59 protein-coding genes, 1 pseudogene and 2 riboswitches (1 of these 62 cut by a window edge) are annotated in these 54867 nt (G+C 43.3%); of the genes and pseudogenes, 50 read left to right on the plus strand and 10 right to left on the minus strand.

Going from position 1 to position 54867, the window contains the following annotated elements; translation table 11 throughout:
- Together AS888_RS01330 and AS888_RS01335 are read left to right on the plus strand one after the other, a co-directional pair.
- On the plus strand, positions 1-100 hold the 3' end of the coding sequence (locus AS888_RS01330) for a BrxA/BrxB family bacilliredoxin (protein ID WP_061140411.1). The gene continues 341 nt to the left of window position 1, outside the view; the window shows 100 of its 441 coding nt (coding positions 342-441); its start codon lies beyond the left edge, outside the window; it ends in the stop codon at positions 98-100.
- A 66-nt stretch (positions 101-166) separates the two neighbouring features.
- On the plus strand, positions 167-955 hold the full coding sequence (locus AS888_RS01335; protein WP_061140412.1) for a class I SAM-dependent methyltransferase: 789 nt from the start codon (positions 167-169) through the stop codon (positions 953-955).
- On the opposite strand, the gene ggt is transcribed toward AS888_RS01335, so the two are convergent.
- Entirely contained in the window at positions 946-2634 is a 1689-nt protein-coding gene (gene ggt / locus AS888_RS01340; RefSeq protein ID WP_260320077.1) for a gamma-glutamyltransferase, read from the minus strand. The two genes, AS888_RS01335 and ggt, sit on opposite strands and share 10 nt — an antisense overlap.
- A 435-nt stretch (positions 2635-3069) precedes the next feature.
- Here ggt and AS888_RS01345 point away from each other — a divergent pair, with 435 nt between their 5' ends.
- The 14 genes from AS888_RS01345 to AS888_RS01415 all read left to right on the plus strand — a co-directional run bounded on the left by AS888_RS01345 (position 3070) and on the right by AS888_RS01415 (position 14183).
- Positions 3070-3690, plus strand: a complete 621-nt coding sequence (locus tag AS888_RS01345; protein ID WP_061140413.1) for a YpjP family protein — start codon at positions 3070-3072, stop codon at positions 3688-3690.
- A 196-nt stretch (positions 3691-3886) separates the two neighbouring features.
- Positions 3887-4657 carry a TerC family protein gene (locus tag AS888_RS01350; protein WP_061140414.1) on the plus strand — a complete coding sequence of 257 codons (771 nt, stop codon included), beginning with the start codon at positions 3887-3889 and terminating at the stop codon, positions 4655-4657.
- Positions 4658-4716: 59 nt separating this feature from the next.
- Positions 4717-5052 carry a hypothetical protein gene (locus AS888_RS25420; RefSeq protein ID WP_155645344.1) on the plus strand — a complete coding sequence of 112 codons (336 nt, stop codon included), beginning with the start codon at positions 4717-4719 and terminating at the stop codon, positions 5050-5052.
- 396 nt (positions 5053-5448) lie between these two features.
- Complete coding sequence (locus AS888_RS01365; RefSeq protein WP_061140417.1) at positions 5449-6159, plus strand: anthrax toxin lethal factor-related metalloendopeptidase; 711 nt, start codon at positions 5449-5451, stop codon at positions 6157-6159.
- A 53-nt stretch (positions 6160-6212) separates the two neighbouring features.
- Positions 6213-7007 (plus strand): thymidylate synthase, encoded by a 795-nt coding sequence (locus AS888_RS01370; RefSeq protein ID WP_061140418.1) that lies wholly within the window; start codon positions 6213-6215, stop codon positions 7005-7007.
- Entirely contained in the window at positions 7004-7489 is a 486-nt protein-coding gene (locus AS888_RS01375) for a dihydrofolate reductase (RefSeq protein WP_061140419.1), read from the plus strand. Before AS888_RS01370 ends, AS888_RS01375 begins: the two co-directional genes overlap by 4 nt.
- Positions 7490-7654: 165 nt before the next feature.
- Positions 7655-8905: a threonine ammonia-lyase IlvA gene (gene ilvA / locus AS888_RS01380; RefSeq protein WP_260320078.1), complete on the plus strand. Its 1251-nt coding sequence runs from the start codon at positions 7655-7657 to the stop codon at positions 8903-8905.
- A gap of 191 nt (positions 8906-9096) precedes the next feature.
- The gene (locus tag AS888_RS01385; protein ID WP_061140421.1) at positions 9097-9288 is read left to right on the plus strand and encodes a twin-arginine translocase TatA/TatE family subunit; all 192 of its coding nucleotides are present in this window, start codon (positions 9097-9099) and stop codon (positions 9286-9288) included.
- Positions 9289-9368: 80 nt separating this feature from the next.
- Entirely contained in the window at positions 9369-10115 is a 747-nt protein-coding gene (gene tatC, locus AS888_RS01390; protein ID WP_061140422.1) for a twin-arginine translocase subunit TatC, read from the plus strand.
- A gap of 167 nt (positions 10116-10282) precedes the next feature.
- Complete coding sequence (locus AS888_RS01395) at positions 10283-10516, plus strand: DUF2535 family protein (RefSeq protein WP_397250474.1); 234 nt, start codon at positions 10283-10285, stop codon at positions 10514-10516.
- 225 nt (positions 10517-10741) lie between these two features.
- Positions 10742-11584: a DegV family protein gene (locus AS888_RS01400; RefSeq protein ID WP_061140424.1), complete on the plus strand. Its 843-nt coding sequence runs from the start codon at positions 10742-10744 to the stop codon at positions 11582-11584.
- A 136-nt stretch (positions 11585-11720) separates the two neighbouring features.
- Complete coding sequence (locus tag AS888_RS01405) at positions 11721-12311, plus strand: SCO family protein (protein ID WP_061140425.1); 591 nt, start codon at positions 11721-11723, stop codon at positions 12309-12311.
- Between the two features lie 448 nt (positions 12312-12759).
- Positions 12760-13602, plus strand: a complete 843-nt coding sequence (locus tag AS888_RS01410) for an SGNH/GDSL hydrolase family protein (protein ID WP_061140426.1) — start codon at positions 12760-12762, stop codon at positions 13600-13602.
- Positions 13599-14183: a YpmS family protein gene (locus tag AS888_RS01415; protein WP_061140427.1), complete on the plus strand. Its 585-nt coding sequence runs from the start codon at positions 13599-13601 to the stop codon at positions 14181-14183. The genes AS888_RS01410 and AS888_RS01415 overlap by 4 nt, the downstream gene beginning before the upstream one ends.
- 52 nt (positions 14184-14235) lie before the next feature.
- Here AS888_RS01415 and AS888_RS01420 read toward each other — a convergent pair whose 3' ends face one another.
- Positions 14236-14979 carry a DUF4397 domain-containing protein gene (locus tag AS888_RS01420; RefSeq protein ID WP_061140428.1) on the minus strand — a complete coding sequence of 248 codons (744 nt, stop codon included), beginning with the start codon at positions 14977-14979 and terminating at the stop codon, positions 14236-14238.
- Between the two features lie 222 nt (positions 14980-15201).
- Between AS888_RS01420 and msrA the strand changes: the two genes are divergently transcribed.
- Together msrA and msrB are read left to right on the plus strand one after the other, a co-directional pair.
- A complete protein-coding gene (msrA, locus tag AS888_RS01425) occupies positions 15202-15687 on the plus strand; it encodes a peptide-methionine (S)-S-oxide reductase MsrA (RefSeq protein WP_061140505.1) in 486 nt (161 codons plus the stop codon).
- Positions 15684-16112 carry a peptide-methionine (R)-S-oxide reductase MsrB gene (gene msrB / locus AS888_RS01430; protein WP_061140429.1) on the plus strand — a complete coding sequence of 143 codons (429 nt, stop codon included), beginning with the start codon at positions 15684-15686 and terminating at the stop codon, positions 16110-16112. The genes msrA and msrB overlap by 4 nt, the downstream gene beginning before the upstream one ends.
- 39 nt (positions 16113-16151) lie before the next feature.
- Here the strand turns inward: msrB and AS888_RS01435 are convergent, their stop codons facing one another.
- Positions 16152-17240 carry an SGNH/GDSL hydrolase family protein gene (locus AS888_RS01435; protein WP_061140430.1) on the minus strand — a complete coding sequence of 363 codons (1089 nt, stop codon included), beginning with the start codon at positions 17238-17240 and terminating at the stop codon, positions 16152-16154.
- Positions 17241-17537: 297 nt separating this feature from the next.
- Here AS888_RS01435 and AS888_RS01440 point away from each other — a divergent pair, with 297 nt between their 5' ends.
- The 18 genes from AS888_RS01440 (at position 17538) to AS888_RS01525 (ending at position 35954) form a co-directional block, all read left to right on the plus strand.
- Positions 17538-17702, plus strand: a complete 165-nt coding sequence (locus tag AS888_RS01440) for a YjcZ family sporulation protein (RefSeq protein ID WP_061140431.1) — start codon at positions 17538-17540, stop codon at positions 17700-17702.
- 202 nt (positions 17703-17904) lie between these two features.
- Positions 17905-18879 carry a S66 family peptidase gene (locus tag AS888_RS01445; RefSeq protein WP_061140432.1) on the plus strand — a complete coding sequence of 325 codons (975 nt, stop codon included), beginning with the start codon at positions 17905-17907 and terminating at the stop codon, positions 18877-18879.
- A 220-nt stretch (positions 18880-19099) separates the two neighbouring features.
- Complete coding sequence (locus AS888_RS01450) at positions 19100-19429, plus strand: hypothetical protein (RefSeq protein ID WP_061140433.1); 330 nt, start codon at positions 19100-19102, stop codon at positions 19427-19429.
- 178 nt (positions 19430-19607) lie between these two features.
- Positions 19608-20954: an aspartate aminotransferase family protein gene (locus AS888_RS01455; protein ID WP_061140434.1), complete on the plus strand. Its 1347-nt coding sequence runs from the start codon at positions 19608-19610 to the stop codon at positions 20952-20954.
- An 11-nt stretch (positions 20955-20965) separates the two neighbouring features.
- Positions 20966-21685, plus strand: a complete 720-nt coding sequence (locus AS888_RS01460; RefSeq protein WP_061140435.1) for a CoA transferase subunit A — start codon at positions 20966-20968, stop codon at positions 21683-21685.
- Positions 21652-22317: a 3-oxoacid CoA-transferase subunit B gene (locus tag AS888_RS01465; RefSeq protein ID WP_061140436.1), complete on the plus strand. Its 666-nt coding sequence runs from the start codon at positions 21652-21654 to the stop codon at positions 22315-22317. The genes AS888_RS01460 and AS888_RS01465 overlap by 34 nt, the downstream gene beginning before the upstream one ends.
- A 17-nt stretch (positions 22318-22334) precedes the next feature.
- Positions 22335-23600 (plus strand): peptidase, encoded by a 1266-nt coding sequence (locus AS888_RS01470; RefSeq protein WP_061140437.1) that lies wholly within the window; start codon positions 22335-22337, stop codon positions 23598-23600.
- An 80-nt stretch (positions 23601-23680) separates the two neighbouring features.
- Entirely contained in the window at positions 23681-24529 is an 849-nt protein-coding gene (gene ablB, locus AS888_RS01475) for a putative beta-lysine N-acetyltransferase (protein WP_061140438.1), read from the plus strand.
- 83 nt (positions 24530-24612) lie between these two features.
- Positions 24613-25992, plus strand: coding sequence for a sigma-54 interaction domain-containing protein (locus tag AS888_RS01480; protein WP_185113006.1), 1380 nt, complete (start codon positions 24613-24615; stop codon positions 25990-25992).
- 122 nt (positions 25993-26114) lie between these two features.
- Entirely contained in the window at positions 26115-27518 is a 1404-nt protein-coding gene (gene kamA, locus AS888_RS01485) for a lysine 2,3-aminomutase (RefSeq protein WP_061140440.1), read from the plus strand.
- A 1-nt stretch (position 27519) separates the two neighbouring features.
- Positions 27520-27798, plus strand: a complete 279-nt coding sequence (locus tag AS888_RS01490) for a YokU family protein (RefSeq protein ID WP_061140441.1) — start codon at positions 27520-27522, stop codon at positions 27796-27798.
- A 358-nt stretch (positions 27799-28156) separates the two neighbouring features.
- On the plus strand, positions 28157-28399 hold the full coding sequence (locus tag AS888_RS01495; RefSeq protein WP_061140442.1) for a YozE family protein: 243 nt from the start codon (positions 28157-28159) through the stop codon (positions 28397-28399).
- Positions 28400-28413: 14 nt separating this feature from the next.
- On the plus strand, positions 28414-30180 hold the full coding sequence (locus AS888_RS01500; RefSeq protein WP_061140443.1) for an ATP-binding protein: 1767 nt from the start codon (positions 28414-28416) through the stop codon (positions 30178-30180).
- A gap of 556 nt (positions 30181-30736) precedes the next feature.
- Positions 30737-31444, plus strand: a complete 708-nt coding sequence (locus AS888_RS01510) for a hypothetical protein (protein WP_061140445.1) — start codon at positions 30737-30739, stop codon at positions 31442-31444.
- 159 nt (positions 31445-31603) lie between these two features.
- Positions 31604-31774 carry a YozD family protein gene (locus tag AS888_RS24805; RefSeq protein ID WP_064505166.1) on the plus strand — a complete coding sequence of 57 codons (171 nt, stop codon included), beginning with the start codon at positions 31604-31606 and terminating at the stop codon, positions 31772-31774.
- 242 nt (positions 31775-32016) lie between these two features.
- On the plus strand, positions 32017-32721 hold the full coding sequence (gene deoD, locus AS888_RS01515) for a purine-nucleoside phosphorylase (protein WP_061140446.1): 705 nt from the start codon (positions 32017-32019) through the stop codon (positions 32719-32721).
- A gap of 255 nt (positions 32722-32976) precedes the next feature.
- Entirely contained in the window at positions 32977-34464 is a 1488-nt protein-coding gene (locus AS888_RS01520) for a lmo1851 family serine protease (protein ID WP_061140506.1), read from the plus strand.
- Positions 34465-35066: 602 nt separating this feature from the next.
- Positions 35067-35954 carry an LCP family protein gene (locus tag AS888_RS01525; RefSeq protein WP_061140447.1) on the plus strand — a complete coding sequence of 296 codons (888 nt, stop codon included), beginning with the start codon at positions 35067-35069 and terminating at the stop codon, positions 35952-35954.
- Between the two features lie 153 nt (positions 35955-36107).
- On the opposite strand, the gene mtnA is transcribed toward AS888_RS01525, so the two are convergent.
- The 3 genes from mtnA to AS888_RS01540 all read right to left on the minus strand — a co-directional run bounded on the left by mtnA (position 36108) and on the right by AS888_RS01540 (position 39458).
- On the minus strand, positions 36108-37154 hold the full coding sequence (gene mtnA, locus AS888_RS01530) for an S-methyl-5-thioribose-1-phosphate isomerase (protein WP_061140448.1): 1047 nt from the start codon (positions 37152-37154) through the stop codon (positions 36108-36110).
- A 14-nt stretch (positions 37155-37168) separates the two neighbouring features.
- Positions 37169-38371, minus strand: a complete 1203-nt coding sequence (mtnK, locus tag AS888_RS01535; RefSeq protein WP_061140507.1) for an S-methyl-5-thioribose kinase — start codon at positions 38369-38371, stop codon at positions 37169-37171.
- Positions 38372-38448: 77 nt separating this feature from the next.
- Positions 38449-38603: riboswitch (SAM riboswitch) on the minus strand.
- A gap of 72 nt (positions 38604-38675) precedes the next feature.
- Positions 38676-39458 carry a carbon-nitrogen family hydrolase gene (locus AS888_RS01540; RefSeq protein ID WP_061140449.1) on the minus strand — a complete coding sequence of 261 codons (783 nt, stop codon included), beginning with the start codon at positions 39456-39458 and terminating at the stop codon, positions 38676-38678.
- Between the two features lie 96 nt (positions 39459-39554).
- Here AS888_RS01540 and AS888_RS01545 point away from each other — a divergent pair, with 96 nt between their 5' ends.
- The 7 genes and pseudogenes from AS888_RS01545 to AS888_RS25425 form a co-directional block, all read left to right on the plus strand.
- Positions 39555-40727, plus strand: a complete 1173-nt coding sequence (locus tag AS888_RS01545) for a pyridoxal phosphate-dependent aminotransferase (RefSeq protein ID WP_061140450.1) — start codon at positions 39555-39557, stop codon at positions 40725-40727.
- 103 nt (positions 40728-40830) lie between these two features.
- Positions 40831-40983: riboswitch (SAM riboswitch) on the plus strand.
- Between the two features lie 105 nt (positions 40984-41088).
- Positions 41089-42321, plus strand: coding sequence for a 2,3-diketo-5-methylthiopentyl-1-phosphate enolase (gene mtnW, locus AS888_RS01550; RefSeq protein ID WP_061140451.1), 1233 nt, complete (start codon positions 41089-41091; stop codon positions 42319-42321).
- Between the two features lie 6 nt (positions 42322-42327).
- Positions 42328-42987, plus strand: a complete 660-nt coding sequence (locus AS888_RS01555; protein WP_061140452.1) for a 2-hydroxy-3-keto-5-methylthiopentenyl-1-phosphate phosphatase — start codon at positions 42328-42330, stop codon at positions 42985-42987.
- Positions 42984-43613, plus strand: coding sequence for a methylthioribulose 1-phosphate dehydratase (locus AS888_RS01560; protein ID WP_061140453.1), 630 nt, complete (start codon positions 42984-42986; stop codon positions 43611-43613). Before AS888_RS01555 ends, AS888_RS01560 begins: the two co-directional genes overlap by 4 nt.
- A gap of 24 nt (positions 43614-43637) precedes the next feature.
- Positions 43638-44171 carry a cupin domain-containing protein gene (locus tag AS888_RS01565; RefSeq protein WP_061140454.1) on the plus strand — a complete coding sequence of 178 codons (534 nt, stop codon included), beginning with the start codon at positions 43638-43640 and terminating at the stop codon, positions 44169-44171.
- Between the two features lie 123 nt (positions 44172-44294).
- Positions 44295-45221 carry a CobW family GTP-binding protein gene (locus AS888_RS01570; protein WP_061140455.1) on the plus strand — a complete coding sequence of 309 codons (927 nt, stop codon included), beginning with the start codon at positions 44295-44297 and terminating at the stop codon, positions 45219-45221.
- A 65-nt stretch (positions 45222-45286) separates the two neighbouring features.
- Positions 45287-45448, plus strand: a pseudogene (locus AS888_RS25425) (DUF2188 domain-containing protein); the annotation flags it as partial.
- Positions 45449-45492: 44 nt separating this feature from the next.
- Here the strand turns inward: AS888_RS25425 and AS888_RS26255 are convergent.
- On the minus strand, positions 45493-45735 hold the full coding sequence (locus AS888_RS26255) for a DNA alkylation repair protein (RefSeq protein ID WP_081092267.1): 243 nt from the start codon (positions 45733-45735) through the stop codon (positions 45493-45495).
- Positions 45736-45845: 110 nt separating this feature from the next.
- On the opposite strand from AS888_RS26255, the gene AS888_RS01580 reads away from it, so the two are divergent.
- The 6 genes from AS888_RS01580 to AS888_RS01605 all read left to right on the plus strand — a co-directional run bounded on the left by AS888_RS01580 (position 45846) and on the right by AS888_RS01605 (position 51145).
- On the plus strand, positions 45846-46112 hold the full coding sequence (locus AS888_RS01580; RefSeq protein WP_061140457.1) for a hypothetical protein: 267 nt from the start codon (positions 45846-45848) through the stop codon (positions 46110-46112).
- 111 nt (positions 46113-46223) lie between these two features.
- Entirely contained in the window at positions 46224-47186 is a 963-nt protein-coding gene (locus tag AS888_RS01585; protein WP_061140458.1) for a YncE family protein, read from the plus strand.
- Positions 47187-47191: 5 nt separating this feature from the next.
- The gene (locus AS888_RS01590; protein ID WP_061140459.1) at positions 47192-47878 is read left to right on the plus strand and encodes a response regulator transcription factor; all 687 of its coding nucleotides are present in this window, start codon (positions 47192-47194) and stop codon (positions 47876-47878) included.
- Positions 47875-49290: a sensor histidine kinase gene (locus tag AS888_RS01595; protein ID WP_061140460.1), complete on the plus strand. Its 1416-nt coding sequence runs from the start codon at positions 47875-47877 to the stop codon at positions 49288-49290. Before AS888_RS01590 ends, AS888_RS01595 begins: the two co-directional genes overlap by 4 nt.
- Before the next feature lie 19 nt (positions 49291-49309).
- Positions 49310-49747, plus strand: coding sequence for a FixH family protein (locus AS888_RS01600; protein ID WP_061140461.1), 438 nt, complete (start codon positions 49310-49312; stop codon positions 49745-49747).
- A gap of 672 nt (positions 49748-50419) precedes the next feature.
- Positions 50420-51145 carry a CAP domain-containing protein gene (locus AS888_RS01605; protein ID WP_061140462.1) on the plus strand — a complete coding sequence of 242 codons (726 nt, stop codon included), beginning with the start codon at positions 50420-50422 and terminating at the stop codon, positions 51143-51145.
- A 136-nt stretch (positions 51146-51281) separates the two neighbouring features.
- Here the strand turns inward: AS888_RS01605 and AS888_RS01610 are convergent, their stop codons facing one another.
- Positions 51282-51692, minus strand: coding sequence for an Hsp20/alpha crystallin family protein (locus tag AS888_RS01610; protein WP_232732451.1), 411 nt, complete (start codon positions 51690-51692; stop codon positions 51282-51284).
- Between the two features lie 216 nt (positions 51693-51908).
- Between AS888_RS01610 and AS888_RS01615 the strand changes: the two genes are divergently transcribed.
- Positions 51909-52679, plus strand: a complete 771-nt coding sequence (locus AS888_RS01615; RefSeq protein WP_061140464.1) for an SDR family oxidoreductase — start codon at positions 51909-51911, stop codon at positions 52677-52679.
- Positions 52680-52715: 36 nt separating this feature from the next.
- Here the strand turns inward: AS888_RS01615 and AS888_RS01620 are convergent, their stop codons facing one another.
- Positions 52716-54071, minus strand: coding sequence for an MATE family efflux transporter (locus tag AS888_RS01620; RefSeq protein WP_061140465.1), 1356 nt, complete (start codon positions 54069-54071; stop codon positions 52716-52718).
- A 532-nt stretch (positions 54072-54603) separates the two neighbouring features.
- Positions 54604-54729, minus strand: a complete 126-nt coding sequence (locus AS888_RS26590; protein WP_260320079.1) for a hypothetical protein — start codon at positions 54727-54729, stop codon at positions 54604-54606.
- Positions 54730-54867: the final 138 nt, after the last annotated feature.

Below are 54867 nucleotides of genomic sequence, written 5' to 3' on the forward strand. Positions count from 1 at the left end.
AGAAGTCCTGCACTTCATACCCCGTCATGATATAGAAGGGCAGCCAATGGAAGCCATAATGGAAAATTTATTAAGAGCATTCAGCCAAGTAAATAAGTGATGAATCGGAATGTCCCGGCAACGGGGCATTCCTTTCAAGTTTAGGCGTGTAAAAAGGGGGAGGCACATGTTTGTCACAACAGTTGGAAGAGCCGATAAAGAAACGGCAATGTTAGCAAAAAGGGTAGCTGAAGAATTAAAAATCCCCTATATAGCCCGGAAAAAACGCTCGGTGCGCGATATACAATGTGATAATGGAGAAGAAGACTGCCTTGTATATGGGAAAAATAGAATGGAGCTATATCGTTGCAACGAGAAGGAACCCTTCTTTTTTCATCCGAACCTCGCCATGATCCGGATTAAAAGGATCATTCGCGGCGAAAATGACCCGTTTCTCTTTGCCGGAGAGATAACAGCAGGCAGCTCCGTGCTGGATTGTACCTTGGGCTTGGGCTCCGATGCGATTGTCGCGAGCTATGCAGTAGGGGCACTGGGAAGAATCGTTGCAACGGAAGGCAATCGATATTTGGCCCTCCTAGTGGAACATGGTTTGAAGACGTGGAGTGATGCAGAAGAAAAGATGATGGAAGCGATGAGAAGGATTGAGGTCATTCATGGCGATCATTATGACATGTTGAAAACCATGCCGGATAATCATTTTGATGTAGTTTATTTCGATCCCATGTTTGAGGAAACGATATCAGAATCAAATGGAATTAAAGGGCTGACCCACTTTGCAGAAGGTAAGGGGCTATCGTTTGAATTAATGGAACAAGCCAAGCGGGTGGCGCGGAAGAGAGTCGTGTTGAAAGACCACTTCCGCAGCTCCCGATTTGAGGAATTCGGATTTGAGGTGCAGAAGAGAAAAACATCCAAATTCCATTTTGGCTACATTTCCGTTTCAGATCAAGAATGATAATCTGTTTCTTCAAGTCCCATGGCACAGCCTTCACGGCTTGAATCGGCAGCTCCATAGTTTGAGCCATCCGGGTTGATTTGTATGGCCTGGACGTTCCCGATAGAATGGGGGACATCATTGAAGACGAAGCCCATTGCTTCCAATTGCCCTTTGCTTGTCATGTCCATGCCTGCTTCCCATTCGATGTGCGGGCCCATCGGCGTGAAAATCCTTGGCTCTTCAATGGCAGCTTTCAAGTCCATTTTCAAATCAATTACATTGATGATCGTTTGAACCACTGAGCTGATGATGGTTGGCCCGCCAGGCGATCCAAGCGTTAAAATCGGCTCGCCGTCTTTAAAAATGATGGTCGGGCTTTTGCAGCTGACAGGCCGCTTGTTCGGCTGCACTTCATTCATGCCGCCCGGAACGGAATCGAAATCCGTCAATTCGTTATTCAACATGAAGCCATAGTCGGAAACCATGATCCCCGATCCGAAGGGATGCTCCACCGTTGATGTGCAAGCAGCGATGTTGCCCCATCTGTCACGAACCGTGAAGTGTGTCGTTTCACTGATATCTTCGTCATTGGGCTGCGGAATCACTTCCCTTTTGTTGACCGAATCATAAATCCAAGGGTTTCCGTAGTCGATGGCATTATTCCTCGTCTTGAAATTAATGAAAGAGCGGCGTTTCGCTATATAGTCATCATGCATGAGACCTTTCAATGGCAATTCGGCAAACTCCGGATCAGCAAGAAATGCCTTTTTGTCGGTGAAGGCTAAACGCATCGCTTCGGCAATTAAATAATATTTTTCCCAGGAATGAACATCATATTGCTCTATATGGAAGCTCTCCAGGATTTTCAAGATTTGAATGACGGTGAAGCCGCCCGCACTTGGTGCCATCGATGAAGCGATGGAATAATCCTTGTACGTCCCATACATCGGTTCATCAATGGTCGCTTTATAGTTCTGTAAATCGGAAAGCTCCATGAAACCGCCAAGTTCCTTTATACAGGAAATGATGCCTTTTCCGATCTCGCCGTCATAAAAAGCCGAAATTCCCTCACGTTGCAATATGCGATACGTATTCGCCAATTTTTCTTTTACAAGCAAGTCGCCGGCTTTATATCGTTTCCCTTCAGGCATAAAGAAATTACGGGCTTCTTCACCCAATCGGTATTCAAAGTTTTCAAGAGCATCACAGAGTACCCAATTGACCGGAACTCCTTTTTCTGCGTATTCAATCGAGGGCTCAATCAAATCCCCGAGTGGTTTGCTGCCGTACTCAGATAATGCTTCATCCATCGCCTTCAGGATTCCGGGGATGCCAACTGCCGTAGCTTTGATCGAACGTTCTCTAAATGGAATGACTTCACCATCTTCATCGAGGAACATGTTCGGATGGGCCGCTTTAGGTGCCCTTACATGACCGTCGAATATTTTCGTCGCCTTTTCTTTTGCATTATATACCATCAGGAAACCACTGCCGCCGATTCCTGTCATCATCGGCTCTACAATATTGAGGGCGAATTGGATGGCGACGGCTGCATCAACGGCATTTCCACCTTCACGTAATATTTTTTCCCCAATCGATGTAGCTACGGGGTGTGCCGTTACGACCATTCCCGCATTACCTGTTGCCGTTTCCCGTTTATAGTTTTCTTCTTTAGTGTTTCCATTATTGTTTTCCAAGGTCATTCCTCCAGTATCAAGTCCATTTAAAACCACAACGGGCAGCTTATGTGAAAAGAAAACCTTGCCATCGTAGGTGAATGACAAGGAGCTTCTTCGCAACTATTCATTTATTCTTAATCGGCAAATGATAAATATACGAAAAATGCTAATGTTACAAGACATAAAGCGACCATGGCAGTCGTGGTCAAAGCCATATAAGACCCCTCCTTAAAAAGACTTGAATCTAATTAAGTTCTCCAACTATCGCCAAAATCCTTCATATAAATTAGGGTTTCGAATTATTTAGTGAAAAGGTTGGGGTTCATATCGTGTATATAGGTATTTATCCTTTTTTTCATTATTTAAAACATAGGACACTATATATTCGTAAATGGCAAAAAATAAAAGTATACTAAATATAAAGAAAATACAATCAAGAAGGGGGAGTGTGAGTTGAAAGCAACGGCGTGGTTCAGGAAAAGTCTCGTCATTTTGGTATCCGTTTTGACGTTCGGTCTTGTCACCCCTTCAGATTTGGCGTGGCTTGCCGAGGCCGATTCGTTAAAGGATACGAAAAAGGGGCTCGTCGAAGAAGAAGGTTTAGCCTATCTTGCTTCACAGAATTCGACTGAACGGAAAGCGGAATTCAATCGGGAAGAGTTTTTATCAGGCATGCTCGACAAAGCAGAGGAAAGCGCTTATATGAAATTTGGCGAAAAGATCAATCCTAAAATCGGTGATGAATTCAAGCTGGCCATCTTACCAAAAATGCAAGAAGCCCTAACAGAAATGGCCGCCCAATTTCCGGATGAAAAATTACAGCAATTAACGATCACAGAGCAGCCAAGTGCTGGCAGGGCAGAGAAAATTTTTCATATTTATGATTCATTAAGCGGCAAGGATATTATCCGCTTTCACGTCAGGCAGGAAAACCCCCCGCTTGAGGGGTATTGGTTCGATTTTCATTATCATACCTATCTTGATGCGTTTACGGCCCACCATCATCTCGGGAAAATATACTGGGATAAAAACACACCGCCTGAATGGACAAGCAAACAACAAAAGCTCTCCTAGGTTGGTTTCATTGATTTAATTTCATGGTAAGAGTAAGATGAAGATGAAATTTCCTATAAGCAGTAAATGATACGTTGTCATGCAACGTATTTATTTTGTTTTCCGTTCGAAATGGAGATATTATCCCCCGCGTTAGTGGGAATAATGGTAAATGACCATTGATTCATGCAGTAATAGGAGCAGAGGAGTCTTTTTCATGTCAGAGTTGTTGAATAACATTATTCAAACATATGCCCAATTTTTCGATTGGCATATGTGGGTGGAGGTTTTATCCGATCCAGTGAGCTGGGGGCTGATTGGAACGCTCGTTTTGATGGAAGGATTGCTATCAGCGGACAATGCTTTGGTATTGGCTGTAATGGTCAGGCATCTTCCGGTTAAACAGCGTAAAAAAGCCCTTTTTTATGGTTTATTGGGCGCATATGCTTTTAGGTTCGTGGCGATTGGAATCGGTGTTTTCCTCATTAAACTATGGTGGGTGAAAGTGATTGGAGCAGCCTACCTTGCTTGGCTCTCATTTAAATACTTCCGGAACAAAAGAAAACGGAAGGCCGGGGACGATGAAGCGATGCAAGGAATGAGTAAAAACAGCCTGTTGATCCGGATGTTCGGCATGTTTTGGGGAACGGTTGCATCAGTGGAACTGATGGATATCGCATTCTCCGTCGATAGCGTCCTGGCTGCCTTTGGAGTGAGTGAAAAAGTCTGGGTCCTCCTGACCGGCGGGATGATTGGAGTCCTGATGATGAGGGGCGTTGCAGGGGTATTCTTAAAATTGATCGATAAGGTTCCGCAATTGGAAACGGCGGCCTATGTGCTTATCGGTTTCATTTCCATTAAAATGTTGATTGCCGTTGCGGGAATCGAAATACCGCCCGCCATCTTTTTTGCCTTCATTTTACTGATTTTCGGCACCACGCTCGCATGGCACTTCAAAAAAGGAAAAAAGCTGAAAGAACATGGATGACAAAAAGCTGATATCAATAGTGATTCAGCTTAGATTGTAGACAAGAGGGGGGGCGGAAAGTGAAAAATCCAAACCTCTCGACAAATTCCTTTTCAATCTTCTTTAAGTTAAGAGATTCGTTACGGGCCCTCAATGGTTGGAGAGCAGGATCTTTGTCCTTCTTCTTAACCCTCAAACGCCGCGAAGGAAGGTTCGACTGCATGGACAATGCAGGTGCTTCCTTCCCGCGGGCGGCTTGGGAGCCTCCGGACGTTACAATCAACGGCTACATTGTACAACTCATAAAAATAGACAAACTCGATTTTTGTCGGGTTTGTCTACAGTCTGTGCTGACACCAAAAACTGGTGTCAGCTTTTTTTATGGAGCATATCAAGAATTTGAAGAAGGACTGTAAAAGTAGTGAAGAAAAGCAAAGGCAATAAAAAATTTAGCCAGAGAGAAGGCAGAAGCGGATGCAGCAGGATGCCAAAGAAAATGGAGAACAGCAAAAGGTCGAGAATGATGAATACTTTTAAACTGTAGATATCAAGAACTTCTTCAGCTAGCTCCCTTTGCTCATTCAAAAGGGCATTTTTATTATTGGTTTCCATGAAATCACCTTAAACCTTTTACATTATATAAGGTTGATATATGAAAGGGTTGCAGAAATGGTGCTCCCAAAATAAGCGTTGCCATAATTACCAATAAAACATGGAGTTTTCGCTTCCAATCCGTATGTTATACTAGAATAATAGTTTAAGGGAACGAACATACATACATTTTCAGTGAAATGGTGAAGGGGGAGAAGTTCATGCAACGGAAAAAGTGGCTAATCATATCGGCGTTATTTGTCTTTTTTTTAACCATGCTCTCCTATTCAATAGCAAAGGAAGATGGTATGAGATGGCGTGAATTGCCAAAAGATAGTCTTTTGAGGCAAGCTGACTTGTTTAATGACAATAAAGTTTTGCGGAAAATATTTTTATTTCCTGAAGAGGATTTCGATGAAAAGGAAGCGTTGAAAATTGGGGAAACGATCGATGAACTGCCCCAATCGTTATTGGAGAAAACGGCTGAGAGCGGTGTCAGGATTAAATTATTCCAAGGTAATCTAACAGAAAACCAATCGGCAGCTAATTTAAAGGGACATACGCCCCGGGGTTATTTGAATAAAAAAACGACCTGGGATGACGTGCCTGGCATGGGCGGATCTCATACCGTATTGGTCAAGATCGGCGCAAGCGATAAGGGCAACGGGCATGGGTCGGTCAATTTGGAGCTCCATGAACTGGCGCATTCGATTGATAATATCGTATTCGATGGGATTCGGGATGACATGGATTATTTAAAAATCTGGGGTAAGGAAGTGGATGGCTTGTTTCCCGGACAGTCGTATTTTTCCAATTATCCTGAAGAATATTTTGCCGAAACGTTTGCCATGTTTTATGTAAACCCAGAACAAAACCGATTACTTAAACAAAAAGCACCCAAGACATATCATTTTATTAAACAATTAGATTAAACATTGGACTTACGTTAAAATAAGATGAATGAATGTAGAAAAGGTGGTATAGCATGAAGCAGTATTTGGATTTATGTAAGCATGTCCTGGAAAATGGAACTCAAAAAGGCGATCGTACGGGAACGGGAACGATCAGTACCTTTGGCTATCAAATGAGGTTCAATTTGCAAGAAGGATTTCCTGTCCTTACGACGAAAAAGGTTAGTTTGAAAGCGATAATCCATGAATTGTTATGGTTTTTGAAGGGAGATACAAACGTTAGCTACCTTCAGGAAAATGGCGTGCGCATCTGGAATGAATGGGCTGATGAAAATGGTGAACTAGGTCCGATATATGGTCATCAATGGCGATCATGGGGGACGGCTGATGGTAGGCAAATCGACCAGATCAGTGAATTGATCGAGCAAATCAAAACGAATCCCAATTCAAGAAGATTGATAGTGAGTGCTTGGAATGTTGGGGAATTGGATGAGATGGCCTTGCCGCCATGTCATGCCTTCTTTCAATTCTATGTGGCTGACGGCAAGCTTTCGTGCCAGTTATATCAACGTTCGGCGGATGTTTTTTTAGGCGTTCCCTTTAATATAGCTTCGTATGCCCTGTTAACGATGATGATTGCCCAGGTGTGCGATTTGGAAGTGGGGGAATTTGTACATACCTTTGGGGACGTCCATATTTATTCTAACCATTTGGAACAGGTTGAGCTGCAATTGACTCGTGACCCTAAACCATTGCCGATCATGAAAATAAATCCGGAAGTGAAGAATATCTTCGATTTTAGCTTCGATGACTTCGTACTGGAAAATTATGAAGCGCATCCCCATATTAAGGGTGAGGTAAGCATATGATTTCGTTGATCGTCGCCATGGATCAAAACCGTGTGATTGGTAATGATAATCAACTGCCGTGGCATTTGCCGGCAGATTTGCAGTATTTTAAAAAAGTGACGTTGGGGCATCCCATCGTTATGGGAAGAAAAACATTTGAATCGATTGGCAGGGTGCTGCCTGGAAGGGAAAATGTCATCGTTACCCGCAATCAAGGTTTCAAGGCGGTGGGCTGTGTGGTCTTACATGATATTTCCCAAATCAAAACGTATGCAGACAATCGAGATGACGAGGTATTCGTGATCGGTGGGGCCGAAATCTTTAAAGAAATCCTGCCATTTGCCGATCGATTATATATAACGGAAATTCATGAAACATTTGCAGGTGATACCTTTTTTCCTGCCATTGAAGAAAATGAATGGGAAAAGGTTTCCTCAATCCGAGGTACCGTGGATGAAAAAAATTGCTTTGCACATGATTTCATTATCTTGCAAAAAAAATAAACGACGAATCCGGTTATGGGAAGTACCCATGATCGGATTTTTTGCATGAAAAGGATAAAAGATGGAATTTTTAGAAAAATCAATTACATTACCTGTAGTAAAGTGCTATAATGATTGAATTGATTAGGAAGGAAATGAGGGATAGTTATGAATCAGACTGCATCAATGAACAGGGGGATCCAATTGGAGGATATTCTAATTGCCTATAGAGAACTGAAAGACATCGTTCTACATACTCCTCTACAAAAAAATCAGAGACTATCTGATAAATATGAATGTAATGTTTATTTAAAACGCGAGGATCTACAACATGTGCGCTCCTTTAAATTAAGAGGGGCATTCTACAAAATGAAGAGCTTGACCCACGAAGAGACGGCGAACGGAGTCATATGTGCCAGTGCAGGCAACCATGCACAAGGGGTCGCTTTTTCCTGCAGCCAGTTGGGGATACATGGCAAAATTTTCATGCCTGCCACAACACCAAGGCAAAAGGTCGATCAAGTACAGCTATTTGGCAAGGATAACGTCGAGATCATTCTTGCCGGTGATACATTCGATGATGCATTTGCCATGGCGATGGAATGCTGTGAAAAAGAAGGGCGCACTTTTATCCACCCATTTGATGATGATAAAGTTATTGCCGGACAGGGTACGACGGCTGTTGAAATCCTGAATGATTGTGAAGCTGAAATTGACTATGTCTTCGCGGCAATCGGCGGCGGCGGACTGATGGCTGGTGTATCCAGTTATTTCAAATCGGTTTCACCTAATACGAAATGCATTGGTGTGGAGCCGCTTGATGCGGCATCGATGGAATATTCGTTCAAGGAAGGGAAAGTGACTGAACTTGAAAGCATAGATACCTTCGTGGACGGTGCAGCAGTCAAGTGCGTAGGACAAAAAACATTTCGGTTATGCAAAGATAACCTGGAAGACATCGTTGTCGTTCCTTCCGGACAAATCTGTACGACCATCCTCGATTTATATAATCAGCATGCGATTGTCGCCGAGCCGGCAGGAGCCATTTCTGTAGCGGCGTTGGATTCGTACAAAGAACAAATCAAAGGGAAAACGGTTGTTTGCATGGTCAGTGGCGGGAACAACGATATTGGGCGGATGCAGGAAATCAAGGAGAAATCTTTACTATATGAAGGGCTGCTTTATTATTTTATCGTCAATTTTCCACAACGGGCCGGCGCATTAAGGGAATTCCTTGACGAGGTTCTAGGGCCGAATGATGATATCAGCCGTTTTGAATACACAAAGAAAAACAATAAAGAAAGCGGTCCTGCATTGGTGGGTATCGAATTGAAAGTCAAGAATGACTATGAGGGACTCATCCAAAGAATGAATAAAAAAGGTTTCTCTTTCGTCGAGGTCAATAAAGACAGTAATTTATTTCACTTGTTGATTTAAGCAGCTACAACATGATAAATTAGGATAGAATAATATTATATTTTACATTTTATTCTACCTTCCCAGTCGTAACAAACACCCTGTCGATAATTGTTACCATTATATGACGGATTGTCGGTTTACTTTCAATTGGTTGGAAATGGTATTATAATCAAGGTATGTTTAATTATAACACCAAAGGGGTTGTATCCATGTCGAACATTGGAGTACCTGGTCTAATTCTCATCCTGATATTGGCACTAATAATATTTGGTCCGAAGAAACTTCCTGAGATTGGCCGTGCATTTGGACAAACGCTTCGTGAATTCAAAAAGTCCACGAATGAATTAACAAAAGGCGATTATGAGGAAGATAAGAAATTACAACAAAAAAATCATGAATGATTAAACGGTGGGCGTAAGATGGAATCGTCTTGCGCCTTTATGCTGGAACAAAGACACTGATTTTGAAGGCGTGATCAATAGTGGAAGATAAAGAACTAAATATCATCGATCATCTCGATGAACTAAGAAAACGGCTCATCATAACAGCTGTTGCTTTTATCATCTTTTTTATCGCCAGTTTTATTTATGTTGAAGAAATTTATCATTGGTTTGTGAAGGATCTTGATTTTGACCTGATGGTATTGGGCCCAAGTGATATCATTTGGATTTACTTCATGCTTTCCGGCGTGGTGGCCATTGCAGCAACGATACCGATAATTGCCCTGCAAATCTGGTTATTCGTCAAGCCTGCCTTGATGCCGAATGAAGTAAGGGCGACGCTTTCCTATATCCCGGCACTTTTTCTGCTATTTATTGGAGGCCTGGCATTCGGTTATTTCGTCATTTTCCCGACGATCCTCCAGTTCTTGATTGAATTGGGAGATGGGATGTTCATAACGAATTTCACTGCGGATAAGTACTTTTCATTCGTCTTCAATATGACCATGCCATTTGCAGTTTTGTTCGAGCTTCCCGTCGTTACGATGTTTTTGACCTCCATCGGCATCATCAATCCGTATGTGCTTCAAAAGTTAAGGAAATATGCGTACTTTGTTCTCGTGGTCATCGCCGTATCGATCACGCCGCCTGACTTTATGTCAGACTTCCTGGTAATGGTTCCGTTGCTGCTATTATATGAAATCAGCATTTCCTTATCAAAGGTCGTCTATAAACGCAAGGTGAAACGTGAAAGTTTGCGTGATGGCAACATTGAAGAAGGTATATGAAAAAGACCCATGAAGGCACCTGTCCTTCATGGGTCTTTTTGTATTCTTGATAACAAGCATGATTTGTCCTATTTTTTACACATTTGAATATTTATACTTTTGGATTTATTGTGTATAATGTAAGCAATCGGTTGAAAATGAGGATTGATATTTTGATGTTCAAATGCTTGGAATTCAAAGATTGTTTTGGACATAAGGTCACCATTTCAGAAATACCTGTCTTACTGCCTAGTGATCCGAATTTTTTTATGTTGACCGTGCGTTTGGAAGTATTCGTAAAGAAAGTTTTTGCCAATAAAGATCATAAAGAGAGTTACTCATTTAAGCAATATTTAGCATCCGTGCTCAAATGGCCTGTATATAACACAATTTTTCCTGGGAATTTACTTAATAATGCTTGATGCGGACTGTTCCATCGCTAACTAATCCGATAATAGAGATGCCCCGAATTCCACGAGATATCGAATGAAGCGGCATCATTTAAGGTTAGTGGATGGAACGGTCTTTTTTTGTGTAATCATTTCGAGGCGAAGCATGCCTCGGGATGACAAAAAGGACCTTAGGTTTAAATGCTTACCTTGAGTAGGTATAATACAATAGATATGTTAATTTAGGGATGTGTATTGATGAATAAAGTAAAGATAGTGACAGACTCAACGGTGGATATGACACCGGAAGAACTGGAATATTATGATATCACGATGGTTCCTTTATCGATTTCCATTGATGGGGAAACCTTTTTGGATAAAGTCGAAATCGAACAGGAAGAATTCCTGAAAAGGATGAACCGTTCAAAAGAACTTCCGAAAAGCTCACAGCCTGCGGCAGGAACGTTTATGGAGGTTTACAACGAGCTTGGCAAAGACGGCACGGAGGTCCTTTCCATCCATATGACAGGTGGTATGAGCGGGACTGTACGCTCTGCGGAAAGTGCCGCAAGCATGTCCGACGCGAAGGTAACCGTTTTTGACTCGAAATTCATTTCCAAGTCGATGTCTTTCCAAGTGATCGAGGCCGCAAAGCTTGCGAAAGAAGGGAAATCCGTTGCAGAAATAATCGAAAGGCTGGAGCATATCAAGAAACAGTCAAGCCTGATCATTGTCATCGAAACACTGGATAACCTTGTTAAGGGCGGCAGGATTGGGAAAGTTTCCGCTTTTATCGGTTCACTGCTTCACATCAAGCCGATAGCGCTTTTGGAGGATGGTGTATTGCATCCGGTTTCCAAAGCCAGAAGCCAGTCACAGGTCGTGAAGTTCATCATCAAGAAATTCAAGGAAGATACGGATGGTAAAAAAATCAGGGGCATTGGTTTTGTACATGCCAACGGTTTCGAATTGGCGGATAAAGTCCGTCATGCCATCAGTGAACTATCTGGCTTTCAGGATTTAAAGATAGAAGAAACCACCGCCGTTGTCAGTACCCATACAGGTGAGGGCGCCATGGCAATCATGTATTATTGGGATTGAGATGAATATTATCGGTTAGGTTCTTCCTTTTGACATAGATTATCGCTCCATAGAAAGAGGTACTGTCCTCCATGCAAAGGTTCTGTTAGAATGAAAGAAGTATCAGAATATTTTATACATAAAGGACGGGGTAGAAATGAGAAAGCTGCATGTGCTAATGGCAGCTATGGGGGCATCGATACTATTGCTATTGACGGCATGTGGTTCAAGTGGTGTCCCGGAAGCGAAAAATTGGGACCTTGAGGATTTTAGTTACATCGATCAGGATGGCAAGCCTTTTTCAAAAAGTGATCTCAAGGGTAAGGTTTGGGTAGCGGATTTTATCTTTACCAGCTGTGAAACGGTCTGTCTGCCGATGACCTCCAATATGTCGAAGCTGCAACAGCAATTGAAGGATGAAGGGATAGAGGATGTGGAATTCGTCTCCTTTTCTGTCGATCCCGAAATAGACAAGCCGGATGTATTAAAGAAATTTGGTGATCAATTTAATGTCGATTATAAAAATTGGCATTTTTTGACTGGTTATGGTCAGGGAGAAATCGAGCAATTTGCACTGGATAATTTCAAGACGATCGTCAAAAAACCAGAAAAAGAGGATCAGGTCATTCATGGAACCAGCTTTTTTCTCATGGATCAAGACGGCAAGATCATTCGCGATTATACGGGTCTGCAGGACATCCCCTTTGAGGACATGATCAAGCATATAAAAATCCTGCAAAATTATTGAACAGGCTACTGACCTGTTCTTTTTTTTTCGGCTGTGTTCGCATAATTTGTTGCTATTGCCCAAGTCATGCGTTGTGTTTGATATCCCCGTGAACGCCCGTGGTTTCATCTGACCCGATCTTCCGGCAGGAGCCTTGCATTTCCGCCAGGATCAACCTTAAATCGCTTCGTTTTAAAAACAAAACCTTTACGAAAAGAACTTTTTTTTGTTTACCTTGCTTTATATTGGGGTAAGTGGAACAGTCGAGTGGATTTTTGAAGAAACGGATGAACTGAAGAATGATTTTACATGCTCAGTACATGCTAAATTTTATAGGACTAGCTTTAATTCGCGGCATTTTTCATATCATATGGTAGGAAAGGCTATCGCTTGAATTATAGCGGAGGTATATTGTTTGCAATCTTTCGTTTTCTACATGATATAATATATGGGTAGGAAGGTGAGGGCCATGAGATACAGAATCACCTGTCTTTTCATATGCATAGTTTGGATTTCTGGTTGCGGTCAAAGCGAAACGGCTTCAAGCCAACCAGCTGTTCAGCAGAAAAGCATCGTTAAGCTGAGTGAAAAGGAAACGATTCCTGCCAGCTTTTTTCCGGATCCTGTGAAAATCGTGTCAATTGGCGATTCCTTGACTCAAGGCGTCGGTGATAGCAAAGATAATGGCGGGTATCTGCCTTATTTACAAAATAAGCTGGAGAAAGAGCCATCGATTACTTCTGTAGAGATGATCAATCATGGTATACGCGGAAATCGAACCGATCAACTTTTGAAAAGACTGGATAAGGCAAGAATTAAAAAAGACATTGAACAAGCTGATTCGGTCGTCGTCACAATCGGTGGCAATGATATCATGAAGGTGTTTAAAAAGAATTTCTCGAATTTGGAATTGAATCAGTTTAAGGCGGCAAAATCAGGGTATGAAAAAAGATTGAGGCAGATACTCGATAAGGTGCGCTCAGAAAATGACCATGCCCAAATTTACCTTGTAGGCGTGTATAATCCGTTTTCCAAGTGGTTCGGGGATTTTTATGAGCTTGATCTGATCATGAATGATTGGAATGAAAGTGGCAAAGAAATTATCGAAGAATATGATTCAGCTTATTTTATTGAAATAGCAGATATTTTCAAGAATTCCGATGAAGATTTGCTTTATGCTGAAGATTATTTTCATCCGAATGATCGTGGTTATGAATTGATTGCGACAAGAATTTATAATGACATGGATATCACCACTATTGGAAAGGACACGTTGGAAGCAAGTGCCAAAGGAGATGATGACCAAGAATGACAAAGGTCAAATGGAAGACTTTGTTTTTTTCCCTCTTAGCGATAAACATCCTGGTCATCCTGTTCGTTCTGATTTTAGTGAATTTACCCGCTAAAGACAAAGAACTCATACCAAAGGTTAGCCACGAGGAAGATATCCAATTTCAAATTCACACAAATCGTGAAGATTTGACAAGACTGATCAATCAGTATCTCGATAAGGAAGGATTGACAGGTCCCATGCATTACGAAGTATATTTGACGGACGAGGTCGAGTTGTATGGGACGATGCCATTTTTCAATCGTGAAGTGGAAATGAAATTAACTTTCGAGCCGATTGCTCAAAAGAACGGGGACTTGGTGTTAAAGCAAAAATCTATTGCGGTCGGCCGAATGAATCTTCCTGTGTCATATGTAATGAATTTAATAAACGAACGCTATAATATGCCGGAATGGGTCAGCATCAGGCCAAATGATGAAAGTATTTACGTTTCGTTACAGGATATGGAATTGAAAAGTGACATCAGGGTCAAAGCGAAGGATTTCAATCTTAAAAAGGATGATATTTCGTTTTTATTGACCATCCCATCATCGTTTCAGTGATCGAGGGGAAATGGATGAAAAAACCAGGATTGATATGTCCTGGTTTTTTTATTTATGGAGATAACATAATTGATTCTAAGCGGTCTGTTTCATGATTCAAGCCGATTATATAAAGGGTCGAAGCTGTATTTTCTTTAAATTCCATATCAGGCAATGAGGATACGATTCGTTTTGTCCCGGCTTCCCTTGCATCGAAATCAACAATCATGGGATGGATCGTGAGATAGTCACTTGCCTGTTGGAAAGAGATCTCTTCGAATACGACATCCCCATCTTTTACGGCAATATCGACCGAAGGCATTGCGCGTGCCAAATGTATGAAGCGGAACTTTGCTTCATTTTGAGGGACAAAGGGCAGATCAATGAATGGTAAGAGTGTCAAGGACTCATTGGCAAAAGCGGCGGCGAGCGTATAAGATGTCCCTCCTTCGAGCTCCAGGTTCCGGCTGAGCAGGGGCGAACGGGTTTCTTCATTCAAATATATGTCCAACTGGTGCCTTCCAGCAGGGAAGGTCATGTAACGACTGCTTTCTTTAAATGAGAGGTTTTTGAAAATAGGGACTCCATTTACATGAATATCCATGGAGGGGGCAGCTGAAGCAACTTGTAAAATGCGCATTTGTGCAGGAAGTGTGACTTTCATTTGTTCATATTTCAGTTGTTGTGACGCTTTTTCAAGATTTTTCAAATGTTTCTGGGAATAATACTCATGTAGCTTTGGATTGCTGTATTGATAATAAGACGATAGTAAACCATAGGTTTTCGCTTTTTGTAAAAATGATTGTGTATCGCTCATTTCCAAACACCTCGCATTTTTCCATTATGACTCCATCTTACGGGGGAATGCCAATGTGTGTGTCTGACCCATTCATTGAAAAGATGGATGAAACGGCATATTATTTTACAGGGCAAAGTAAAAGCGTTAAAATGCATTCAATGAATCGTTTGTAAAAAGGGAGGATTTCTTTTGACGAAACAGTTAGAGAAAGCAACATTCGCAGGCGGATGCTTCTGGTGCATGGTGAAACCGTTCGATGAGCAGCCTGGTATCGAATCCGTTATTTCCGGATATACCGGCGGGACAACGGAAAATCCCACGTACAAGGAAGTTTGCTCTGAAACCACGGGACATTTTGAAGCTGTTCAAATTACATTTGATCCAAAAGTCTTTCCATATGAGGACATAGTCGAGTTGTTTTGGCAGCAAATCGACCCGACCGATGCCGGAGGACAATTTTATGACCGGGGAAGTTCCTATCAAACGGCAATTTTTTATCATGACGAAAAACAACGCGAAATTGCTGAAGCATCCAAAGCCGAGCTTTCGGCGAGCGGCAAATTTTCGAAACCGATCGTAACGCCGATCATACCAGCGGCTCCATTTTATCCAGCAGAGACCTATCATCAGCATTATTATAAAAAGCAGCCTGAGCATTATGAAAGATATTCGACCGGTTCGGGCCGAAAAGCATTTATACAAAATTATTGGGGGGATAAAAAATGAAAAGTAAAGACGAATTGAAGCAGAAACTTTCACCGATCCAATATGAAGTCACGCAAAACAACGGAACAGAACCAGCGTTCCATAATGAATATTGGAATTTGAAGGAAGCAGGGTTATATGTGGATATCGTTTCAGGTGACCCACTGTTCACTTCAAAGGAAAAATTCGATTCAGGCTGCGGTTGGCCAAGTTTTACGAAACCGCTTAAAGAAGAAGAAGTAGTGGAAAACCTTGATACGAGTTACGGAATGAGAAGAATCGAGGTTCGTTCAAAAAATGCCGATTCCCATCTTGGTCATGTTTTCAATGATGGACCGGGACCATCCGGGCTGCGTTATTGCATCAATTCCGCATCTTTACGGTTCATACCGCTTGAAGACCTTGAAAAAGAAGGGTACGGAGAATACAAAAAGCTATTTGATTGAATGTAAAAACCCCGATTCATTTATCGGGGTTTTTACAATTTAATCGGTGATGATCGATGCAATCCTGACAGATGGGATGGTATCCTGGTCGAATGCTTTTATTCTCCCCGCTACCTCAAAACGGACGGTATGCGGACCGGGAGGTAGTCCGTTTGTGACGTATATATATCTTTCCCGGGCGAATGGCCACCATGTATTCAATGTCGTGACTTCATTGCCGTCGATCCAGACTTTGACCTCTCCGCCATCCGGACTTCTCAGCAGCTTTACGCCAAGAATGCTTCCGTTGAATTGATAATCTATCACACTGCCTTTTTCACTGCTTGTATAATAGCCGCCTTTAGGACGGAAGCCCTTCATTTTTTCATAGTGTTCAATTTCCGATAATTCTAATTCCGCATGGGCGTGAAGCTTAGAGGGAAGCGCTGCTACAGTCTTTTCCCGTTTGACGTTATCCTGGAAGCGATCATAAATGGCATTCGCATAAAATCTATAGCCAAGACCATTCGGATGAACCAGATCTTTAGTCAACTGTTTCTCCGTATAACCGGAATTCCTGAATACCGGACGCATATCAACATTCGTTGCGCCGTAATGATTGGATAAACGTGCAATCGCGGCAGCAAATTCGTCCTGCTTCAAGGAACTTTCCGTTATCGTAAACAATTCTGCATGAGGGTGAAGGTGTTTTGCTTTTCTGATCAATGCCTCATAGGTCATCGTAAAATCGTCGACATTCATATATTTTCGGTCATTCTCACCAAATACGATGAAAATCAAATCCTTATGTTCATGTTCCCTTCTTTGGGAAAGCTTGAATAGACCCTCAAAAGCAGTGGAGCCGCTTTGGACTACATAATCGCCGTGTAAACGGGAATCATCTTTTTCGTTCATTTTATGTTCTAACTGTTTGAACCATGTCAGGCTAGGATTTTCAGCGCCAGATCCCCTGCCGATACTGTCACCGATAACGAGATATTGAATGGGCTGTCCTGATTGGAATTTTTGATAAACATTTATCGAATCATCTGATCCATAGGTTTTAGGAACTTTTTGAAGGATATAGCTGATAAGAAGAATCGTGGCGATTGCAGCGAAAGGGATGAAGGATTTTGCGTACTTTTTCAATTGTGTTCCCCCGTTTAACCTTTTATGTATCCATTATAGGAATGGGATAGCTTAAAGAGGCTAAGAATTGTTTTTTCCTTATTATATCCCAAATTCAACGTAACACAATAAAATAAGAAACGTTTTTTGACATTTTTCTTGGTTATTTTTAGTGGTTCATCCCTGAAGGATGTAGCGATGAATTCGAAAGTTTTCCCTAAATCAAGAAAAAATGGGCAAATACACAGACCAAGGCGGGCGTATTGACATATGGTAAGGTGTAAAGAGAAATCAGAATTCTAAAAGGAGTGAAACTTTATGTACGGATATGGTGGATTTGGCGGAGGATACGGCTATGGTGGTGGTAACTGCGGCGGTGGCGGTGGATACGGTGGCGGTTGCGGCGGATTTGGATCAGGCTTCGCATTAATCGTTGTCTTGTTCATTCTGTTGATTATCATCGGTGCTTCATTCTGTTGCTAATGGAATAGACTAAAAGACCAGTTGAGAAACTGGTCTTTCTTCATGTTGGAATGACAGGGACGGGAATGACTCTAAAGATTGCCGACCATATATGGACAGGCAGGATTCATGCGGTGCACCCTTTTTAAGCGGCTTGATTTTTCTTTATTGACCATTTCTGCTAAAATAACGACTATGTAATGTAATGAAGGGAGAAATGGAAATGATACCTTCCCGTCTGCAAGCAGGGGATGAAATACGCGTCATTGCGCCTTCGAGAAGCTTGGCGATTGTCAAGGGGGAGCAACGGAGATTGGCCGAAGAAAGATTGACGGAGCTTGGTTTTAAGGTGACATATGGAAAAACGGCTTTGTTTCATGATGACTTTTTTTCGAATTCGATCGAGGACCGGATCGAGGATTTGCATGATGCATTCAGGGATCCGAATGTAAAAGGAATCTTCACAGCCATCGGGGGTTATAATGCCAATCAATTATTACGGTATATCGATTACGATTTGATTGAAAAAAACCCTAAAGTGTTGATGGGATATAGTGATATAACCGCCATTTTATTGGCTATCCACAAAAAAACAGACTTAACTACATACTCCGGTCCGCATTTTTCTACATTCGGGATGAAGGCCGGGCTTGCATACACGATGGAGCACTTCAAAAAGGCCACAATCGAAAGTGACAGCTTCTTTCTAGCACCGAGTGAAACGTGGAGTGATGATTCTTGGCATTTGGAACAGGAGGACCGCACCTTCCACCCGAATGACGGGTATATGGTCATCCAGGAAGGGGATGCAGCCGGGACCGTCATTGGCGGAAATCTTTGCACCCTCAATTTATTGCAAGGAACAGAGTTCATGCCTTCCCTTAAAGGACGTATCCTGTTCATAGAAGATGACGAAGAAAGTCATCCATTCAGTTTTGACAGGGATTTACAATCATTGCTGCACCAGCCAGATGCAGGTGGAATCAAGGGAATCATCATCGGCCGTTTCCAAAAGGAATCGGGAATGACCGATTATGCCTTGCAGGAAATCATTGCAACAAAAAAAGAGCTAAAGGGCATTCCTGTCATCGCAAATGCCAATTTTGGCCATGTTCATCCATTCGTGACGGTACCAAACGGTTCGAAGGCATCCTTGAATGTGAAGAACGGAAAAGCAACGATCCATATCCAAACATAAATTCATATAATTGCGCCGTTCAGAAGTGGACGGTGTTTTAATCTGTTTGGGCAGGCAGAAATATAGTTTCGTTTTTGGCGTTTTTTAGGAGGGGACCGTTTAATCCGCTCTGGAAATTTCCTTGTTTAATAAGCATTATTAGGGAATATGAGTCTAATTGTTCAAATTCTATATTTTTCTGATATAATACTAAGAGATTTAAAATAGAAAAGGTGATTATGTGTTATTAACAATTCAAGCATCCAGTCGTTTAGAAGGGGCTTTGGCCGAATATAATAAAAAGGGCCGTGTAAGCCATACTTGCTTCGTATGTAACGAAGACACTTCCAATGGGGATGCAAGTAACTTGAACTACTATAAGCTAGGAACTAAAAAGGTTTGTCTTTCTTGCATGAAAGATGTTTTGCGTCATCCATCTTTAAAAGAGTATGAATATGTACATACTTCAGTTATCGATAAAACTGCTTTTTATAAAAATGTGCTGGCTGTTTTAAAGGATGAAAGTTTTTTGGAATCGATTCGTGAACAAAAACTAATACCCGCATTGTAAGAAAAAAGTGTATCTCTCGTGGATACACTTTTTTTGTCAATTTTTTTTGGCAATTCTTTGAAACTAAGAAATTGAGTCCTTTACAGGCTTAGAGCAAATTCCTAGCAAGATTGCCGTACACAGGACATACACTGTATTATACTGCATGTGTTTTTTTAGAGAAGGAGAGTGTGGGCTTATGCAGCAGTCTTCATTAATTAAGCCGGTCTTAGGGGGAGCCTACCCGACCATCAGTCATGGTCAAGGCGTTTTTTTATACGACAAAAAAGGAAAGGATTACCTGGATGCCTCCTCCGGTGCGGTTACTGCCAATATTGGCCATGGTGTTCAGGAAGTGATGGAGGCGATGGTTAAACAGGCTAAACAGGTTTCATTCGTTTATCGGTCACAGTTTACTAGTGAAGCAGCAGAAGAACTTGCCGAGAAAATAGCTGAATTGACAAAGGGGGATCTAACGTATAGCTTTTTTGTGAACAGCGGCTCCGAAGCGACTGAAACGGCTTTGAAAATTGCGATTCAGCATTGGCAGGAAAAAGGAAAGCCACGGAAGCAAAAAGTCATTTCACGCTGGATGAGCTACCATGGTATTACGATGGGGGCGCTATCGATGTCTGGTCATCCAATTCGCCGGGAACGGTTCACCTCCATGCTTGAATCCTATCCTTCCGTGTCTCCGCCCTATTGTTACAGGTGTCCGCTTCAACTTGATGCACACACGTGCGGGATGGCCTGTGCGTCGGAATTGGAAGCATCAATACGCAGAATTGGCAGTGACAACATAGCGGCATTCATTGCCGAACCTGTCATCGGTGCTGCGGGAGGGGCCATCGTCCCGCCTGATGGCTATTTTCAAAAGCTAAAGAAAATCTGCGAGGAGCATGACATATTATTCATTGCCGATGAAGTCATGACAGGCTTTGGCCGGACCGGTAAGATGCTTGCCTGTGAGCATTGGGATGTTGAACCAGATATCGTTACATTTGGCAAAGGGATGAGCGGCGGATATACCCCGATAGCTGCGGCAGTCATGACCAAAAAAGTGATGGAGCCGATACTGGGGGGATCAAGGTCCATCATGGGCGGTCACACGCTTAGTGCGAATCCATTATCGTGTGCCATTTCGTTGGCCGTATTGAAATATGTCGAGGAGAATGAACTGGTCGAGAAATCAGGCGATCGGGGGAAAGACCTGAGCAGGGGCCTGAAGAAACTGGCGCGGAAATATTCCTTTATTGGTGATATCCGTGGCAGAGGTTTATTGATTGGCCTCGAATTCGTTCAGGACAAAGTCGCAAAGACCCCGTTTCCAAACCCGGCCGATGTGACCCAGGCAATCATTGAATTGGGCATGAAAAATGGTATACTCCTCTATCCTGCAGCAGCAGGCCTTGACGGTGTAACCGGATCGGCGATCATCATTTCCCCGCCGCTGACGATAACGGAAGAAGAATGTGCTGAATTGTTAATGAGGATTGATATAACTTTTCAGCAATTTAATGAAACTTTGGGCAAGTTGCCATCCTAACGAGGAAGTGAATCGCCGTGTCTGAAAATACATTCGGGAAAATTTGCCGTTTTGAAGATATTGTCCATCTGTTTAAAGATCACCAGTCCATCCTTTATGGCGGCTTCGGTGGCATAGGGACACCTCCGGGCTTAATCAATCTGATTTTGGAAACAGGCATTAAGCATCTAACCTTGATTGGTAATGATACGGGCTTCCCCGAGATAGGCATCGGAAAACTGGTCACGCAGCGCCGTGCCAAAAAAGTCATCGCCTCCCATATCGGTTCCAATCCCAACGCTGGTTCACTAATGAACAACGGTGAACTAGAGGTGGAATTCTCCCCGCAAGGGACACTCGCCGAACGCATCAGGGCTGGCGGGATGGGCCTGGGTGGGATACTGACTGATATCGGCATCGATGCCGATATCGTCCGGGATGGCAAACAGATCATCAACCTCGGTGATGAACGATATTTGGTTGAACCGGCATTAACGGGGGATATCGCCATCGTTTATGCAGAAATGGCAGATTCGTATGGTAATTTAATATTTGATAAAACCGCGCGGAATACGAATCCGCTCGTGGCGATGGCCGGCAAAATCACGATTGTCGAAGCACGGCACATCGTTCCGCTAGGCTCAATGGATCCCGAGGATATCATTGTACCGGGAGCCTTTGTCGATCATATCATTCCTTCGAAAGGAGTCGATTGGAAGTGGGCTTGGGAACCGAAGATAGAAATCGATTAGCGAAACGTGCTGCAGCTGAAATTAGCAATGGAATGCTGGTCAACTTAGGGATCGGGATGCCATCGCTCGTCCCGAATCATCTCATCCATGCTCGCGATGTGATGTTTCATGCAGAAAATGGCCTTGTGGGAATGGGCAGTGCTCCTGACAGGGGAAAAGAAGATGCTCATCTTTGCAATGCCGGTGGACAGCCGATCACCATCAGGGACGGGGCTTCCTACTGCGATAGCACGGTTGCATTCGGCATGATACGGCAGGGCTTGGTGGATATCACGATTCTTGGAGCCCTTCAAGTCAGTGAAGCGGGAGACCTTGCCAATTGGATCGTCCCGGGCAGTCGGGTGCCAGGCATGGGCGGTGCCATGGAACTGGCGGCAAAGGCTAAAAAGGTCATCGTCTTGATGGAGCATTGTGATAAAACGGGAATGTCTAAAATAGTCGAAACATGTACGTTACCGTTAACGTCCAAAAAATGCGTACATATGATCATCACGGAGCTTGGCGTGTTTTCCGTAACGAAAGCAGGCCTCCTATTGACCGATATATTTGCAGCCGCAAGCATAAGTGAAATCAGGAAAAAGACCGGAGCCTCCTTTACTGTGTCTAATAACATCCATATTTTACAAGAGTGAGAGAGGAGAATGGATATATGTACGAGAATGAAATAAGGACGTGGCTGAAGGACTCACGGACTAAGGCTGTTCAATTGCTGCAAAAGCTGGTCCAGGAACCGAGCAGGAGAGGGCAGGAAGGGAGTGCACAAGCCATAGTCGTCGAGAAGTGCAGGCAACTTGGGCTTGAAATAGATTTGTGGGAAATCGGGGATGAGCAATTGCGGAATCATCCTCATTTTTATTGTGATCGCAAGGATTTTAAAGGAAATCCGAATCTTGTCGCGATAAAAAGAGGAACCGGCAGCGGGAAGTCGATTATTTTGAACGGTCATATTGATGTAGTCCCAGAAGGTGATCATTCAGCATGGCAAGACGAACCGTATAGTGGCAGATTGATGGACGGAAAAGTATTCGGAAGGGGAACGACCGATATGAAAGGCGGCAATGTTTCCTTATTGCTGGCGATTGAAGCGATTGTCGAGTCAGGTATCCAATTGAAGGGAGACGTGATTTTTCAGAGTGTGATTGAAGAGGAAAGCGGGGGTGCCGGGACGCTAGCCGCGGTCATGCGCGGATACAAAGCGGATGGGGCGATCATCCCGGAACCTACCAATATGAAACTATTTCCGCTGCAGCAGGGATCGATGTGGTTTCGGCTGATCGTAACAGGAAAGTCTGCGCATGGAGGCACAAGGTATGAAGGAGTCAGTGCCATTGATAAAGCAGTGGTCGTCATGAAAGAAATCAAGCAGCTTGAACAAGTTCGGAACGAGCCACTCCGTCATTCGCTTTATAAAAATGTCCCCATCCCGGTTCCGATCAACATAGGAAGCCTGACAAGCGGCAATTGGCCTTCTTCCGTGCCCGATACAGCCGTCCTTGAAGGACGATTCGGCATTGCCCCTACAGAAACCATGGAGGAGGCACAGATGTCGCTGATCCAATTGATCGAAGCCATGAATGAACGTGATGAATGGTTCAAGGAAAAGCCGATTATATTGGAATGGTTTGGTGCCAGGTGGCTGCCTGGCAGTCTCGAAACGAACCATCCGCTAATGAAAACGATTGGAACGTATTATGAAAAGGTGAGGGGGAAAGAGCCGGTTGTCGAAGCATCTCCTTGGGCGACGGATGGAGGCTATCTGTCAACGGTGGGTTCGACCCCCGTCGTCGTGTTTGGACCGGGAGAAACGAAGCTGGCCCACGACGCCAACGAATATATAGAAGTGGATAAAATGATGCAGGCTGCGGAAATCATCGCCTTGACCATTATCGATTGGTGTGAGGCCGAGCAGAATTAATCATTTTCCGAGTGGTCTGATTCCAATAAGGGTCAGGCCTTTTGTTACAATGGTAACTGGGTATGAAAGGAGCGAAAAGAATGGAAACGGGAATCATCGAAAAACAAATTAAAAAGCAGCGCTGCACCATTCATTTGACGATCGACCACTTTAATAAGCGAGTCAGGGTGGAGGATTATCTCGGTCATTTTCAAGAATGCATCGAGGAAACTTTAAAGGCGGCCGCCGACATGGCTGCAGAGAAAATCATTTTCAAGACCCGCAAAGAAAACCTTCAGGAATTGCTCTCCCGGGGCTTCTTATACGAAGGCAGCATCGATAGGTTCTTTTTGGGAAGCGACTGCTTCTTCCTTGTCAAATATACCAGGAATGAACGGCGAAACAGTGTCGAATGGGATAAGGAAGATCGAATCCTCACCGATGTTTTGAATTTGCCGAGTAAAGCGGGACGGGATGAACCGCCGTCCACTTATCAGGTTCGCAAAGCGGAGCTAGCGGATGCCAAACAGCTTGCACAGTTATATGGCAAGGTTTTCGAGGTATATCCAACACCGATGAATGATCCGGCATATGTGAAAAAATGCATCGAAAACGGAACGGTTTTTTATATCTATCTTCACGAAGGGAAACTTGTCAGTGCCGCTTCAGCCGAAATTGATGCTTTTTACCATAATGCAGAAATCACCGATTGTGCGACATTGCCGGAACATCGGCAGTTCGGGCTGATGAAGCATCTGATTGCCAATATCGAAGACTATCTCATTTCACATGAAATTTATTGCATCTATTCGATTGCCAGATCGCTCTCATTCGGGATGAATGCGGCACTGCATCAGCATGGCTACTCCTATCGGGGGCGCCTCGCCAATAATTGTTACATCTTCGATAAACTTGAAGATATGAATCTATGGGTGAAAAATTATACATGATTGCTCAATTTTAAGCGGAACTTGGCAAGTTTTCGGCATTTCCTCATATACATGTAGCAAGTATGAACTTGAGGAGGGGTATGTTGCCGGGTGAATCATTTAATACACGCGAGGTACTGGAAGCAATTTTGGATACCATTGATGAAGGGATTCATGTGATCGATCCAAAAGGGCAGACCATCTTCTATAATGGGGTTGCAGCCAACCACGACGGAATGAAAAGAAGTGAAGTGCTGGGGAAACCATTGCTGGAGGCCTTTCCTTCTTTGAATCATAAATCATCCACATTACTGCGAGTTATCAAATCGGAAAAACCTATCTACAACTATAATCAGTCCTATGTAAATGCACATGGGCGAATCATTGAAACGCTTAATACGACCCTTCCGATAAATGTTGATGGGGTCATCGTAGGTGCCATTGAAATCGCAAAGGATTACTCAAGTTTAAAGCAATTATCGGAAAGGCTAGCGGACCTGGAAAGCTCGCTCAAGACAAGTAAGAATCCTGAAAAGAAACCGGAGCCCGGCCATTTGCATCGTTTCTCGGAAATCTTAACGAGTGATCAACAGTTCAAAAGCTTGATATCAAAAGGAAAGCGGGCCGCCCGTTCCTCTTCATCGGTATTGGTCTATGGAGAGAGCGGCGTAGGAAAAGAGCTTTTTGTCCAAAGCATCCATCGCGAATCCAGCCGGGGAATGGAGCCCTTCATTGCCCAAAACTGTGCGGCATTACCAGGGGAGCTTTTGGAATCGCTCTTATTCGGTACGGCTAAAGGAATTTACACAGGTGCTTTGGAGCGCAAGGGATTATTTGAATTGGCGCATGGCGGGACTTTGTTTCTGGATGAATTGCAGTCGATGCCGATTGACCTGCAGGCAAAGCTATTGCGCGTGCTGGAAGATGGATCCATCAGGAGGATAGGAGGCGCAGGAAGCGTACAGGTGGATGTCAGGGTCATGGCAGCGATGAATATCGATCCCAAAAAGGCCGTTTCGGAAAACAAACTTAGACCGGATTTATTTTACAGGTTGAACGTATTGAGTTACGAGCTTCCTCCGCTAAGGGAGAGAGCGAAAGATATCGAGCTTTTGACGGAGCATTTCATATCCATGAATAATAGGAAATTAGGAATGGACATTAAAGGCGTCGATGAGGAGATCAGGCTTTTTTTTCAGCACTATCAATGGCCAGGCAATGTTAGGGAGCTGAAACATACGATTGAATTCATGATGAACCATACTGAGCAGGAAATTTTGATTCTCGAAGATTTGCCCCAGTTGTTAAAGAAACAATCATCTTCACCTCAAGAGGTCCTTCCGCTTAGGGAGGCAATGCTTGAGATGGAAACTAAATTGATTACCGATGCTCTTCTTCAAACAAAGGGGAATGTTTTTCAAGCATCGAAGCTATTGCAGATTCCTCGACAGACGCTGCAATATAAAATCAGGAAACATACTTGAATGCAAAAAATCCGGATGCAATCGCTGCAGTCCGGATTTTTTTATGGGTAATGGAAATTTCCGGGTCATTTTGGCACCTCTCTTGCATTTAATACTACTATCATAACTCAGGAGGTATGACCATGTTATTTGACTTATATAAGCCAGAGCGTAACTGGAAAGATATAGAGCTATGGAAAGATGTAACCGAAGAACAATGGAACAACTGGCTGTGGCAGCTTACGAATACGATCCGCACCGTCGATGATTTGAAGAAAGTGATCGATCTCACTCCCGATGAGGAGGAAGGCGTAAGGATTTCCACTAAAACCATTCCGCTGAACATTACACCATATTATGCCTCGTTAATGAATAAAAATGATCCGCGCTGCCCAATAAGAATGCAATCGGTCCCGATTTCGGAGGAAATGCATAAAACCAAATACGACATGGAAGATCCCTTGCATGAAGACGAGGACTCCCCTGTGCCCGGTTTGACCCATCGATATCCTGATCGCGTCCTTTTCCTGGTGACGAATCAATGCTCCATGTACTGCCGGTATTGTACAAGAAGACGTTTTTCCGGACAAATCGGCATGGGCGTACCTAAAAAACAATTAGATGCGGCAATCGGCTATATACGCGATACTCCAGCGGTACGGGATGTGCTTATATCCGGCGGGGACGGGTTGCTTATCAATGACACGATCCTGGAATATATCCTCAAAAACTTAAGAGACATCCCTCATGTTGAAATAATCAGGATCGGTACCCGGGCCCCTGTCGTCTTTCCTCAAAGAATCACTGAGAATTTATGTACCATCTTAAAAAAATATCATCCGGTTTGGCTGAACACCCACTTCAACACTTCAATCGAAATTACCGAAGAGTCGAAAAAAGCGTGTGAGATGCTGGCCGATGCAGGTGTCCCTGTAGGCAATCAGGCCGTCATTTTAGCAGGGATAAATGACAGTGTCGCGATCATGAAGAAGCTGATGCATGATCTTGTCAAGATTCGTGTCCGTCCGTACTATATTTATCAATGTGATCTTTCGGAAGGAATTGGGCACTTCCGGGCACCCATATCAAAAGGGATTGAAATCATTGAAGGGCTGCGGGGTCACACCTCTGGGTATGCCGTACCTACATTCGTCGTAGATGCGCCAGGAGGGGGAGGGAAAATCACGCTTCAGCCGAATTATATCCTCTCGCAATCTCCAACGAAAACGGTTCTGCGCAATTTTGAGGGCGTGATAACCACCTATCCAGAACCTGAGCAGTATACACCTGGTTTGGCAGACGACTACTTCAAAGGAGTTTATCCGGATATGGAAGAAAAACGGTCAGATATTGGCATATCCGGTTTAATGAATGACCAGCAATTCAATTTAGTTCCTGAAGGGCTGAAGCGAATGAATCGAAGGGAAAACTATGTCACAAATCCAGAGCACGCATCATTGAAAAACCAGCGGGAAAAGCGGGACCTATTAAAGGAAAAGAAATTCCAGGCACAGCAAAAAAAGGACACACCAAAAGGGGATGAATAACATGGAGACATGTCCGTGGTGCGAGAAGGGAAAACTGTCGGCGATAAATGGAACCGTATATTGGGAATTGCCGGATGGCACGAGAGCGATAGAAATAACCGAAACGCCTTCATCCCATTGTGAGCATTGCGATGCACTTTTTCAAAATGATGAAATTGTCAAGGAAATTGAAAATCAACTTTTCCTGATCGATTCGAAGCAGCTTGAAAAACAGACAAAGTACAGTGAGTTAATGAGTATGAAAAGGCTGCTGAAACGCAATTACTTTGACTTTTCGTAAAGATGGTTGAATATCCATGCAGGAAAAAAACCTCCATTTATGGCGGAACGAGTGTTCCTCACTCAATTCATCATCAATGAGGGGTTTTTTCCAATTCAATAACCAATCCCATTCATTGCCCCCAAGCGAAAGCGATCCTTACCATACGTCCATTCGAATCTTTCATCAAGATTTGTAGAAGATATGACCTATAGGCGTCTGCAAATGGTGACCGCCTCTTGGATGACGTGTGAAAACCGTTGCTTGTCCATGAACATCATGAAAGAAAATCGTAAGGCACTCCAAAAGAGTGGACGGAAGGGGAAGATTCCGATATATTTAAGCTGAAATCATCGTTTTTTAGGGGGGGCTCGACACAATGAGACCATTTTATTTATATTTAATGAAGTTTCGACAGCCGAAGGAAGTGGATGCCATTACTACATTTGCAAATCATGCTTATGAGGATCACGGCTTTCCGAAACATTCGACAGATTATAATGAAGTGAGCAGTTATTTGGAATTGAATGCGGACTATCTCGAAAGTATGACGGTATTTGATCAGGCGTGGGAAAAATATGTCCAAATTGAAGAAGGACTCCTGCAGGAAGATCAGGAATAGGGAGGAACCGAAGGATGCTTAAAAGCCTTCAAACCCGTATTTTGCTTTATTCCTTACTGATTGCAAGCGCACCTGTCATGATCTTGGGAGCCATTTCCTATGAATCACAGCGGTCACTGCTGGAAAAAGAAGCGAATAATGCCTTGAATGCAGGCTCACTGAATATTGTCAATGAAACATATAGCTATTTGAACGAACGGATCAGTGATGTGAAGCTGATGAGCACAAATTCGGTCATCATCGATCCTCGTTCACCAAGAGAAGACAAGTCGGCTGAACTTAAGAAGTTCATTGAAGCAAAAGGGAATTATTATGGAGTGTTATATCTGGACTTGGATGGGAATGTAACGGTTGATACATCCAATAAATTGATCGGAGATAATCTCGCCAAGAGAACCTGGTTTAAAGAGGCCATGGAGGGGCATGAATTCCTTTCGGATGTGTATAGCACCCGGTCATACCCGGAGCCGGTAATCACCTTGAGCGCCCCGGTGCATGATCTTACAGGGAAATTGATCGGTGTCGTGTCTCCGGCCTTCAGATTGGAAGTACTTTGGGAGATGATGGAGAAAAAGGCTAACGAGGTTAGCGATAAATACCCTGTTGATTTTTTCATGATGAACCAAGAAGGAATCATGATTTCCAAAAAGGATCCGCATGGTGTGCTTCAGGATTCTGCTTTGAGTGACCTGGGTTTAACTAAAGGAAAACTGTTGGAAGCTTCGTTATCCGATAAACTGTACAGTGCAGAGAATGGCGAGAAAATCTATTCCATTCAGCCTGTCCATGCGGGGGCACAGACGGAAAATCGATGGTTTGTAGTGGTAGGGGCAGATAAGAAGCAGGTGTTTCAGCCTTTGAATGACCTATTGACACGCTATTTAACAATTTATAGCATCGTGTTTGTATCGATCATCCTTGCCGTCTATCTTCTTACGAAATCGATTGTCAGGCCCGTCCGCGATCTCGTCGAAGCGACAGAGGATTTTATTGATGGAAAGGAATTCGTCACTTCCGATAATAAAAGCTTCGAGGAAATGGAAAAATTGAACGTGGCCTTCTTGAGGATGATGGAGACGATTCAAGATCGCGAAAAGGAAATCGTCCGGACTGAAAAGTTAAAGTATGTTGGGCAGCTAGCTGCAGGTGTTGCTCATGAAATCAGAAATCCGCTGACGACAATCAAGGGTTTTTTTCAACTTTTGAAGAGTCAGGATCATGACAAAACATTGATAGAAAAGTACAGTGACATCATGCTCCTTGAAGTGGACCGGGTCAATATCTTTGTAGGCCAGCTTTTGGATTTGGCCAAACCGCATCAATTGGAATGGGAGAAGCTGAATCTTAGGGATTTCCTTAATGACATACTGGATACCTATATTCCATCAATTCCGAGTTCTCATGTAGAAATAATTAATGAAGTAGCAGAATCAGTCTTTGTTTACACAGATAGAAACCGGCTTCGACAGGTTATCTTGAATGTGCTGAATAATTCCAGTGAAGCCATCGGTTCAAGGGGACGGATTGAATTAGAACAAACCGGCGGGTCCCAGTCCGTGAAATTGATGGTGAGGGATGATGGAAAAGGAATCAGTCCCGAGAATTTAAAAAATATCGGCATGCCCTTTTACACGACTAAGCCTGATGGAAACGGCTTAGGGGTTGCGACGTGCATTCAAATCATGGAGGAATTGAAAGGGAAATTCTTGATTGAAAGCACCTGCCCCGAAGGAACGAAAGTGACCCTCATAATTCCCACGACCAACCGTTTCATTAAATGAGACGGCAGGTTATATACAAAAAGGGCCCGGAATGATACATCCCGGGCCCTTTTTGCTCAAAGGTAAGCGCATTGATCTCCATGGACCTTCATTTCAAAAGATTTTTAGGTCCATTCCATCATTCGAAACCGATGGCTGCAAAGCGGAACGGTGAAATCCCCTGAATGCAGTCCAACGAATTCCATCCTTCTCTATCGCATCTGTGCATCTGCGAATGCAAAATGACACAGATCATCCGATTTTTCCATCTGCATCTGTTTAATCAAGGTAAAATAAATCCTATTTGATTGTAAAAAAGTGAATGGGAACGAAAGGGAGAGCGTAAAGCTTAGAATCGCAGAGGAAGGATCATCCGCAAAAAAAGCGAGTGCCTTTAGCGAAATCACCGGATCGAATGCTGCCAGGCATTTCAAAAACGATCGGTCCCTTTATGAATGAGTGATAAATTACACAGCTAAATGAGCAAAGCGCCCCCCCTTTTCCATTAACCTCCCTGTTTGTTTATGCATATAATTTACTAATCAAACGATAAGGACCATATTGGGGGATGTCTCTTATGGGCAAAAAAAAACAGCCGAAATTTAAATTAGGCGATACAGTCGTAATTACAATGTATGGGACAGTCGGGAACATAACCGATATAAAATTTCTCGATGGTGCTTATGTGTATGAAGTGAACTATAGTGAAGGCCTTTACATCGAAAAAACATTGCAATCGATAAATGAATATGAAGGAGAAATCCTTTATCAAAAGGAACAAATCAATATTGAATATAAATTTTTATTAGGTGACTTAGTCCAGGTAGATGGATATGAACAAGACTATTTCAAGATTATCGGCTATCGAACGGAAATTTGGCGCTATAAGGAAAATGCCTGGGAAGATGTTATCTATGAATTATCAAGAATCTCAGACAGTGAATGGCTTGAAGCGCATGAGGAAGAATTGACTTTAATTGCCGATGCGAAGCGTGCAGATGGGATTATTCAAAAATTAGGGCTGCTCCTTTCTAAAAAGAATAATGAGCTTGCTATCATTGCTAAACAAAACAACCCTGGTAAAGGTGAGCGAGATATGACAATGACAAAAAATGAAAAAAAGGAAATGATTGATGGACTTTTGGATTTATACAATGATTACTGTAAGCTCTATGAGCATTTTGGCGATGATGAATATCGTCATATCATGAAAATCGCCCTTGCTAAAATTGAAAAGGCGGCAGAGGAAATATATCCAGATCATAAGAAGAAGCAAACGAAGTGAAGGTTTCCAAGCTTCTATAGGGAACCGTGCCTTATGCTATAAAAGCTTCATAATGTCCAAGAAAAAAGCTGGCTCTTCCTGTGAATGGTCATAATGGAATCCCTAACTGGAATATTTGTCTCTATCCATTCATACACCTTTAATTAAGGGGGCGATGATTTGCGAGAAATTGAGGTTTTTATTGATACAGAAGAGATAGCTGAATTCTTTTTTCAAGAATTGATCAGAAGGGGCTATCTTCCGACAGAAGCTGAAGTTGAAGATCTTGCTGACATCACATTCGAATATCTTCTAGAGAAATGCATAATTGATGAAGAAGTCGATGAGTAGACTGTCAATAGACGGTCAGCAGCTTCCTTTCCCTTAATTAATAAACTTTCTAAAGACGGCGGACTACTACCGCCGTTTTGTTTGCAGTGAATGAGCTGGATCCGACAAGCCTTGATCCTGTTTGGAAGTCTCTTTAACTTTTCAGGCAATTGAATAAGGTTCAATTTTCCTAACTTGTGGTTGATATGGTATAGTAGTTTTTGAATATGATTTCAACCACAAGTTTAGGAGGACATAGTTAAATGAGCGTACATATTGGTGCAAAAGAAAATGAAATTGCGGAAACGGTCTTACTTCCTGGGGACCCATTGCGTGCAAAATACATTGCTGAAACATTTTTAGAGGAAGCCAAGCTTTACAATGAAGTACGCAACATGTTTGGATATACAGGTACTTATAAAGGAAAACGCATATCTGTCCAAGGTACTGGCATGGGAGTTCCGTCAATTTCCATTTATGTAAACGAATTGATGAATAGCTACAATGTCCAGAAGCTGATTCGGGTAGGCACTGCCGGGGCCATCCAAAAAGATGTAAAAGTCAGGGATGTTATTCTTGCAATGAGCGCTTCAACCGATTCGCAAATGAACCGGATGACGTTTGGAGGAGTCGACTTTGCCCCGACGGCTGATTTTGATTTGTTAAGGAAGGCATATGAAGCAGGAACGGCAAAAGGCTTGGAATTGAAGGTTGGCAATGTGTTTACGGCCGATCAATTTTATAATGATAATAGTGATTTGGAAAAATGGGCAAAATACCAAATATTAGCGATAGAAATGGAGTCAGCTGCCTTATATACCCTTGCAGCTAAGTTTGGGCGTCAAGCTTTATCGGTATTGACCATTTCCGACCATATCTTAACTGGCGAGGAAACGTCGTCTGAAGAACGTCAGTCAACATTTAACGAGATGGTCGAGGTGGCCCTGGAAGCAGCTATACAAGACTGATAATTGAGTATGAAGGTCCCCCCCCCCGGGGGGGCAGGAATGAATGTTGGCGTATATATGCGGGCTTTGCTATGGTCGCGTTTATTCCTTGTTACCCGCATTTTTGATCGAAGCGGTCACTTACGGATATACCCTGCCTGTACATTGGAGGGACTTAAGATAATACATAAAATTTAAATTGTTATTTTTGATAACTATTATTTTTCGATTGGCTTCAAAGCTGATAAAATGGAAACAAATCGTTTTATATTTGTCATGATGAATGAAAGTGGTGAGGCATCAGTGGAAGAAGAAAATCAAGAACAGCCTAAAGAGGCAGGGAAATTCATTAAAATAAAGAAGTTTACGTTCATTATGGGGATTTTCTTACTCATATTTCTAACCGCAGGGATTACGACCATAGCTCTGACTTTTGGAGATGAAAAAGTCGAATCCTTGGCTCCGGATAAACATTCTGAATTTGAAAAGCTGTTTTCTACATACGATACGATAAAGGATAATTACTATAAGGACATTGATGAAGACAAGCTTGTTGATGGTGCCATCAATGGCATGATTAAATCCCTGGATGATCCATACTCTGCCTATATGGATAAAAAGGAAGCATCGAGTTTTCATGAAAGCATCTCATCATCCTTTGAAGGTATCGGCGCCGAAATACAAGAGCAGGATGGTCACATAATGGTCGTCTCACCGATAAAAGGATCTCCAGCAGAAAAAGCGGGGATAAAACCGAATGATATCGTCATGAGTGTCGATGGCAAGAGCGTTAAAGGGCTAAGCTCTTCTGAAGCTGTCCTGAAAATCAGGGGCGAAAAGGGAACGAAAGTGAATTTGACCATCTCAAGAGCAGGTGAGACGGACCCGATCGAATTCACGATTAAACGTGACACGATCCCGATCGAAACCGTTTATGCCGAAATGCTTGACGATGGTGTCGCGAAAATCCAAGTGACCAGCTTTTCCGAACATACGGTGGAAGAGCTGAAATCGTCACTTAAAGAAATGTCCAAGAAGGATATGAAGGGCGTAGTGCTGGATTTACGAGGAAACCCAGGAGGCCTGCTTGACCAAGCGATTGATATGGCAAGCCTGTTCATACCGAATGGGGAAGTGGTCCTCCAAGTTGAGAATCGAAGCGGTAAAAAAGAAGTATATAAATCAAATAATGATGGTACGTTGAAGAAGGTCCCGGTAGTCGTGTTGATTGATGATGGCAGTGCGAGCGCATCGGAAATCGTCGCAGCAGCCGTCCGTGAATCTGCAGACATTCCTTTGGTCGGGGTTAAATCGTTTGGGAAAGGAACCGTGCAGACCGCGGAAGACTTCGATGATGGTTCAAACTTCAAATACACGGCAGCTAAATGGCTGACTCCTGAGGGCAATTGGATCCATAAAAAAGGAATCAAGCCGGATATTGAGGTGAAGCTCCCTGATTACGCCAGCCTTCCGTACATTTCGCCGGATAAGGAATTGAAAGTATCGGATTCCTCCAGTGAAGTGAAGGCAGCAGAAAAGATGCTGAAGGAAGCAGGACATGATCCAGGTAAGATAGACGGATTCTTTGATGAAGAAACCGCAAATGCGGTCAAAGCATTCCAAAGGGATCAAAAAATCAAAGAAACTGGGGTCATTAAAGATGATACAACCGTGAAATTGATGGAGGTTATCCGGGATAAAATCCTCGAAAACGATACACAATTGAAAAAAGCGGTAGAAGTAGTGAAGAAAGATATCAAGTAAACGATAAGAACCCTGTCAGTAAAGTGTAGCCATCAAAGGACATTTAGAAAAAGGGCAACTTGAAAGAGATGCTGTCTGCATTTTGCAGGCAGCATCTTTTTTTTATTTTATAGTCTTGGATTTGCTTCCAGTTTTGGCGAACTGTACTTGGTCCGTTCCATTCCACTTTTGCGTGACCATGAAGATGGAATCCTGATTGCTCACAATTTTGGAGAATTTGTACTTAGTCCGTTTCATTTCCCAACAGGCGCTCTCATTCCGCGGGCGGTCCTTGAGCCTCCTCGGCTTTTAGCCTGCGTAGTCTCGGTAGACGCGCATTTCCCGCAGGAGTCTCGCACTTCCGTTCCATTCCACTTTTGCGTGACCATGAAGATGGAATCCTGATTGCTCACAATTTTGGAGAATTTGTCTTATTCCGTTTCATTTCCCAGCAGGCGCTCTCATTCCGCGGGCGGTATTTGAGCCTCCTTGGCTCAGCTGAAGTGGAAAGCAACGTTTTACGTATAGGCCCTCCAACTGTGGATAGATAACCTTTTGTAATTCTATGCATAATAATCCATTTAAAGGTAAAAATAGAATTAATTTTCCGATGAGGTGAGGTAATGAAAGAGAAGGTATTGTACATATATCTATTGGTCTTGATTTTGGCAGGTTGCACCTATGCCCCTTTACCGAAACAAAATGGAAACACAGGTACGGAAAAAAACTTTACCAATGAAAGGATTCAGGACGGTGAGAAAACATTTCTGTTAATTGGTGTTGATTCCAGGGGAGAGAAAAAATCCCGGTCCGATGCGATCATGCTTGCCAGGTACTTTCCTGAACAGGGGAAGCTGAAGCTGGCTTCTATCATGCGTGACAGTTATGTTAAAATCCCCGGCGTTCATCCTCAATACAATAAGATAAATGCTGCTTATTATTATGGGGGAAAGGAATTGCTTAAGAAAACCATCCATGATAGCTTTGGTATCAAAGTCGATCATGTAGCTGTAATAGATTTTCAGGGATTTGTGAAGATGGTGGACTTGCTTGCCCCTGATGGGGTGGTGGTGGACGTCGATCAAACAATCATTGATGACATGAGCATCCAAGCAAGCACTGGTAAAAATGTGTTACATGGTGAGGAGATATTGAAATATGTCCGCTTTAGGCATGACGATGAAAGTGATTTTGGAAGGGTGGACAGACAGCAAGATGTGCTGCTTCAATTAAAAAACGGATTCATCAATCAAATCTCTTCCTTTGAAGGAGTGGTAGCCCTTCCTGGCATAATTGAACAAGGCCTCTCCTATTTGGACACTGATATAGGTCTGAAAACGATATTGGAAATGGGACCGAAAGCCGTCATTCATGCACCGGAAACCGTCGAAACGTTGAGGATTCCTGTCGAAGGAAGCTTTAAAGATGCAGAATATCCCGAGATTGGGGCGGTGTTGGAAATGGATGAGACGAAAAATAAGCGGGCGCTTCAAAAGTTCTTTTCAAAGTAGGCAGGGGCATGCCCTTTTCGTAGCGAAAACCACAAACTGGTTTTGTTATTTTATAAAAGACCTCGCAAGAATAAATGAAAAAGCTATTTAATAAACGAGCATGGATTTGAATCCACGCTCGTTTTTTTAGTCACCACTCGAATGAAAGAACCGTCACTTCACGAAATTCGGGATGTTATTGGAAAAGTCCGATTGAATGATCCCGTTCTCGGTGATGATGCTAGTGATGAGATGATTGGGCGTTACATCAAAGGCTGGATTGAATGTGTTGACGTTTTCCGGTGCGACCCTGATTCCTTGAATGGAGGTGATTTCGGCTCCATCTCGTTCTTCAATCGGGATGGATGCACCCGATTCAAGAGAAAGGTCGAACGTGCTTGATGGAGCGGCCACATAAAAAGGGATCCCGAAATGCTTGGCTAAGATGGCTAAGCCCAACGTGCCTATTTTATTGGCTGTATCCCCATTTGCCGCAATCCGATCGGCCCCTACTATAATGGCATTGATTCGTTTTTGATGTATCGTATGCGCAGCCATATTATCAGAGATTAAGGTGACGTCAACACCCGCTTGCATCAGTTCCCAAGCGGTCAATCGCGCACCCTGCAGAACAGGTCTGGTTTCACAGGCGTACACTTCCAGCGGGAAATTCCGCTCTTTAGCTAGATGAAAAGGGGCCAGTGCCGTGCCATAACGGGCTGTGGCAATTCCCCCCGCGTTGCAATGCGTCAATACGGAATCTCCTTTTGCGAATAAAGATAAGCCATGCTCCCCGATTTTCCTGCACATTTCTTCATCTTCTGCAAAGATGGCTTTAGCCTCGAAAACAAGTGCTTCTTTGGCAGCAGAAATACTTTGGGCCTCCATCAATTTATTCTTCATTCTCTTTAATGCCCAAAAAAGATTGACGGCAGTAGGCCTGGAAGAGGCGAGCCTTTCGATATGTTTCGTTACATTTTTTTTGAAATCCGCTAAATCCGTCGCAGCTTCCTGCTGGGCGCCAAGTGCCACCCCGAATGCTGCGGTCAGTCCGATCGCTGGTGCACCGCGCACCTTTAATGTAAGGATGCTGTCATATACATCCTCAACCGAATGAAGTTGAATGAATTCAGTGATGGCAGGAAGGGCTTGTTGATTTAATAATGTGATATGGGTATTGTCCCATTGTACCGAATATGGTAAAGGTGCTATCGTCGTCACGTTCAGGTCTCCTTTTAGAGGGGTGAAGATGAAGTCAGCGTTTGTTGCTTTATCCATTCGATGACCGCTGGAACATCCAATTCTTCCCGTTTTTTTATTAATAAAGCACCAAGCTTCAACGTGGCCGTTTTGGCCGCAATTTTCGTTTCTTTATCTTCCATGACATTTAAATCTGCGACATGAGAGAGGCCAATCGTTCTTCGAATCAATTCACATCCGGCAAAACCGAATGCATCACGTTTGAATTTAGTCAGTAAATAAGGGAGATATCCAGTCACATGGCGGAACGGACTTTTATTGTGGGTGTTCCATAGTTCCGAATATGTTTTTTCAAATGACCGCCAAAATTCATCGAGTTGTGTGAAAATCTCTTCTTTTCCTGCTCCATTCCGAGAGACCGCCTGAAAGAGGAGATTGGCGGTGTATTGTCCAAGGTCAAAACCGACTGGTCCATAAAAAGCGAATTCAGGGTCGATAACTTTTGTTTCGGTTTCACTTGCAAATATACTTCCTGTATGTAAATCTCCATGCAGCAAGGCTTCCTGCTCGGTTTCGAAGCTTTGTTTCAGCTTAGCCACTTCTAAAATGACATCTTGATCATGCCAAATCCGTTTGGCGGCATCCGTCAATTCAACTTCGAAATCTCCAGGCAGCTCCTCGAAAAAAGGATCGGTGAAAATAAAGACCTCCGTGATTTTGCAGAGCTCCGGATTCGTGAATTGCCGTGCCACTTCTTTTTTTGCCGAGGGCTCCAAATGATAATCGGAAGTGTAAAATGAAGTCTTCGCAACATACTCGCCAATATGCTGCGAAAGCAATGGGAACGAATCGCCCGCAATCAATCCGCTTCTTACAATTTTTAAGTGTGACAAGTCTTCCATGACCGTGATGGCTAGCTGCTCATCCGAATAATAGACTTGCGGTACGAATTCGGGACAATAGCTCCGGAAATGGATAAGGGCATTCGCTTCAATGGCAGCCCTTTTCAACGTCAACGGCCAGCTTTCGCCAAGCACTTTGGCATAAGGGACCGCTTGCTTGATGATTATCCCGTTATTTGTGGCCGTGTCTGTAATATGGAACACATAATTCAAGTTACCATCACCAATTTCTTTACAGCTTAAATTCGCATCGGCATCTACCAACCCTAATTTTTTTGCAAGGATAATGGCCGTTGCGTTAGTCAATCTTGTAAAATTCGAATGGTATTGAGTCATTTCTTTCCCCTCCACATTAAAAATAAGAATAAAAAAGCCTCTTTCCATAGAAAGAGGCAGAAGTATTAGCTTCGGACCTCTCATCTCCCAGAAAAGTTTTTTCTGGTGGAATTGGCACCGTGCTCTGCGGATTTTGCAATCCGGCGGTGTATCCGCCCCATTTCACAATGGTATTACAGTCGGTTGCTGGGCTTCATAGGGCCTTAATCCCTCAGCCTGCTCTTGATAAGAGTTTATATGTTTTCTGAAATTTTAATCTTCGGGAAAATAATATCAATCTTTTAAATAGTTTGTCAATGGCAAATTAATAATAATCAGGACGGCGATCTTCGAATACCGGTATTTTATTGCGAGCGTTCGATACTTCGGTGAAGTCCAAGGTGCCTGTCAGTAGTTCGCTTTCCTCTCCTGCTTCACTTATAGTATACCCCCAAGGATCAATGATCATGGAGTGACCGGCAAATACATTATTGATATCCGATCCTGAACGGTTCACGGCTACAACATAGGCCTGGTTTTCGATGGCACGGCTGATCAATAAGGCTCTCCAGTGATCGAGTCTAGGCTTCGGCCATTCTGCGGTTACGAACAGAACTTCTGCCCCTCGAGCGGAGTGGGCACGCTGCCACTCTGGAAAGCGGATGTCATAACAAATGAAACCGGCACATATTTTGTCATCAAGGGTAAATAAACCATCCTTTTCGCCTGGCTGCAAGAAATGATGTTCATCCATTAACCGAAACAAGTGAAGCTTATCGTACTCTTTAACGAGTTTCCCGTTCTTATCGATGATGACCATCGTGTTAAAGATGCCCTTTTGTGTTTTTTTCGCGATGGAGCCGCCTATGATATGGATTTGGTGCTTCAGCGCCAAGTTTCTTATAAATTCGATCGTCTTTTCTGCCTCTTCATCACCAATCTCATTCAATCTGGTCAAGTCATAGCCTGTAGTCCATAGCTCTGGTAAAATAACGATATCTGCGTTTGCGTGCACGGCTTTTTCCAGCCATTGTTCGGCCAGCTGATAATTGAGATCAGGCTTTCCGAATGCTATATCCATCTGGATGCAAGCCAATTTCCATTTCATTTTGAAAACCTCCAAAGGTAAAAATGCTTTACAAGATTATGATAAACATATATCATTTGTGACTAGAATTTCAAGAAATTTCAGAGAAGGTGAATAATGTTGCAATTCGAAAAGTCGAAACAGCTTCAGCAACTTCCCAAGCAGTTTTTCGCTTCATTGGTCGCAAAGGTCAATGCAATTACTGCGCAAGGGCATGATGTCATTAATTTGGGCCAAGGGAATCCCGATCAGCCGACGCCTGGGCATATCGTAAAAAGTTTACAGGCTGCTGCTAAAAAAACGATCAACCATAAATATTCACCGTTCAGGGGACATCCATATTTAAAAGATGCGGCAGCTGCCTTCTACGAACGGGAATACGGCGTAAAGCTTGATCCGAATAGTGAAATAGCCATTCTATTCGGCGGAAAGGCAGGACTCGTCGAATTGCCCCAGTGTTTATTGAACCCAGGCGATACGATTCTCGTTCCAGATCCCGGTTATCCCGATTATCTTTCAGGTGTCGTCCTGGCGAAAGCGGAAATTGAAAGGATGCCGTTGAAGGAGGAAAATGCTTTTCTTCCGGATTATGAAGCTATACATAAAGATGTGCTGGATAAAGCGAAAATGATGTTCTTGAACTATCCGAATAATCCTACAGGTGCATCCGCAACGAAAGAATTCTTTACCGAAACCGTATCATATGCCAAAAAGCATTCAATATGTGTGGTCCATGATTTTGCTTATGGAGCCATAGGCTTCGATGGGAAAAAACCGGTTAGCTTTCTCGAGGTAGAGGGAGCAAAGGATGTTGGGATCGAAATATATACACTTTCGAAAACGTACAATATGGCTGGTTGGAGAGTCGGGTTCGCGGTTGGTAACAAAAGTGTCATCGAAGCTCTTGAACTTTTTCAGGACCACCTATATGTGAGCCTTTTCCCGGCGATACAGGAGGCGGCGGCAACTGCTTTGCTTGATTCGCAAGAGTGTGTGGCCGAATTGGTGAAGGTATATGAGGGGCGCAGGAATGTTTTCATTGAGGGATTACGTGCCCTCGGCTGGGAGGTTAAGGCTCCGGAAGCATCGTTTTTTGCCTGGCTTAAAATACCGGCAGGATTCACCTCGGAGAGTTTTGCCGATCATTTACTAACCCACGCCCATGTGGCCGTGGCTGCCGGTAATGGATTCGGTGAATTTGGCGAAGGCTATGTCAGGGTCGGGCTTTTGACCTCCGAGGAACGGCTCGGGGAGGCTGTCGAGCGGATACGCAAGTTAAATCTGTTTTAACCTAAGCGAACTAAAAACTTATTGACAAAGTATGGATTACCTGTCAGAATACAAAATAAATTCTTAATCTTTCGAAACTAACACGTACTTATATATCAGCGTTTTCTTATTTTGAGCAGGTGGAGGGACTAGCCCGATGAAGCCCAGCAACCGACCGTAATTCCATTGTAAAATGGGGCGGAATCCTCCGCCGGACTTTCTTCTAGTCCACAGGGCACGGTGCTAATTCTTGCAGCCATTGGCTGGGGGATAAGAAGATGGCTTTTTTAAAGCCTCTTCGTCATGAAGGGGCTTTTGCTATTCCAAAAACGTTCAGGTTTATGACTTCGTGAGTTTACTAACGTGTTATAGGAGTGATCAAATGAGCGAGATAATCGCCACTTATTTAATTCATGATTTTCATGGGAATCACGAGAAAAAAGCAGAAGGCATTGCCTTGGGCCTGACTGTAGGGACATGGACGGACCTGCCCCAGTTGGTCCAAAAGCAATTGGAAAAACATAAGGGGCGCGTCGTCTCCGTTTCGCCGCTTGCGGAAGAAGAGAGGGCAAACCGTTATTTTGATCGTAAGGTGTACCGCGCGATCATTAAAATCGCTTATCCGGCATCGAATTTCTCCAATGATTTGCCAGCCATTTTGACGACGGTCTTCGGAAAACTGTCCTTGGACGGTGCGATTAAACTGATCGACCTTGATTTTGTCGGAGATATCCAGAAAGCATTCCCAGGTCCCAGATTAGGCATTGCCGGCATAAGGGAGAAGATTGAAGTTTATGACCGGCCCCTTGTCATGAGCATTTTCAAAGGAATATTAGGACGTGACCTAACGTTCCATAATGAGCAGCTGAAGCAGCAAGCGTTGGGTGGTGTCGACCTTGTTAAAGATGATGAAATCCTTTTTGATCAGGAACAGACGCCATTTATTGAAAGAATTAAGACCGGCAAGAAAATATTAAACGAAGTCTATGAACATACTGGACACCGGACCTTATATGCCGTCAATCTATCAGGTAAAACATTTGAATTATTGGATAAGGCAAAGCAAGCGGCAGAAGCGGGCGCAGACGCTTTATTGTTCAACGTCCATACATATGGTTTGGATGTATTGCAAGCCCTGAGTGAACATGATCAAATCAAGCTGCCGATCATGGCCCATCCGGCATTTAGCGGGGCGTTGGGCTCTTCCTCCCATTATGGGATCGGCTATCCTTTACTGCTTGGTAAATTAGTCAGGCTATCGGGTGCGGATTTATCATTATTCCCATCCCCGTATGGAAATGTCGCACTTGAAAAAGAGGAAGCATTGGCAATTGCCTGTGCACTGACGAAAGACGAACCTTCCTGGAAAAAAGCATTTCCTGTTCCGTCAGCAGGCATCCATCCAGGGATGGTACCCGACTTGATCAAGGATTTTGGACTGGACAGTGTCATCAATGCCGGAGGAGGAATCCACGGACACCCTGACGGAGCAAAGGGCGGGGCGGAGGCCTTCCGGTCTGCTGTGGAAGCCGTCCTTGAAGGAAAAGACCTATCTGAGGCTGCGGCAAATGAAGAAGCACTAAAAAAAGCACTTGTTCTGTGGGGAGGACTGTAAAGGATCATGAAACCGATCATCTTTTGTGATTTTGACGGAACGATAACCAACACGGATAATATCATTTCCATCATGAAAACATTCGCTCCCCCGGAATGGGAAAAGTTGAAGGATGACGTTCTTCAGCAAAAAATCAGCATATCCTCTGGGGTGGGGAAAATGTTTTCCCTGCTTGATAGTGGCCTGAAGGCCGATATCATCCAATTTGTGAAGGAGACAGCGCACATTCGGCCGGGGTTCCGTGAGTTCGTAAAGTATACGGAACAAGCCGGGATTCCCTTATACATCGTAAGCGGGGGCATGGATTTTTTCATTGCCCCGCTATTAAAGGACATATTGCCCACTGACGCGGTTTTTTGTAATAATGCTCACTTTGATAAGAAAAAGATTTATATTGAGTGGCCGCATGCTTGTGATGACCAATGTGATAATGAGTGCGGCTGCTGTAAGCCTACGATTATGAGGCAAATGGCAGGTGCGGATGACTATATATATGTAATTGGTGATTCCGTGACTGATTTTGAAGCGGCTAAGCAGGCGGATCTTGTCATAGCCCGTGATATATTGCTTGAGAAATGCGTAAATGAAGGATTGCCGCATCATGGTTTTGAAACGTTTTATGATGTATTGGACATTTTAAAGCAGCGTGAGGAGGTAAAAGCATGAACACCGGTACGAAGGAGTGGCTGGAGCTGGCGGAAATTAAAGCAGAACTGGCGGAAAGGGATTGGTTCATGGGAACAAGCGGAAACCTTTCCATCCGCGAGCCCGATAGCCGAAGCTTTTATATTACGGCCAGCGGTAAGGATAAGCGAAAGCAATCGGATTCGGACTTTATCTTGGTGGATCTGAAAGGAAACCCCGTGGAGGAGACGGAGCTAAGGCCCTCGGCCGAAACTTTACTCCATACCGTCATTTACGAAAAAACCAAAGCGAATTGCGTACTCCATGTCCACACAGTGGAAAATAATGTAGTCTCCGAATTGTATGGGGATGAAGGTTCCGTAACTTTTCGGAATCATGAGATCATTAAAGCAACAGGAAGATGGGATGAAGAGTCGGAATTCAGGATTCCAATCATCTATAACCATGCGGACATTCCTTTGTTAGCCGAAAAATTCAACCTGCATGTCCAAGAAGATTGCGGTGCCGTGCTCATCCGCAATCATGGCATCACGGTTTGGGGCAAAAGCGGCCTCGAAGCAAAAAAGATACTGGAAGCCTGCGAATTTTTATTTCAATATCAACTGCTGCTAAATTCTCAACGGACACTTACTGCTTCTTTAACATAACACTCAATCGAGGAGGAATGAAGGATGGCGACAATTAGATTGCATGAAACGAATGAAGTTATTGAAAACGGTGAACAGGTAAAATCCTTTTTGGAAACACAAGGGGTGATTTATGAGCAGTGGGATATTTCGAAATTACCGTCACACCTAGTAGAAAAATACGATTTAACGGATGCTGATAAGGAAGAAATCCTATCAGCGTTCCAAACGGAGATAGCGGAGATTTCCGAAAGAAGAGGGTACAAAGCCCATGATATCATCACCTTATCCGATACAACCCCGAACTTGGATCAATTGCTTGAAAACTTCAAGCACGAACATCACCATGAAGATGATGAAGTCCGTTTCATTGCCGGCGGAACGAGTATCTTTGCCATTGAAGGAACGGATGATCGGTGGTTTGATGTACGTCTTAAACCAGGCGACCTAATTAGCGTACCAGAATCAACAAGACATTATTTCACCTTGGCAGAAGATAGGAAAACAGTTGCTGTCCGTATTTTCGTAACAAAGGCAGGATGGGTGCCGATTTACGATAAAGACGAAGTTCAAGCATGAGCAATGATTGGAAAACCAGCTTACGGGCTGGTTTTTTTTGTTGATTCCGCAAGTGCTTATACAGGCTAAGTATGATAAAATTTAACGGAAGTAAATATAATCGGATCATGGGAGCAGATTTGAATGAAAACAACTGAAGTATACATATTAGGCGGATTTCTCGGCAGCGGGAAAACGACGCTTCTGCGAAATATATTAAAACAAGAAAGTGAAGCGGGCAGGAAAGTCGCCGTGCTCTTAAATGAGCTCGGCAGCATCTCGGTCGACAGCGGCCTCATTGGTGATGAAGTGCCTTTGAAGGAGCTGTTTGACGGGTGTATCTGCTGCACCATCCAGGATAAGCTGGAGGTCCAGCTTCATGAGCTGCTCACAGAAAACGATTTGGATGCCGTTTATATTGAAACGACTGGTGCGGCGCATCCGGTGGAAGTTCTGGATGGCATCATGTCACCCCTTTTCGCTAAAAGGCTGGAGTATAAAGGAATTATTACGGTTGTCGATTTATTGAGGTGGCGCGATAGGGAGGAGTTGTCCCCGCAGCTGCGCCAGTTGCTTGCAGAGCAAATCCATCATGCCGATTTCATTTTGCTGAATAAAGCGGACCTGGTGAGTGAGATGGAGGCGGCGCAGCTGATTTATTCGATACAAGCCTTGAATATGGGTGCGGTCTGTTTATTGACCGAATATGCTGCCGTTTCCTTGAAGTCGTTACAGCAGATGCAAAGAAAATGTAGTGGTGGCCATAAAAAGCTTGATGTCCAGGAACATTTGCATTTATCGGCTGTCGTCCATACTTTTGAAGGCTCCGTGAAACAAACGGATTTCGAAGATTGGCTTAGGTCCCTTCCGGAAACGGTCTATCGCATGAAAGGATACATTTCCTTTACCCATTCGCAATACCCCCACTTATTCCAATACTCCTATGGAATGCCGATGTATATGAATGAAATGATGAAAATGCCATTGAACATCGTCATCATCGGGGAAAAGCTTGATAGGGTTGTGGTGATCGATCAGCTGAAGGCTTTGGAAGCAAAAGCAAGACCATAAACGTTTACCGCCATTTGAATGAGGGAAATATAAAACCAGACATTCCTATTAAGGAGGCGGTATTCATGCCATGGAATAATAAAGATTATCCAGATTCAATGAAGAATCTGGATAAACAGGTCAGGGAAAAGGCAATAGAAATCGCAAATGCATTGTTGGATGAAGGATATGAGGATGGAAAAGCCATTCCCATTGCCATAGACCGGGCAAAAAAGTCTGTGGGAAATGATTGAAAAAAAGGTCAGGCCCCTTGATGGGTCTGACCCTTTTTTTATTGTTGCAAGCCAAATGCTGCAAAAGTTTTTTCGTCTTCGATTAAACCGCAAGCAGCACATTGCACCCGCACCTCTGGACCATTATAGGCTAGATGGAATGGTTGAAGAGTATCGTTTGAATATTGTTCAACAATCTCTCCGGATTGCGGGTCCTTTTTGATGGGGGTCGGTACTTGCTGAATGAGATTGAAGCGAGATTTATTTGTCCGGCAATTCGGACAGCGGTATACTTGAGACAGTGTACTCACTCCTTTTTGAATTTTTTTAATGCATGGTTCTTATTAGTAAAATAGTCTTTACAAACTTGACCGGTAATATGTATAAATTAGTAAGGGATGGAAGGGATAATATGAAAGAAGCAGGTAAAAAGGAAGCAATATTGGAAGCATATCTAAGCATTTGGAATAATCGCAAGGTGACGGATGAACGGGGAGCGGACCTTCTTTCGGAACTCATCCGCCGGGAGCTTTTGGATGAAAATGCCCATCCGCGTGCCCGCAAGACTCAACTAGAGAAGTTTTACCTTTGCATTAAACGTGTAATGGAATCCCAGCTTTCGGAAGATATGAAAAACGCTATCGTAATGGTTTATATTGCTGAGATGGAGAAGCTATGATTCCGTGGCCCAAAGCCTTGTTAATAAATTTTCTTATCTGGTTCATACTTTTTTCACAAATCATTGTTAAAATTTCCAAATATAGATATTTTACGAATAAGGAGCTTACAGATGAAGTGGGGCATTAATCTTTTGCTTGCCGTCTTTTTGCTGACAGGATGTAACGGCAGTCCGGCATACACTAAAATTAATAAAAAAGAAGCGTTCTTGGCCACAGTCAATATCAAGGACACCTCGCTGACCTTCATGGATGAAAACTATCATTCCTTTGCCGAATGGGATATGACCGAACCTTTCACGGGAGCCCTGCTTCTGGCAGATAAAGATACGATTCTTCTTTATGGAAAGGAAATGGAGCAAGTCCAAGTATATTCCTTATCAGCAGGAAAGCGGATAACGAGCTGGAAAACAGGGAAAGGGATCGTCAATATGCAGCTCCTCCATGGTGGTAAAAGCATCGCCGCCGTCAACCAATCGGACCACTCGATACACTTTTTGGATGAGGAAGGGAAACAGCAGGATGTCGTAAAGGTTGGCAAAAGTCCCTTGACCGTTTTGCAAGGGGAGAAGGGAAACCGTTTGTATGTAATCAACTTTGGTGATACGAAATGCACTGTGATCAACCTCGCAACGAAAAAGATCGACTTTGAATTTCCTATCCATAGCTCCAGCACAGGCACTTTATTAAGGGAAGAAAAGGATGAAATTTGGATAGGCGGCCATGGCGATGGGGACCACGTCGAAGAGGACCTGTACATATATTCGGCAAAAACGGGCCAATTGAAGAAAAAATTGAAGGCGCCCACGATGCCAATAAAGTTCCTGGAGAGTGACGAAGGCATTTATGTACTGAGCCATGGAACCAGCTCCTTATATAAATTGAATGAGCATTATGAGGAAGTGGGAAGGAAAGTGGTCGGCGTCAATCCTTTTGAAATGACAAGCTTTAAAAAAGACGTGGTTGTGGCGGGATATGATAGTGATGAAATTTATGTGATGGATGCAAAGACGATCGCTGTTAAACAAACGGTCAAAGTCGGAGAAGGTCCATTCCAATTGTTGTTGAGGGAGTAGATGATATGCATGTTTACACCATATTAGTCGTTGATGATGAAGAGGATATGCGGAATTTAGTTGAAATGTATTTACTGAACTCCGGTTATCGATGCCTCCAGGCTGCGAATGGAAATGAAGCCATCGGCATTGTTGAAAAACAGGATGTCGATTTGATCCTATTGGATATCATGATGCCAGGAACGGACGGTTTCTCCGTTTGTGAAAAAATCAGGGAAAAGTGGGACATCCCATTGATATTTGTCAGTGCTAAAGGTGAGGAATGGGATAAAGTGAAGGGGTTGAAGCTTGGAGGAGACGATTACATCGTTAAGCCCTTCAATCCAGGTGAATTGGTAGCAAGAGTTGAAGCCGTATTACGAAGGACAGGGAAATTGTCCATGAACGAAGGAAATCAAGCCTATGTACGTTTTGGAAAAATCAGCTTGAACATCCCATCGAGGACGGTTTTGGTGGAGGGATCGCCAATCAACTTAACCTTGAAAGAGTTCGAATTACTTTTATTTCTTATGCGTCATAAAGGACAGGCACTTAGTCGGGAGCAACTCCTTGAAAACATTTGGGGCGGGGAATATGGGGGATCTTTACGTACGGTCGATACTCATATCAAAACACTGCGGATGAAACTAAGGACGGCCGACTACATCCAAACCGTGTGGGGAATCGGTTATAAGATCGAGGAAAAGAAATGAACAATAAGTGGAAATCGCTCACCTTTAAGCTATGGCTGACCATCATCACTGCCATCATCCTCTCCGTACTGTTCGCATACTCCCTTTCACAATATTATTATAAGAACCTTTATGTGGAGAAGCTTAAAACAGATTTGGTCAATGAAGCCTCCTTGCTTGGTGAGGATTATACCGGTGGCGAAATCAATGATGACTTCAAGGAAAAGGTGGAATGGTTCAACAGCAAGAACGAAAGCGAGGTATTTGTCGTCAACAATCCAAGGGAATTGAGTGCTTGTCTGCCTTTTGACATCAATTATGACACACTCATTTCCGAAGAAGAAAGGCAAATGCTCCTCAATGGAAAAGCGGTCGAAAAAGAAGGCTATGAAAAAAGGTTTGGCAAAAACATCGTAGCGGCCATCATTCCTTTGATTGATGACGACCACCGCCTTGAAGGTATCATCTATACATATGTTTCAGTGGATTCCATTACGGACTTGCTGAAGGAATTTGCTGCGAAGTGGCTCGTGGCGATTCTATTATTCCTGATTATCGCCATTTATTTTACAACCAAATGGTTGAAGAAGCTAGTTAGTCCGATAAAGGAAATCGAGACTGCTGCGCATCGGGTCTCGGAAGGTGACTATGACATCCAGCTCCAGGTAAAGAGTCATGATGAAATTGGCAAGCTGGCGCAAGCGTTTAATGATATGGCCAATTCCATTCATTTGGAGGAAGAAAGAAAAAAAGAGTTCCTTGAAAATGTGGCCCATGAGCTCAGGACGCCGCTAAGTTACGTCAAGGGTTACACGCACGCCATATTGGATGGAGTCGTGAAGAATGAAGAAGAACGGAAATACCTTCAGCTGATTTCACGGGAAGCACTTAGACTGCAGCGGATTGTAGGGGATTTGCTGGACTTATCTAAAGTCGATGGCGACTCATTCCAAATATGCAAAACTCCGATAGCTTTTGCCCAATTCATTGAAGATGTCCTGGCTAAATATGAACCGATTATAAAAGAGAAGCAATTGGCCTTGGAATATGAGCTGGATCCAGATCCGATTATAGATGGAGATGAAGGAAGGATGGAGCAAATCCTTCATAATATCATCGATAATGCGATTCAGTATACGAATCAAGGCGGATCCATCCATATCACCCTCATTCAGCAGAATGAAAAATGCGAGCTATCGATATCTGATACCGGCACAGGAATTCCAAAAGCAGATCTTCCATATGTGATGAATCGTTTTTATCGGGTGAATAAAGCACGCAGCCGTTTTGATGGAGGCTCGGGGCTTGGACTTTCCATCGTTAAAAAAATGGTGGAATGGCAGCATGGCAAAATTGAAATCCAAAGCAAGGAAAAAATCGGGACAAAGGTCAAGATCATACTTCCGACAATAAAAGAAGAGTGGACTTCTTAAAAAAGGGGATAGGTTCAAGATGAAAAAAATCATATTATTTTGCACGATGTTCATTATGTTGGCTGGCTGTGGAAAGAAGGATGACATTCCACAAATGTTAAATGTCGACTTGGCTGTCGATCCGATTCAAGGCCAAGTGAAGGAGCCTGTGAAGTTCCAGGCTAAGGTGACATATGGCGATGAAAAGGTGAAGGATGCGGATGATGTCAGTTTTGAAATTTGGTTGGCAAATAGTGATGAACATGACAAAATTGCTGCCAAGCATAAGGGCAACGGCATTTATGAAATCGAAAAGAACTTTGATGAAGAAGGTACCTATTATGTATATGCCCACGTAACGGCAAGAGATATGCACAGCATGCCCAAGGAAGAATTCGTCATTGGCAAACCAAGTCCTCCTGAACAAAATGACGGGAAAAAGGAAATGGACGAGATGGATCAAGAAGACATGAATTGAAACGGCGACTACTTCCGGTAACGCAGGATACAGCCAAAAAGGTTTTGGAATGGTTCCCCATCCGAAGCCTTTTTGTTATTTCATTGAATTGAAAGCACGTAAATCCTTGCTCAACCAGTGCCCCAAAGATGGAAATAGCCTGTTCTTCTCCATGAGTCCTCCAGACAAACCGATTGTGGCGTTGAACAAGATGATTAGGTGAAAGCTTGCCCTTGACTCACGCATAGTCGAATGGAATGGATGATGCGAGTCGATAAGCAACGATCGAAGTCAGTTCGAATCGTTATTTAATTGGAAATATGGGTGTTCCTAATATTGGGACTTAAGAAGCGGAATCGAAAAATTTGTAACATAAAAGTAAAGAAAGTCATAAAATTCAGCTTGGAAATGATATGTCAATTAAAAGTTATTAGTATTCAATGGAAATGGTTCTATGTAACTACCATTGACAAGGAATGTCTGGAAAAATATGAGTATATATACTACTTTTCAAAACATAGATAGATTAAGCTTTTTCGCTTGCTTTCTCTGAAACGTGGATAAAAAACCATTCTCGTTCGTACCCTGTAAATTCGATGGGAATTCATGGTGCATATATTACAAAAAATGCATGTTATGATAATTCCAGAAGCAAGAACAACAAAAAAACGAACATCACAGGAGGAAATACGAATGAAAAAGAAAATGATCATGTCAGCAGCAGCGGCTGCAGCAATTATATTCACAGGAGTAGGAGCTAACCAAGCGGAAGCAGCTAACTGTGATACTGTTAAACAAGTAACATATAAAGCAATGAATCAAGAAGATATGCAAAAGGTCCTAAACCAATATCTAGCTAAATATAATATCACTCTACCTGCTGCACAAGTACAAGCACAAGAAAAACCAGTACAAAAACCAGAACAAAAGCCAGTACAAAAACCAGTACAAAAACCTGTTCAAAATGGAACGACTAACCAAGCAAAACCAGAAGCTAAACCAGAAAAACCTACTAATGAAAAAACCGAGACAAACTCTGAATTAAGTGCTTTTGAACAACAAGTCGTTAAATTAACGAATGCAGAGCGTGCAAAACAAGGTTTGGCTGCTCTTAAAGTCGACAAAGAGTTGAGCAAAGTTGCTCGTATCAAGTCTCAAGACATGAAAGATAACAATTACTTTGACCACAATAGCCCAACTTATGGCTCACCATTCGATATGATGAAAAAATTCGGCATCAGCTATTCATCAGCTGGTGAAAACATCGCACAAGGTCAGCAAACACCAGAAGAAGTGGTACAAGCATGGATGAACAGCCAAGGTCACCGTGAAAATATCATGAATTCTAGCTTTACTCACATTGGAGTAGGTTACGTAGAATCTGGTAACTACTGGACTCAACAATTCATCGGAAAATAATAAATCGATAGTTTCACATAAGAGCACATCCCATCGAAATGGGGTGTGCTTTTTTTAGCTTCCATTTATTAGTCGAATGGCATGAAGATTGGAGGAAAGCGCAGGAACCGCATCCACTCCTAAGTGTGCTCCTAAATCAAAACTCGGATACATCGATTTCGGAATACTGGGTATGGAAGCTTTTCTGAAGGCGTATTTCCAATGTCGATTCTTTAAATTGGGCGGATGCCCCTTTTTTCTTCACAAGTGCAGGCAGCGTGATGACGTGACGATCGGAGGCTTCTGGAATCCCCTCGATGATCGATTGGTTAGAGGTATGGTAAAGTTTCATTTTCTTTAGCCAAGATTCATCAACGATGGGAATTCTTACAAACACATATAAATGGGTTTCGAATACATCAGCTTGCATGGGATGTTCTGTTCGGGCCGGTGCTTTTTTTGAACCGAGATCATTTTGGTTCATCATGCCTTGCATATTGTCAGGAATGACTTGTGAAAATACTTTTTCGATGAACGATTGTACATCACTTTGCTGCATATTTTTCATGAAGTCCTTTTGATTAGGGTTGTTCTTAAAAGAAAAAAGTGAATTCCAGGGAAACATATCGAATTCCTCTCTCCTGCATATGGACTGACAGGTTTATTTATTGCATTTTATGCAGGCTAAAGCCTAGAGGTTCGTTCAAACAATTACTAAATTATAGAAAATGGGCTAAACTTATGTATAATTAAGTAAAATCCTTTAGATAAAGAGGGATGGCCTGTGGATGAAAAAGTAGCTTTTATTACTGGAGGCGCAACGGGAATCGGCAAAAGGGTGGCATATTCGTTAGCGGAAAAAGGAATGTCTATCGTCATCACGTATCGAAAAAGCAGCAAGGCAGCTCTAGCTTTGGTGGACGAATTACGGAAAAAAGAAGTGAAGGCGCTCGCCATCCAAGGTGATGCAGCAAGTGAGGAAGATTGCCAACGTATCATGGGTAAGGTGCTTGAGACCTTTGGCCATGTCGATATCTTCGTGCATAACGCTGGGCCGTATATGCACGACCGTAAACCGATGAATGAATACAGCAGCGAAGAATGGAAATATATCATGGATGGTAATTTAAATGGATTTTTCTATTTTGCCAAGGTACTTATTCCACAAATGCGCAGAATAGGCTGGGGAAGAGTCATTACTCTTGGATTTGAACGCTGTGAAACCGCACCGGGATGGATTTACCGCTCAGCATTTGCCGCCGCAAAAAGTGGCTTGACCTCCTTAACGAGAACATTGGCTGCGGAAGAAGCCGCGCATGGCATTACCGTGAATATGGTCTGTCCTGGCGATATCATCGGTGAATGGAAGGAGCAGGAGATTAAGGTCGCGAAAGAGGAAAAGGATGGCACCGTACCAATCGGCAGACCAGGTACAGGGGAGGATATAGCGAGGGTCATCTCGTTCCTATGTGAGGAAAAATCGGATTTCATCACAGGCAGCATCATACCGGTCACGGGCGGAAAGGATGTCCTTGGGAAAAGATCTTCCGTGTGAAAAAAAGGTGAGGCCGGTAATCCAGCCTCACCTTTTTTACGCCAATTTTTTAAATTTGACTTGCTGGATGAACCTTAAGCGGGCCGCCAGTCCAACCGCTCCCAAAGCCAATCCGGATATTAGGCCGATCCAATATCCAAAGGCGCCCATATCGGTATACCGGGCAAAGAAAAAGCCGATCGGAAGCCCGAGAATCCAGTAAGACACAAGTGACATCGCAAATGTGACATTCACATCCTTGTATCCACGCAATATGCCTTGAATCGGTGCCTGGAGGGCATCTGAAATCTGAAAGAAGATGGCATATATTAAAAAATGCGATGTCAGCATCATGACCGCATGATCTTTTGTATAAGCAGAAGCAACAGGTTCCCGGAAGAAAAATAGGATCGCTGATAATACGAGTGACATCATCAAAGCGAGAGTAATGCCGATCATGCTGTATTCCTTGGCATCTTTGTAGCGAGCCGCTCCGATTTCAAAGCCGATGACTATCGTCAATGCCATGGACATGCTGAGCGGCATCATATAAAGCAGGGACGCAAAATTCATGGCAATCTGGTGCGATGCTATTGTGACGGTATCATATTTACTCATCAAGAGGGTAACGGCCGAGAAAATGCTTGTTTCAAAAAAGATGGCCAACCCGATGGGGACCCCGATCGATAATAAGGCGCGCCATTCTTTCAAGGAAACCCGGAAAAATTCACGAAAGATGTCATAAGTGGAAAACGGGCTGATCTTCACCACCACGAGGATCGCAACAAGGGCAATGATCCAATAGGTTATGGCAGTGGCATAACCGGAACCGACACCGCCTAGTTCGGGGAAACCTAGCTTTCCGTAAATGAAAAGATAATTGAATATGACGTTTATCGGGAGTGCACCCAAAGTGATCATCATGGAAATTTTAGTTTGGCCCAACGCATCTATGAAGGCCCTCAATGCGTTATAAACGAATAGGGGAACGATTCCGATAGATAGGGCAATTAAATAATCATGGGCTACCCGATGAACATTATCCTCAAGATTCATGGCATTCAAAATCGGATTTATAGAGAACGCCCCGACGATTAAGATGACCAAGGCCAAAGCGATGGCTAAATAGACCGCCTGCATGACGGAATAGGAAACGGATTTAAATTTCCTGGAACCAATAAGCTGTGAAACGATAGGCGTCAAGGCGATCAATATCCCGCTCAGCCCCGTGTAGACGGGAGTCCAAAGTGAACTGCCGATCGACACGCCGGCAACGTCTTGCGTGCTGTACTGCCCAGACATCATCACATCGAAAAATGTCATGGCATACATGCTGAGTTGGGTAATCAGGATGGGAATTAATATATAAAATAACAGGCGGATCTTTTGTGCTTTCGTATAAGTCTGATTCATCGATGTACCTCTATATCTAATTTTTAATTGTAAACACAATGAAAAGATTATATCACATAATGGTGTGATGTTTTTAAGTTTATTTGGCAATAAAAAGACTTGCTGATTAAGAGCAAGTCTTTGGATGTAGACAATTCGATTTTAGTTTTATAAAATCTGACCGTTCCATTCCACTATGCGTGAGATGATTTGTATGATGATCGTTTCGTTTCACTGCGTGAATACGAAAATGGCATCCTGCTTGCTCCCAGTTTGATGATTTGATGATGAACCTTTCGTTTCACTGCAAGTGCTCGCTTTCCGCGGGCGGTCCGTGAGCCTCCTCGGCTTTTAGCCTGCGGTGTCTCACCGTCGACACGCATTTCCCGCAGGAGTCTCTCACCCTCCGTTCCACTTCACTCTGCGTGAATACGAAAATGGCAGCCTGCTTGCTCCCCGTTTGATGATTTGGATGATGAACCTTTCGTTCACTGTAAGTGCTCGCTTTCCGCGGGCGGTCCGTGAGCCTTCTCGGCTTTTAGCCTGCGGTGTCTCACGTCGACACGCATTTCCCGCAGGAGTCTCGCACCCTCCGTTCCACTTCACTCTGCGTGAATACGAAAATGGCAGCCTGCTTGCTCCTCGTTTGATGATTTATATTCTGAACCTTTCGTTTCAATGTAAGTGCTCGCTTTCCGCGGGCGGTCCGTGAGCCTCCTCGGCTTTTAGCCTGCGGTGTCTCACGTCGACACGCATTTCCCGCAGGAGTCTCGCACCCTCCGTTCCACTTCACTCTGCGTGAATACGAAAATGGCAG

Origin of the sequence: Peribacillus simplex, from assembly GCF_001542915.1 — a bacterium.
GTDB classification, from domain to species: domain Bacteria; phylum Bacillota; class Bacilli; order Bacillales; family DSM-1321; genus Peribacillus; species Peribacillus simplex_B.

Coding starts and splice junctions, on each gene's coding strand:
- AS888_RS01335 (WP_061140412.1), top strand. CDS start 167: ATGTTTGTCACAACAGTTGGAAGAGCCGATAAAGAAACGGCAATGTTA.
- AS888_RS01350 (WP_061140414.1), top strand. CDS start 3,887: ATGTCAGAGTTGTTGAATAACATTATTCAAACATATGCCCAATTTTTC.
- AS888_RS01365 (WP_061140417.1), top strand. CDS start 5,449: ATGCAACGGAAAAAGTGGCTAATCATATCGGCGTTATTTGTCTTTTTT.
- AS888_RS01370 (WP_061140418.1), top strand. CDS start 6,213: ATGAAGCAGTATTTGGATTTATGTAAGCATGTCCTGGAAAATGGAACT.
- AS888_RS01375 (WP_061140419.1), top strand. CDS start 7,004: ATGATTTCGTTGATCGTCGCCATGGATCAAAACCGTGTGATTGGTAAT.
- ilvA (WP_260320078.1), top strand. CDS start 7,655: ATGAACAGGGGGATCCAATTGGAGGATATTCTAATTGCCTATAGAGAA.
- AS888_RS01385 (WP_061140421.1), top strand. CDS start 9,097: ATGTCGAACATTGGAGTACCTGGTCTAATTCTCATCCTGATATTGGCA.
- AS888_RS01400 (WP_061140424.1), top strand. CDS start 10,742: ATGAATAAAGTAAAGATAGTGACAGACTCAACGGTGGATATGACACCG.
- AS888_RS01405 (WP_061140425.1), top strand. CDS start 11,721: ATGAGAAAGCTGCATGTGCTAATGGCAGCTATGGGGGCATCGATACTA.
- AS888_RS01410 (WP_061140426.1), top strand. CDS start 12,760: ATGAGATACAGAATCACCTGTCTTTTCATATGCATAGTTTGGATTTCT.
- AS888_RS01415 (WP_061140427.1), top strand. CDS start 13,599: ATGACAAAGGTCAAATGGAAGACTTTGTTTTTTTCCCTCTTAGCGATA.
- AS888_RS01420 (WP_061140428.1), bottom strand. CDS start 14,979: ATGAGCGATACACAATCATTTTTACAAAAAGCGAAAACCTATGGTTTA.
- msrA (WP_061140505.1), top strand. CDS start 15,202: ATGGTGAAACCGTTCGATGAGCAGCCTGGTATCGAATCCGTTATTTCC.
- msrB (WP_061140429.1), top strand. CDS start 15,684: ATGAAAAGTAAAGACGAATTGAAGCAGAAACTTTCACCGATCCAATAT.
- AS888_RS01440 (WP_061140431.1), top strand. CDS start 17,538: ATGTACGGATATGGTGGATTTGGCGGAGGATACGGCTATGGTGGTGGT.
- AS888_RS01445 (WP_061140432.1), top strand. CDS start 17,905: ATGATACCTTCCCGTCTGCAAGCAGGGGATGAAATACGCGTCATTGCG.
- AS888_RS01455 (WP_061140434.1), top strand. CDS start 19,608: ATGCAGCAGTCTTCATTAATTAAGCCGGTCTTAGGGGGAGCCTACCCG.
- AS888_RS01470 (WP_061140437.1), top strand. CDS start 22,335: ATGTACGAGAATGAAATAAGGACGTGGCTGAAGGACTCACGGACTAAG.
- ablB (WP_061140438.1), top strand. CDS start 23,681: ATGGAAACGGGAATCATCGAAAAACAAATTAAAAAGCAGCGCTGCACC.
- kamA (WP_061140440.1), top strand. CDS start 26,115: ATGTTATTTGACTTATATAAGCCAGAGCGTAACTGGAAAGATATAGAG.
- AS888_RS01490 (WP_061140441.1), top strand. CDS start 27,520: ATGGAGACATGTCCGTGGTGCGAGAAGGGAAAACTGTCGGCGATAAAT.
- AS888_RS01495 (WP_061140442.1), top strand. CDS start 28,157: ATGAGACCATTTTATTTATATTTAATGAAGTTTCGACAGCCGAAGGAA.
- AS888_RS01500 (WP_061140443.1), top strand. CDS start 28,414: ATGCTTAAAAGCCTTCAAACCCGTATTTTGCTTTATTCCTTACTGATT.
- AS888_RS01510 (WP_061140445.1), top strand. CDS start 30,737: ATGGGCAAAAAAAAACAGCCGAAATTTAAATTAGGCGATACAGTCGTA.
- deoD (WP_061140446.1), top strand. CDS start 32,017: ATGAGCGTACATATTGGTGCAAAAGAAAATGAAATTGCGGAAACGGTC.
- AS888_RS01520 (WP_061140506.1), top strand. CDS start 32,977: ATGATGAATGAAAGTGGTGAGGCATCAGTGGAAGAAGAAAATCAAGAA.
- AS888_RS01525 (WP_061140447.1), top strand. CDS start 35,067: ATGAAAGAGAAGGTATTGTACATATATCTATTGGTCTTGATTTTGGCA.
- mtnK (WP_061140507.1), bottom strand. CDS start 38,371: ATGACTCAATACCATTCGAATTTTACAAGATTGACTAACGCAACGGCC.
- AS888_RS01540 (WP_061140449.1), bottom strand. CDS start 39,458: ATGAAATGGAAATTGGCTTGCATCCAGATGGATATAGCATTCGGAAAG.
- AS888_RS01545 (WP_061140450.1), top strand. CDS start 39,555: ATGTTGCAATTCGAAAAGTCGAAACAGCTTCAGCAACTTCCCAAGCAG.
- mtnW (WP_061140451.1), top strand. CDS start 41,089: ATGAGCGAGATAATCGCCACTTATTTAATTCATGATTTTCATGGGAAT.
- AS888_RS01555 (WP_061140452.1), top strand. CDS start 42,328: ATGAAACCGATCATCTTTTGTGATTTTGACGGAACGATAACCAACACG.
- AS888_RS01560 (WP_061140453.1), top strand. CDS start 42,984: ATGAACACCGGTACGAAGGAGTGGCTGGAGCTGGCGGAAATTAAAGCA.
- AS888_RS01565 (WP_061140454.1), top strand. CDS start 43,638: ATGGCGACAATTAGATTGCATGAAACGAATGAAGTTATTGAAAACGGT.
- AS888_RS01570 (WP_061140455.1), top strand. CDS start 44,295: ATGAAAACAACTGAAGTATACATATTAGGCGGATTTCTCGGCAGCGGG.
- AS888_RS01580 (WP_061140457.1), top strand. CDS start 45,846: ATGAAAGAAGCAGGTAAAAAGGAAGCAATATTGGAAGCATATCTAAGC.
- AS888_RS01585 (WP_061140458.1), top strand. CDS start 46,224: ATGAAGTGGGGCATTAATCTTTTGCTTGCCGTCTTTTTGCTGACAGGA.
- AS888_RS01590 (WP_061140459.1), top strand. CDS start 47,192: ATGCATGTTTACACCATATTAGTCGTTGATGATGAAGAGGATATGCGG.
- AS888_RS01595 (WP_061140460.1), top strand. CDS start 47,875: ATGAACAATAAGTGGAAATCGCTCACCTTTAAGCTATGGCTGACCATC.
- AS888_RS01600 (WP_061140461.1), top strand. CDS start 49,310: ATGAAAAAAATCATATTATTTTGCACGATGTTCATTATGTTGGCTGGC.
- AS888_RS01605 (WP_061140462.1), top strand. CDS start 50,420: ATGAAAAAGAAAATGATCATGTCAGCAGCAGCGGCTGCAGCAATTATA.
- AS888_RS01610 (WP_232732451.1), bottom strand. CDS start 51,692: ATGAAAAATATGCAGCAAAGTGATGTACAATCGTTCATCGAAAAAGTA.
- AS888_RS01620 (WP_061140465.1), bottom strand. CDS start 54,071: ATGAATCAGACTTATACGAAAGCACAAAAGATCCGCCTGTTATTTTAT.